This is a genomic window from Micromonospora sp. NPDC005299 (assembly GCF_042872345.1).
GTDB lineage: Bacteria > Actinomycetota > Actinomycetes > Mycobacteriales > Micromonosporaceae > Micromonospora.
Genome location: NZ_JBIAKG010000005.1, coordinates 170,314 through 225,458, shown reverse-complemented (window position 1 = coordinate 225,458; position 55,145 = coordinate 170,314). Strand labels below are relative to the sequence as shown.

At 70.1% G+C, this 55,145-nt stretch carries 59 protein-coding genes and 1 pseudogene (1 of these 60 running past the window's edge); 31 read left to right on the top strand and 29 right to left on the bottom strand.

From position 1 onward, the window contains the following. Window positions 1-100: pseudogene (locus ACFYPD_RS16950) on the top strand (ABC transporter permease) (its annotated part extends 274 nt beyond the left edge of the window); the annotation flags it as partial. 141 nt (window positions 101-241) lie between these two features. Here ACFYPD_RS16950 and ACFYPD_RS16945 read toward each other — a convergent pair. The 3 genes from ACFYPD_RS16945 to ACFYPD_RS16935 all read right to left on the bottom strand — a co-directional run bounded on the left by ACFYPD_RS16945 (window position 242) and on the right by ACFYPD_RS16935 (window position 2,684). After that, window positions 242-583 (bottom strand): hypothetical protein, encoded by a 342-nt coding sequence (locus ACFYPD_RS16945; protein ID WP_387113820.1) that lies wholly within the window; start codon window positions 581-583, stop codon window positions 242-244. A 309-nt stretch (window positions 584-892) separates the two neighbouring features. Beyond that, complete coding sequence (locus tag ACFYPD_RS16940; protein ID WP_387113818.1) at window positions 893-1,429, bottom strand: hypothetical protein; 537 nt, start codon at window positions 1,427-1,429, stop codon at window positions 893-895. Window positions 1,430-1,712: 283 nt separating this feature from the next. Continuing rightward, window positions 1,713-2,684 (bottom strand): GlxA family transcriptional regulator, encoded by a 972-nt coding sequence (locus tag ACFYPD_RS16935; protein WP_387113816.1) that lies wholly within the window; start codon window positions 2,682-2,684, stop codon window positions 1,713-1,715. Between the two features lie 533 nt (window positions 2,685-3,217). On the opposite strand from ACFYPD_RS16935, the gene ACFYPD_RS16930 reads away from it, so the two are divergent. The 3 genes from ACFYPD_RS16930 to ACFYPD_RS16920 all read left to right on the top strand — a co-directional run bounded on the left by ACFYPD_RS16930 (window position 3,218) and on the right by ACFYPD_RS16920 (window position 5,689). Next, window positions 3,218-3,856, top strand: coding sequence for an HD domain-containing protein (locus ACFYPD_RS16930; RefSeq protein WP_387113814.1), 639 nt, complete (start codon window positions 3,218-3,220; stop codon window positions 3,854-3,856). Between the two features lie 143 nt (window positions 3,857-3,999). Then, complete coding sequence (locus ACFYPD_RS16925; RefSeq protein ID WP_387113812.1) at window positions 4,000-4,938, top strand: NADP-dependent oxidoreductase; 939 nt, start codon at window positions 4,000-4,002, stop codon at window positions 4,936-4,938. Window positions 4,939-5,122: 184 nt separating this feature from the next. Continuing rightward, the gene (locus ACFYPD_RS16920; RefSeq protein ID WP_387113810.1) at window positions 5,123-5,689 is read left to right on the top strand and encodes a GNAT family N-acetyltransferase; all 567 of its coding nucleotides are present in this window, start codon (window positions 5,123-5,125) and stop codon (window positions 5,687-5,689) included. 131 nt (window positions 5,690-5,820) lie between these two features. Here ACFYPD_RS16920 and ACFYPD_RS16915 read toward each other — a convergent pair whose 3' ends face one another. Together ACFYPD_RS16915 and ACFYPD_RS16910 are read right to left on the bottom strand one after the other, a co-directional pair. Continuing rightward, window positions 5,821-6,654: a hypothetical protein gene (locus ACFYPD_RS16915; RefSeq protein WP_387113808.1), complete on the bottom strand. Its 834-nt coding sequence runs from the start codon at window positions 6,652-6,654 to the stop codon at window positions 5,821-5,823. A 170-nt stretch (window positions 6,655-6,824) separates the two neighbouring features. Continuing rightward, window positions 6,825-7,487 carry a Type 1 glutamine amidotransferase-like domain-containing protein gene (locus ACFYPD_RS16910; RefSeq protein WP_387113806.1) on the bottom strand — a complete coding sequence of 221 codons (663 nt, stop codon included), beginning with the start codon at window positions 7,485-7,487 and terminating at the stop codon, window positions 6,825-6,827. A gap of 182 nt (window positions 7,488-7,669) precedes the next feature. Here ACFYPD_RS16910 and ACFYPD_RS16905 point away from each other — a divergent pair, with 182 nt between their 5' ends. Then, the gene (locus ACFYPD_RS16905; protein ID WP_387113804.1) at window positions 7,670-7,819 is read left to right on the top strand and encodes a hypothetical protein; all 150 of its coding nucleotides are present in this window, start codon (window positions 7,670-7,672) and stop codon (window positions 7,817-7,819) included. Between the two features lie 96 nt (window positions 7,820-7,915). Here ACFYPD_RS16905 and ACFYPD_RS16900 read toward each other — a convergent pair whose 3' ends face one another. Beyond that, window positions 7,916-8,320, bottom strand: a complete 405-nt coding sequence (locus tag ACFYPD_RS16900; protein WP_387113802.1) for a nuclear transport factor 2 family protein — start codon at window positions 8,318-8,320, stop codon at window positions 7,916-7,918. A 17-nt stretch (window positions 8,321-8,337) separates the two neighbouring features. On the opposite strand from ACFYPD_RS16900, the gene ACFYPD_RS16895 reads away from it, so the two are divergent. Together ACFYPD_RS16895 and ACFYPD_RS16890 are read left to right on the top strand one after the other, a co-directional pair. Next, the gene (locus ACFYPD_RS16895; RefSeq protein ID WP_387113800.1) at window positions 8,338-8,925 is read left to right on the top strand and encodes a TetR/AcrR family transcriptional regulator; all 588 of its coding nucleotides are present in this window, start codon (window positions 8,338-8,340) and stop codon (window positions 8,923-8,925) included. 67 nt (window positions 8,926-8,992) lie between these two features. After that, entirely contained in the window at window positions 8,993-9,511 is a 519-nt protein-coding gene (locus ACFYPD_RS16890) for a hypothetical protein (protein WP_387113798.1), read from the top strand. A gap of 201 nt (window positions 9,512-9,712) precedes the next feature. On the opposite strand, the gene ACFYPD_RS16885 is transcribed toward ACFYPD_RS16890, so the two are convergent. From ACFYPD_RS16885 to ACFYPD_RS16870, 4 genes are all read right to left on the bottom strand, one after another. After that, window positions 9,713-10,264, bottom strand: a complete 552-nt coding sequence (locus ACFYPD_RS16885) for a YrhB domain-containing protein (protein WP_387113797.1) — start codon at window positions 10,262-10,264, stop codon at window positions 9,713-9,715. Between the two features lie 241 nt (window positions 10,265-10,505). Beyond that, window positions 10,506-10,787 carry a hypothetical protein gene (locus tag ACFYPD_RS16880; RefSeq protein ID WP_387113795.1) on the bottom strand — a complete coding sequence of 94 codons (282 nt, stop codon included), beginning with the start codon at window positions 10,785-10,787 and terminating at the stop codon, window positions 10,506-10,508. A gap of 427 nt (window positions 10,788-11,214) precedes the next feature. Further along, window positions 11,215-11,418, bottom strand: coding sequence for a cold-shock protein (locus ACFYPD_RS16875; protein WP_013283833.1), 204 nt, complete (start codon window positions 11,416-11,418; stop codon window positions 11,215-11,217). Window positions 11,419-12,221: 803 nt separating this feature from the next. After that, entirely contained in the window at window positions 12,222-12,719 is a 498-nt protein-coding gene (locus ACFYPD_RS16870; RefSeq protein WP_387113793.1) for a DinB family protein, read from the bottom strand. 223 nt (window positions 12,720-12,942) lie between these two features. Here ACFYPD_RS16870 and ACFYPD_RS16865 point away from each other — a divergent pair, with 223 nt between their 5' ends. From ACFYPD_RS16865 to ACFYPD_RS16840, 6 genes are all read left to right on the top strand, one after another. After that, window positions 12,943-13,392, top strand: a complete 450-nt coding sequence (locus ACFYPD_RS16865; RefSeq protein WP_387113791.1) for a hypothetical protein — start codon at window positions 12,943-12,945, stop codon at window positions 13,390-13,392. Next, window positions 13,386-13,622, top strand: a complete 237-nt coding sequence (locus ACFYPD_RS16860; RefSeq protein WP_387113789.1) for a helix-turn-helix transcriptional regulator — start codon at window positions 13,386-13,388, stop codon at window positions 13,620-13,622. The genes ACFYPD_RS16865 and ACFYPD_RS16860 overlap by 7 nt, the downstream gene beginning before the upstream one ends. Continuing rightward, window positions 13,619-14,599: an NAD(P)-dependent alcohol dehydrogenase gene (locus tag ACFYPD_RS16855; RefSeq protein WP_387113787.1), complete on the top strand. Its 981-nt coding sequence runs from the start codon at window positions 13,619-13,621 to the stop codon at window positions 14,597-14,599. The genes ACFYPD_RS16860 and ACFYPD_RS16855 overlap by 4 nt, the downstream gene beginning before the upstream one ends. Before the next feature lie 199 nt (window positions 14,600-14,798). Further along, window positions 14,799-15,239, top strand: a complete 441-nt coding sequence (locus tag ACFYPD_RS16850) for an MmcQ/YjbR family DNA-binding protein (protein WP_387113785.1) — start codon at window positions 14,799-14,801, stop codon at window positions 15,237-15,239. A 51-nt stretch (window positions 15,240-15,290) separates the two neighbouring features. Then, the gene (sthA, locus tag ACFYPD_RS16845) at window positions 15,291-16,694 is read left to right on the top strand and encodes a Si-specific NAD(P)(+) transhydrogenase (protein WP_387113783.1); all 1,404 of its coding nucleotides are present in this window, start codon (window positions 15,291-15,293) and stop codon (window positions 16,692-16,694) included. 170 nt (window positions 16,695-16,864) lie between these two features. After that, the gene (locus ACFYPD_RS16840; protein ID WP_387113781.1) at window positions 16,865-17,737 is read left to right on the top strand and encodes a class I SAM-dependent methyltransferase; all 873 of its coding nucleotides are present in this window, start codon (window positions 16,865-16,867) and stop codon (window positions 17,735-17,737) included. Window positions 17,738-17,874: 137 nt separating this feature from the next. Here ACFYPD_RS16840 and ACFYPD_RS16835 read toward each other — a convergent pair whose 3' ends face one another. After that, on the bottom strand, window positions 17,875-18,975 hold the full coding sequence (locus ACFYPD_RS16835; RefSeq protein ID WP_387113779.1) for a DNA glycosylase AlkZ-like family protein: 1,101 nt from the start codon (window positions 18,973-18,975) through the stop codon (window positions 17,875-17,877). A 111-nt stretch (window positions 18,976-19,086) separates the two neighbouring features. On the opposite strand from ACFYPD_RS16835, the gene ACFYPD_RS16830 reads away from it, so the two are divergent. Beyond that, window positions 19,087-19,425: an ArsR/SmtB family transcription factor gene (locus ACFYPD_RS16830; RefSeq protein ID WP_387113777.1), complete on the top strand. Its 339-nt coding sequence runs from the start codon at window positions 19,087-19,089 to the stop codon at window positions 19,423-19,425. Then, complete coding sequence (locus ACFYPD_RS16825; protein WP_387113775.1) at window positions 19,422-19,910, top strand: SRPBCC domain-containing protein; 489 nt, start codon at window positions 19,422-19,424, stop codon at window positions 19,908-19,910. The genes ACFYPD_RS16830 and ACFYPD_RS16825 overlap by 4 nt, the downstream gene beginning before the upstream one ends. A gap of 75 nt (window positions 19,911-19,985) precedes the next feature. Here the strand turns inward: ACFYPD_RS16825 and ACFYPD_RS16820 are convergent, their stop codons facing one another. The 4 genes from ACFYPD_RS16820 to ACFYPD_RS16805 all read right to left on the bottom strand — a co-directional run bounded on the left by ACFYPD_RS16820 (window position 19,986) and on the right by ACFYPD_RS16805 (window position 23,162). After that, window positions 19,986-20,780: a S1 family peptidase gene (locus ACFYPD_RS16820; protein ID WP_387113773.1), complete on the bottom strand. Its 795-nt coding sequence runs from the start codon at window positions 20,778-20,780 to the stop codon at window positions 19,986-19,988. Window positions 20,781-20,910: 130 nt separating this feature from the next. Further along, window positions 20,911-21,807 carry a GNAT family N-acetyltransferase gene (locus ACFYPD_RS16815; RefSeq protein WP_387113771.1) on the bottom strand — a complete coding sequence of 299 codons (897 nt, stop codon included), beginning with the start codon at window positions 21,805-21,807 and terminating at the stop codon, window positions 20,911-20,913. A 14-nt stretch (window positions 21,808-21,821) separates the two neighbouring features. Continuing rightward, the gene (locus ACFYPD_RS16810) at window positions 21,822-22,616 is read right to left on the bottom strand and encodes a class I SAM-dependent methyltransferase (protein WP_387113769.1); all 795 of its coding nucleotides are present in this window, start codon (window positions 22,614-22,616) and stop codon (window positions 21,822-21,824) included. A 117-nt stretch (window positions 22,617-22,733) separates the two neighbouring features. Beyond that, on the bottom strand, window positions 22,734-23,162 hold the full coding sequence (locus ACFYPD_RS16805) for a DUF6010 family protein (RefSeq protein ID WP_387113767.1): 429 nt from the start codon (window positions 23,160-23,162) through the stop codon (window positions 22,734-22,736). A 105-nt stretch (window positions 23,163-23,267) separates the two neighbouring features. Here ACFYPD_RS16805 and ACFYPD_RS16800 point away from each other — a divergent pair, with 105 nt between their 5' ends. Then, window positions 23,268-24,206, top strand: coding sequence for a GlxA family transcriptional regulator (locus tag ACFYPD_RS16800; protein WP_387113765.1), 939 nt, complete (start codon window positions 23,268-23,270; stop codon window positions 24,204-24,206). A gap of 38 nt (window positions 24,207-24,244) precedes the next feature. Here ACFYPD_RS16800 and ACFYPD_RS16795 read toward each other — a convergent pair whose 3' ends face one another. Then, window positions 24,245-24,592 carry a hypothetical protein gene (locus ACFYPD_RS16795; protein ID WP_387113763.1) on the bottom strand — a complete coding sequence of 116 codons (348 nt, stop codon included), beginning with the start codon at window positions 24,590-24,592 and terminating at the stop codon, window positions 24,245-24,247. A 150-nt stretch (window positions 24,593-24,742) separates the two neighbouring features. Next, entirely contained in the window at window positions 24,743-26,215 is a 1,473-nt protein-coding gene (locus ACFYPD_RS16790) for a M1 family metallopeptidase (protein ID WP_387113761.1), read from the bottom strand. A gap of 84 nt (window positions 26,216-26,299) precedes the next feature. Between ACFYPD_RS16790 and ACFYPD_RS16785 the strand changes: the two genes are divergently transcribed. Continuing rightward, complete coding sequence (locus tag ACFYPD_RS16785; protein ID WP_387113759.1) at window positions 26,300-26,656, top strand: VOC family protein; 357 nt, start codon at window positions 26,300-26,302, stop codon at window positions 26,654-26,656. Between the two features lie 18 nt (window positions 26,657-26,674). On the opposite strand, the gene ACFYPD_RS16780 is transcribed toward ACFYPD_RS16785, so the two are convergent. After that, the gene (locus ACFYPD_RS16780; RefSeq protein ID WP_387113757.1) at window positions 26,675-27,334 is read right to left on the bottom strand and encodes a helix-turn-helix transcriptional regulator; all 660 of its coding nucleotides are present in this window, start codon (window positions 27,332-27,334) and stop codon (window positions 26,675-26,677) included. 114 nt (window positions 27,335-27,448) lie between these two features. On the opposite strand from ACFYPD_RS16780, the gene ACFYPD_RS16775 reads away from it, so the two are divergent. Genes ACFYPD_RS16775 through ACFYPD_RS16760 form a run of 4 tightly spaced genes read left to right on the top strand, consistent with a single transcriptional unit; the run spans window position 27,449 to window position 30,233 of the window. Continuing rightward, a complete protein-coding gene (locus ACFYPD_RS16775; RefSeq protein ID WP_387113755.1) occupies window positions 27,449-27,958 on the top strand; it encodes a DUF2231 domain-containing protein in 510 nt (169 codons plus the stop codon). Further along, a complete protein-coding gene (locus ACFYPD_RS16770; protein ID WP_387113753.1) occupies window positions 27,958-28,353 on the top strand; it encodes a hypothetical protein in 396 nt (131 codons plus the stop codon). The genes ACFYPD_RS16775 and ACFYPD_RS16770 overlap by 1 nt, the downstream gene beginning before the upstream one ends. A 1-nt stretch (window position 28,354) precedes the next feature. Then, the gene (gene folE, locus ACFYPD_RS16765; RefSeq protein WP_387113751.1) at window positions 28,355-28,948 is read left to right on the top strand and encodes a GTP cyclohydrolase I FolE; all 594 of its coding nucleotides are present in this window, start codon (window positions 28,355-28,357) and stop codon (window positions 28,946-28,948) included. Window positions 28,949-28,976: 28 nt separating this feature from the next. Further along, entirely contained in the window at window positions 28,977-30,233 is a 1,257-nt protein-coding gene (locus ACFYPD_RS16760) for an NAD(P)/FAD-dependent oxidoreductase (RefSeq protein WP_387113749.1), read from the top strand. Between the two features lie 60 nt (window positions 30,234-30,293). Here the strand turns inward: ACFYPD_RS16760 and ACFYPD_RS16755 are convergent, their stop codons facing one another. After that, window positions 30,294-31,652: a hypothetical protein gene (locus ACFYPD_RS16755; protein WP_387113747.1), complete on the bottom strand. Its 1,359-nt coding sequence runs from the start codon at window positions 31,650-31,652 to the stop codon at window positions 30,294-30,296. 390 nt (window positions 31,653-32,042) lie between these two features. On the opposite strand from ACFYPD_RS16755, the gene ACFYPD_RS16750 reads away from it, so the two are divergent. From ACFYPD_RS16750 to ACFYPD_RS16715, 8 genes are read left to right on the top strand one after another with little or no spacing between them, the layout of a single operon-like run. Beyond that, complete coding sequence (locus ACFYPD_RS16750; RefSeq protein ID WP_387113745.1) at window positions 32,043-33,089, top strand: LacI family DNA-binding transcriptional regulator; 1,047 nt, start codon at window positions 32,043-32,045, stop codon at window positions 33,087-33,089. A 39-nt stretch (window positions 33,090-33,128) separates the two neighbouring features. Beyond that, window positions 33,129-34,724, top strand: a complete 1,596-nt coding sequence (locus tag ACFYPD_RS16745) for an FAD-dependent oxidoreductase (protein WP_387113742.1) — start codon at window positions 33,129-33,131, stop codon at window positions 34,722-34,724. Between the two features lie 25 nt (window positions 34,725-34,749). Then, window positions 34,750-36,033, top strand: a complete 1,284-nt coding sequence (locus tag ACFYPD_RS16740) for an ABC transporter substrate-binding protein (protein WP_387113740.1) — start codon at window positions 34,750-34,752, stop codon at window positions 36,031-36,033. Between the two features lie 11 nt (window positions 36,034-36,044). After that, on the top strand, window positions 36,045-36,992 hold the full coding sequence (locus ACFYPD_RS16735) for a carbohydrate ABC transporter permease (RefSeq protein WP_387113738.1): 948 nt from the start codon (window positions 36,045-36,047) through the stop codon (window positions 36,990-36,992). Continuing rightward, window positions 36,982-37,824, top strand: a complete 843-nt coding sequence (locus tag ACFYPD_RS16730; RefSeq protein WP_387113736.1) for a carbohydrate ABC transporter permease — start codon at window positions 36,982-36,984, stop codon at window positions 37,822-37,824. Before ACFYPD_RS16735 ends, ACFYPD_RS16730 begins: the two co-directional genes overlap by 11 nt. Further along, complete coding sequence (locus ACFYPD_RS16725; RefSeq protein ID WP_387113734.1) at window positions 37,821-38,735, top strand: ROK family protein; 915 nt, start codon at window positions 37,821-37,823, stop codon at window positions 38,733-38,735. The genes ACFYPD_RS16730 and ACFYPD_RS16725 overlap by 4 nt, the downstream gene beginning before the upstream one ends. Continuing rightward, window positions 38,732-39,430 (top strand): N-acetylmannosamine-6-phosphate 2-epimerase, encoded by a 699-nt coding sequence (locus ACFYPD_RS16720; RefSeq protein ID WP_387113732.1) that lies wholly within the window; start codon window positions 38,732-38,734, stop codon window positions 39,428-39,430. Before ACFYPD_RS16725 ends, ACFYPD_RS16720 begins: the two co-directional genes overlap by 4 nt. Before the next feature lie 12 nt (window positions 39,431-39,442). Beyond that, window positions 39,443-41,083, top strand: coding sequence for a DUF4127 family protein (locus tag ACFYPD_RS16715; RefSeq protein ID WP_387113730.1), 1,641 nt, complete (start codon window positions 39,443-39,445; stop codon window positions 41,081-41,083). 73 nt (window positions 41,084-41,156) lie between these two features. Here the strand turns inward: ACFYPD_RS16715 and ACFYPD_RS16710 are convergent, their stop codons facing one another. Continuing rightward, window positions 41,157-41,450, bottom strand: coding sequence for a DUF1330 domain-containing protein (locus tag ACFYPD_RS16710; RefSeq protein ID WP_387113728.1), 294 nt, complete (start codon window positions 41,448-41,450; stop codon window positions 41,157-41,159). Between the two features lie 121 nt (window positions 41,451-41,571). Here ACFYPD_RS16710 and ACFYPD_RS16705 point away from each other — a divergent pair, with 121 nt between their 5' ends. Next, window positions 41,572-41,715 (top strand): hypothetical protein, encoded by a 144-nt coding sequence (locus ACFYPD_RS16705; protein ID WP_387114378.1) that lies wholly within the window; start codon window positions 41,572-41,574, stop codon window positions 41,713-41,715. A gap of 144 nt (window positions 41,716-41,859) precedes the next feature. On the opposite strand, the gene ACFYPD_RS16700 is transcribed toward ACFYPD_RS16705, so the two are convergent. From ACFYPD_RS16700 to ACFYPD_RS16690, 3 genes are all read right to left on the bottom strand, one after another. Next, window positions 41,860-42,525: a DUF998 domain-containing protein gene (locus ACFYPD_RS16700; protein ID WP_387113726.1), complete on the bottom strand. Its 666-nt coding sequence runs from the start codon at window positions 42,523-42,525 to the stop codon at window positions 41,860-41,862. Further along, a complete protein-coding gene (gene lysX / locus ACFYPD_RS16695) occupies window positions 42,522-45,857 on the bottom strand; it encodes a bifunctional lysylphosphatidylglycerol synthetase/lysine--tRNA ligase LysX (protein WP_387113724.1) in 3,336 nt (1,111 codons plus the stop codon). Before lysX ends, ACFYPD_RS16700 begins: the two co-directional genes overlap by 4 nt. Window positions 45,858-46,034: 177 nt before the next feature. After that, the gene (locus ACFYPD_RS16690) at window positions 46,035-46,859 is read right to left on the bottom strand and encodes an LLM class flavin-dependent oxidoreductase (RefSeq protein WP_387113722.1); all 825 of its coding nucleotides are present in this window, start codon (window positions 46,857-46,859) and stop codon (window positions 46,035-46,037) included. 247 nt (window positions 46,860-47,106) lie between these two features. Between ACFYPD_RS16690 and ACFYPD_RS16685 the strand changes: the two genes are divergently transcribed. Continuing rightward, window positions 47,107-47,376: a hypothetical protein gene (locus ACFYPD_RS16685; RefSeq protein ID WP_387113720.1), complete on the top strand. Its 270-nt coding sequence runs from the start codon at window positions 47,107-47,109 to the stop codon at window positions 47,374-47,376. Window positions 47,377-47,489: 113 nt separating this feature from the next. Here ACFYPD_RS16685 and ACFYPD_RS16680 read toward each other — a convergent pair whose 3' ends face one another. From ACFYPD_RS16680 to ACFYPD_RS16655, 6 genes are all read right to left on the bottom strand, one after another. Further along, window positions 47,490-48,227 (bottom strand): substrate-binding domain-containing protein, encoded by a 738-nt coding sequence (locus ACFYPD_RS16680; RefSeq protein WP_387113718.1) that lies wholly within the window; start codon window positions 48,225-48,227, stop codon window positions 47,490-47,492. A gap of 60 nt (window positions 48,228-48,287) precedes the next feature. Then, the gene (locus ACFYPD_RS16675) at window positions 48,288-49,025 is read right to left on the bottom strand and encodes a copper homeostasis protein CutC (RefSeq protein WP_387113716.1); all 738 of its coding nucleotides are present in this window, start codon (window positions 49,023-49,025) and stop codon (window positions 48,288-48,290) included. Then, window positions 49,022-51,133 (bottom strand): dipeptide ABC transporter ATP-binding protein, encoded by a 2,112-nt coding sequence (locus tag ACFYPD_RS16670; protein ID WP_387113714.1) that lies wholly within the window; start codon window positions 51,131-51,133, stop codon window positions 49,022-49,024. Before ACFYPD_RS16670 ends, ACFYPD_RS16675 begins: the two co-directional genes overlap by 4 nt. Before the next feature lie 13 nt (window positions 51,134-51,146). After that, entirely contained in the window at window positions 51,147-52,067 is a 921-nt protein-coding gene (locus ACFYPD_RS16665; protein ID WP_387113712.1) for an ABC transporter permease, read from the bottom strand. Next, window positions 52,064-53,023: an ABC transporter permease gene (locus tag ACFYPD_RS16660; protein WP_387113710.1), complete on the bottom strand. Its 960-nt coding sequence runs from the start codon at window positions 53,021-53,023 to the stop codon at window positions 52,064-52,066. The genes ACFYPD_RS16665 and ACFYPD_RS16660 overlap by 4 nt, the downstream gene beginning before the upstream one ends. A gap of 77 nt (window positions 53,024-53,100) precedes the next feature. Beyond that, window positions 53,101-54,906, bottom strand: coding sequence for a peptide ABC transporter substrate-binding protein (locus ACFYPD_RS16655; RefSeq protein WP_387113708.1), 1,806 nt, complete (start codon window positions 54,904-54,906; stop codon window positions 53,101-53,103). Between the last annotated feature and the right edge of the window lie 239 nt (window positions 54,907-55,145).

Genomic DNA, 55,145 nt, shown 5'->3' with positions numbered 1-55,145 from the left:
ACCGTCCACCGGCGACGCGATCCCCGCCCTCGCCTGGTGCGTCGGCATCGCTCTCGTCGGGTACCTGTGGCCGCGTTCGACGTTCACGAAGCGAGCGTGACCGCGACCAACTGACTCCAGCTCGTCCCAGTGTCCCGGCGCCGCCTCTGCGAACTTCGCTTCGCCGAGGCGGCGCCGCACTGTCTGCTCGATCCGGGCATCGCCGGCAAAGGATGACCTGGCTGCGGGGCGGGCGTGGCGATCAGCCGTCAATGTCGCTTCGTGACCGGCGGAAGTAGGAGACGGTCGTCGGGACTAGCAGCACCGCGCCCAGGAAGAAATACGTGTTGATCCCCATGCCGGCCCAGAACTCGGCCACGGAGATGTGTTCCGCGCCCATAAAGCCGCCTCGACGGATGCCTGTGGCCATGAGCAGGTTTTCCACCATCCCGGGAACCCCGCGGACGACGAGTAGCGCGCTGCCAAACCACAGCGGCGTGAGGAGCACCCACCGAGGGACGCGTCGTCCCCATGGCCGGATGGTGGCTACAACGGCCACTGCACCGACGGCCGACATGAGGATGAGAATGACGTTGAAGATCACGTATGCCCTCATCCCCCACGGTCCGTCACCGGTCGGATCGCCACCAGGAAAGAACACCGCTACCAGGTGGGACACGACGAAGAAGACCAGCCATGCGAACGTGCCGTACGCCCAACGAGGGCCGCAGAAAATTCTCATACACCAAGATCGGAGACCCGGGCGCTAGGACGCCTCCCGTCCTGAGGGGAGTCATCTCCCTCGCAAGAGGGAGGCCGAATTTCGAACACACCCGGCTTGGCATGACCGCGACCAGCGGGATCGGTCCCGAACCGCGGGCCCGGTCGTTGCGGTCCCGTGTCTCTAGTCTGGCTAGCCGATTGAAGAGCCGGCGACGTGGCCACCGTGCCGTTCAGCAATCGCCTGCAGGGCTCGCATCCGCGCCTCGGATGCTGGGCTGGGAATGAGCTCGGGGAAGACGACAACGAACTGCCAGTGGAGCCCTGCCGCAAGATGCTCGTCGCTCGTCATGGGGCGGCCCTCCTGGCCCGGCCGGTACGTGGCCGATCGCTGCGCGCCCAACTCCGTCAACTCTGCCCGGCAGGCTTCAACAGCGGCGGCGCTCGGCAGGTCGATGCAGTATGTGGTCTGGCGGGCCGTCGCTTCGGGGTACTGGTCACCGTGTCCCATGGCCCAGTGAAGACGCTGGGCCAGGTCATGAAGGAGAAGGCTGAGATCACCTTCTGAGGCTCCTGCTGGCAGCGGCCCGTGCTCGGTCAGCCGCCGGATCAGTGGCTGCGTCACGCCAGGTGGAAGCTGGTCTGCCAGCAACTGCCCGTGGAGGACCACGTTCAGTCCGAGGAGCGCCGCCAGGTCCTCGTACGGCAGGGGCCGCGTGTCAGGCTTCACCTGGCCAACCTATCCGCAGCCACCCGACCGACGGCCAGACGTCGAAGCGGAACCTAGGCAGCGCTCGGCCCACCAGCGGCGGCGGGGACTCTCGACTTTGTGGGCCAAAACTCGCGCGTCGTCTACATTCGGCCCGTGGATGTCGGCGCGGTCGTCGAGTTCGGTCTGGTGGTCTTCGCGGGCCCTACCTTCCTCTTCCTCCTTGCCGTTCTCACCGCCTGGTGGAAGCACAGGGGCTGAGCCACGATGCGCTGCACACCCGAGCCGCCCCTGACCTCTCGTACTAGCCCGCGTTGGCGCGGCGGGCCGTGCTGAACCGGCGTTGGTAGGCGGCGGGGCTGATCGACAGCTTCCTGGCGAAAACCCGTCGCATGCTTTCGTAGCTGGGGAACCCGGCGAGGGTCGCGGCCTGCGTCGCGGTGTGTCCTTGGTCGAGCAGTGCCCTGGCCATGTCGAATCGGATGTTTTCCACGTAGCGGGCCGGTGTCGTGGACAGCTCGTCGTGGAACAGCCGGGTGAGGTGCCGGGTGCTCACGTTGAGGTGTTTCGCGAGTTCACCAAGCGAGTGGTCCCCGCGGGGGTTCGCCGTCACCACGTCGGTGATTGTGCGGAGAGCCGGCGAGCGGGGCGGCGGTCCCTGCAGCGGTGCCGAGAACTGGGACTGACCGCCTGCACGCTGCATGTACACCACCAGGGCGCGTGCGACGTCGCGCGCCAGGTCGGGCCCGTGGTCCTCTTCGACGAGAGCGAGCGCCAGATCGATACCGGCCGTGACCCCTGCCGACGTGTATGTGGTGCCGTCGCGAACGTAGATCGCGTCGGGCTCGACGCGGCACGTCGGGTGCCGGGCGGCGAGCTCGTGCGCGACCTGCCAGTGCGTGGTCGCGCGCTTGCCGTCGAGGACGCCGGCGGCGGCGAGGACGAACGCTCCGGTGCAGATCGACGCGACCCGGCCGGCCAGAGCCGCCGGTGTCCGTGCGGCGTCCGCCAGGTCGGCGGGGACAGGGGTACGCGGATAGAGGTCGGACCCGGCCACCAGTAACGTGTCTGCCGGCTCCGAGGAGACGGCGCCGTCGACCCCGATCCGGACCCCGAGGTTCGACGTGACGTCCGCACCGGTCGGCGACAGCAGCACGATCCGGTAGTCGGCACCGAACCGGTTCGCCTCCGTGAACACCTCTGCGGGACCGGCGACGTCCAGCAACGTCACTCCGTCGTAGACGAAGATCGCGACGCGATGGGGGCCGGCGTTCACCGCTCCGGTCCCTTCGGAGCCGGATCCGGGCGGTAGCGGCCGGACCCCGGCGGCCGTTGGGTCGCCGGAACGGGAGGCATGGACACCGCTTATTGGTAGCACGCCATTACCGGAGATCACGGGGATCCTCGTGGGCGGGGTTGCTCACGTCACGACTATTGCAGGGAACCGAACTCTCCGTGATCTTCGCCGATTAGGTGTACGCGGCTTTGTTCAAGAGGCGACCGGAGCCGTTGCGAAGGCTGGTCCACGAAACCCTGCGCCGCAGCCGATGCCAGGCTGATTCACGCAATGAACCGGACACCGGGCGTCGCGGGGAACGGGCCGTGACGGACGGCGCGAAATCGCAGCGTACGTGCTGAACCCGGCTGCGGGACGCGGTGCCGCGTGTGGTGGAGCACCCGACTGCCATTGCGCCCTGTCCGGATATAAGTGATTCCTGGCCGGACGAAGGCGGCGACGTACGACGATCGGTGGGCAGCATGGAGGTCGGAGAGGCGGGTCCGCACACGTTTCCCGGAAGGTCAGAGGTCATGCCAGAGGTCATCGCGGGGTTGGAGATTCCTGAAACAGCGGCGGTCGCCGAAGCGACCAGGCGCATCCAGGAGACGACCAGCCCTCTCATCTACCACCACTCCCGACGGGTCTTCCTGTTCAGCCTGATTCACGCGCACAAGCTTGGGGTGAAACCGGACCCGGAGCTGCTCTATCTGGCGGCCATGTTCCACGACACCGGCCTCCTGACTCCCTTTTCCGACGTCGAGCAGCGCTTCGAAGTCGATGGCGCCGACCACGCGCGCAGGTTCCTCCTGGACCGGGGCTTCTCGACGGCCGCCGCCGAGACCGTTTGGACGGCGATCGCGCTGCACACCACACCCGGCATCCCCGACCGGATGGCGCCGGAAATCGCGACCACATACCTCGGTGTCCTGACCGACGTGCTCGGCTTCGGCTTGGACGGACTGGAACACGATCAGCTGGACGAAATCCTCGCCGTCCATCCACGAGGGGACTTCAAGAACGAGTTTCTGCGGGCCTACGTCGACGGGCTGAAGAACCGCCCCGACACCACGAACGGCACCGTGAACTCCGACGTGCTCGAACACTTCATCCCCGGCTTCCAACGCGTGACGACGGTCGAGCGCATCCTCGGTTCGCCCTGGCCGAGCTGATTGGACCCGGGCTCACCAGCGCACCGACGACGGGCGGTCCGCGACCTCCGCGGCGGGGCCGGCACCACGCGCGCCACGAGCGGAACCCGTGCTGAGCCCTGAGCCACCCCATACCGACGAGCGTTCTGGGAAAGGATTCGAGCATGCGAGCGATCACCGTGCGAGACCGTGACGCGGGTGTCAGCGGGCTCACCCTGACCGACATGCCTTACCCCCACGCTGCGGAAAACGACGTCATCGTGCGCGTGCACGCCGCCGGCTTCACCCCCGGAGAACTCGACTGGCCGGGAACCTGGACCGATCGCGCCGGTCGCGACCGGACACCCAGCATCCCCGGGCACGAGCTGTCCGGAGTTGTGGTCGAGCTCGGCTACGGAACCACCGGCCTCACCGTCGGCCAGCGGGTGTTCGGACTGACCGACTGGACCCGCAACGGATCCCTGGCCGAATTCACCGCGGTGGAGGCCCGCAACCTCGCCCCACTCGCGGCCGACATCGACCACACCGTGGCCGCCGCGCTGCCCATCTCCGGACTGACCGCATGGCAGGGACTGTTCGACCATGCCCACCTCACGACCGGCCAGACCGTCCTCATTCACGGCGCCGCGGGCGGCGTCGGCTCGATCGCCGTCCAACTCGCGCGGGAAGTGGGCGCCCGCGTGATCGGCACCGGCCGCGCCGACGACCGTGATGTGGCGCTCGGCCTCGGCGCGCAGACTTTCCTCGACTTGGACGCCGACGATGTGCGGCACGTCGGCGAGGTGGACGTGGTGTTCGACGTCATCGGCGGCGACATCCTCGAACGATCGACCGAACTGGTACGCCCGGGCGGCACCCTCGTCACCATCGCCATGCCACCTACCGTGCAGCCCAAGGACGGCCGAGCCGTCTTCTTCGTCGTCGAACCTGATCGCTCCCGGCTGATCGACCTCGCCCAGCGCCTCCGGACCGGACGGCTCCACCCCATCGTGGGCGCCGTTCGCCCGCTTTCCGAAACGGCCTCCGCGTTCGCCCGCCACCGCCGCACGCCCGGCAAGACGATCATTCAGGTCGCGGGCGAACAAGGAACGCAGCGCTCCTGATCAGGGTGCGAATGCCAGCGGGCTGCTGATCGCCGGCACGGGCTGCCGTGGTCGTCGCATGCGCCCCTGCGACCGGGCGTCCGACCACCTGGTCACCACCGGAAGGTTTAAGTGAGGACCCAGGCGCCGGACGGGGCCCGATATATGGCTTGGAATGGCTCCTCGCTTGGCTCACGATGAGCGCGTGTCTGATCCCGAGGGTGCGACTGATGCCGTCGCGACCGACCGCTTGGTCCTTCGAAAGCCGCAGCGGGCGGACGTACCTGAGATATTCGGGCTGTACGCCGACCCACGAGTGTGGGGGCCTGACCCGCTGAGTCGCCACGATACGATCGAGCAGACCGGCAGGATGGTCGACAACTGGTGCGCGGCTTGGCGCCGTGATGGCCTGGGAATGTGGACTGCTTACGGTGCGGACCACACCTTCGTCGGCATTGGGGGCTGCTTCGTCCGCTACGGCGTCGCGTGGAATCTTGGCTTCCGGCTTCTTCCAGGGTTCTGGGGACAGGGCTATGCCCAAGAGATCAGCGCAGCCGCCACGACGGCGGCGCGGGCTCTGCGCGCCGACCTGCCGATCACCGCTTACCTGTTGGAGGGCAACGATCGATCTCGGCGGGTTGTCGAGCGTAACGGGCTCAGGCTGGCCTGGCGCGGTGCGGACGCGGGGAATCCCGACGCCTCGGCTGTTCGACTGCTCTACAGCGATCGGCATCTGTCCCAGGAAGCCGTGACCGCTCTGACCGAGCGCTGAACACGCTGGACACAGTTCGCCCCGCTACTCATGGCGAAGCAGTATGAGGCATCCGCGAAGGGCACTGTCATCGGCATGATCGCGCGATCAGCGGCAGAAGTTTGCGCACTGGTCGAGCCGGGAGCAACGTGTCATAGGTTGTCGATGTAGATGACGACCGCCTCCGGCGGTGGCCCCGGCGGCAGCTCAGATGCCGACTCGACGTCGGCGTACAGCCACATGTGGTGCGCTGTCCAGTTCAGGATCCCGCCCGTCTCGCGGGAGCCGCGATAAACCCCGTGTTCCGGCTGGAGCGGCCAACCACGGCTGCGGAGGTGTTCGACGAGCCCGGTCACGGCCGTCGTCCTGTCGGCACCGTCGGCGGACATCACCACGAACTCGGCTGTGCAGTTGCCGCTGCTGCCACCATCGGCGCAGATGTCGGCCGACACCAGGCGCAGCGACGCCGGCAGTGGGAGGACCTCATCCTCGCGGGCAGGAAACCGCAGCCTGCCGTCGCCGTCGAACCCGACGACGCCGAGTCCGCAGCCGCACAGCAGCACCACGGTTACCAACGTCGCCATCGAGGCAACCCACTGAACTTTGCCCGCCGTCCGGTTTCCCCTGTCGAGGTGAGGGGCGGAGAAGGGGCGCACGCTCCGATCGATGACCAAGGCGGCCAGGCACAGGACGCCGACCAGCAACCACACCGCGAACCAGTCAAGCCATGGCGCGGCTACCAGGCTGCGGGGCCACTGCGAGACGGCAAAAGCGGCGGCCTGCCCTGCGATGAAGACGACGCCGACAGCCACGCCGACGGCACGGCCACTACGGGTGCCCCACGCCCAGGCGCTGACCACGATCAAGCCACAGATCGCCGCCACCACAGCAACCATGGACGCACTCTGCCCGAGCGGCAGTAACGCAAGCGCAGCGCCGCCCGCAGTCAGCCACCAGCGCCAACTGTTGCCCGCCACCATCACCACGATGAAACCTAAGATCATCACCAAGGTGGTTGGCAACCACTGTCACAACATCATTTGGGCGGCTCCTTCTACCCGAAGGCCGAACGAGGCGTGCATTGGCGCGGCGCTCTCGGAAATGCTGCAAGTCGATGGGTCACGTCCAACGACGCGACGTCACGGATGCCGGGCGGCTATGGCCCGAACTTCTTCCATTGCCCTTCGGAGACCACCTCGACCGAGCCGTCGACGACCTTGATGGCCGTCTGTTCGTCGATGGCGTAGGCCGGGACACCGATTTCGGCGGCCCACCGCTCTGCGTCGGCCAGGGTGTTTGTTGGGAAAGCGTCCAGGTGCGGGAAGATCGAGAAGTCGACGACTCCCAGGGTGCGGTCGTCCGGCGCGGACGGCCACTCGACGAAGTACGTTCCGATCCGGGGCGTCATCACCATGCTTCCGGCACTCACTCCCACCCAGACCGTGTCGGGCAGCGATGGCAGCAGATCGGCCAGCCCGGACTCGCGCATCCAGTGGCACAGGTACGTCGCGTCGCCGCCGTCGACCAGGAGAACGTCGGCCTCCCGGACCCAGGGGACCCATCGCTCCGCGCCGATGGTGGGCAGTGCGGTGAGCTCGAGGATACCGAGCGACGCCCAACCCAGACCGGACAGGTACCGAAACACGGGCTCGGCGGCTACGAAACCCCGCACCGACTTCGGACCGCACATCGGGTGACCCCACTGTGCCGTCGGAACGCATAGGGCGTGGCACTCCGCAATCGGCTTGCCGAGGAGCTGCACGAGCGCCGATTGGATGCTTGGGTTCGTGACGCCGCCTGACGTAAGCAAAAGCTTCAAGGTGCCTCCAGATTCGCGCGGAGGGTGGATGTGTATGAAGACTCAGGACCGTGCTGGAACTCATCGAGGTCGAGCAACCTCTTCAGAGGTCCCTCAGGTCACCGGGTCCGATTGCCCACCAATCCTCCACCGGGTCCCTACCCGCACAGCACGTGCACCCGACCGACACACGCAGGATGCGCATGTCACGGCGACCGCTCATCGGCACGACCGGGCGTCCGCGCATGCCACGCCCGGTCGGCGGCAGAAGCGTGCACTCGATCAAGACGGACGACCGGCAAGTGGAGCAGCGCCTGAACGCCGACTACCGCAAGGCGATCGCCAAGCGCTGATCACCGGTACCCCGGTGCCGGGCGCAATGGGGTGCAGCGCTGGGACTACCGGCTGCTCCCGCTCGCCTTCATCACCATCGGAAGCCTGATCCTGGCCTATGCCTGACCGACGGCCTGGGCGATGGCGAGAGTGTGCTGGTACTCGCGCCAGTGGGCCAGTTTGCCGTCCCTGGTCCGCAGCACCCCGATGAATGGCGCCGAGGCGGTTACCCCGGTCGCTGTGTGAGTGCCGACCAGTTCGTACTCGACCACGATCACCTCGGGGTCAACGGTCTCGTGGACGACCACGTTGCGGCAGTCGTCGAACCGGACCGGGAACACCGCCCGGCCCTCCTGCGTGTACTCGAGCACCCGCTGCTTCCCCTCGGTACGCGTAGGGCGACCGGGCGCGGCAAACGGTGTCTCGATCACCACGTCGTCGGCGAGCAGGTCGGCCTCGTAGGTGGGCTGGTTCGCGAGCCACTGGGCACGCATGCTGTCGAAGATCTCGTTTGGTGTCATGTCGTCCTCCCTGAATAATGAGTCAGGACTCGACTTGCACCGCCGAGAATAATGAGTGGAGACTCATTTTGGTAGAGGGGTCACCGCTGCGTGCCGATGCGCAGCGCAACCGCGCGCGCATCCTGGACGCCGCCGAGGCGGTCTTCGCCGAGTTCGGGCCCCGTTCCTCCACCGAGGAGGTCGCCCGGCGGGCCGGCGTCGCCATCGGCACGGTTTTCCGCCACTTCCCCACCAAGGACGACTTGCTCGCCGCGATCATGAAGCGACTGCTGGCACAGCTCGTAGAGGAGGCCGGAAAACTCGACCTCTTCGCCTTCTTCACCCACATGGTGGCGCAGGCCGCAGCGAAGAAGACCGTCGTCGACCTGCTTGCCGGGTCCGGGGTGGACATCCGGCTGCCCGACGCGGTGGGTCCCCTTGAGGAGGCGGTGGGCAGGCTGCTGGACCAGGCCCGAGCCGCCGGAGTCGTCGCCGCCCCGATACAGCTACCCGAAGTGATGGCGCTCCTTGCCAGCGTTTGCCAAGGGGCCCTGCACGGTGGATGGGACGAGCAGCTGCAGGGCCGTACACTCGCGGTTATCTTCGCTGGACTGAAGCGCAACTGACCGCCAGCCCCGTGGATCAGACCTGCCTGACCGCAGCGGCCGGGCTGCCCGACGCACCTTCCAGTGCTTGATCGAGCATCCGCTCATCGGCACGACCGGGCGCCGGCTCGATTCGATTGTGGTGACACTGCATCGCGCGCGGTCGGCGGCATGTGCGTTGCCGCTGGTTACCCTCACTGAGATGAACGATGTCGAGCGCCCAAGCCAGCGCCTTGTCGAACAGCGCCTACGGAATCGGGCGATGGAAGCGCTGGAGGCGCTGAGCAAGGGGGACAACGGCGTTCGCGAGGTCGGCTTGGCGGAGTATGTCGAGCAGTTCTTCGACGTCATCGATGACGACGCGCCGTGGCGTTGGCGGGAATGGACCTGCTTCACACGACATGAGATTCAGGCTCTCGCCGAGGTTCAGCGGCTACTCAGGGCGGCTTGCACGGCGACGCCGGATGCCCAGTCCGAGGACCAGTTCATCGGCTCCGGCTGGCCGACCAGAATCCAGCCGAGTGCTAGGCATGCCCTCGAAGCGATGCGGGCGAGAGGACGCTTCCGTGAGGACGTCGAGGAAGAGCACCCGTCACTGCCTGCCTGAACATCACCCGTCGCCCACCAGTGCGCGACGCGCCCTCAATTCGGCACCGGGCGCCGCAAAGTGCGACCAGCGGCCGATCCGGGTGTCCGCCTTGGTGAGCAGGCGGCTATGCAATCTGGCAAGCGTGCGATGGGTACCTAGCGATGCTCGCCGGGTCGTCCTCTTCTGTGTCGCCGGCGTCCCCAACCCGCAGTTGTTGACCTACGCTCCTGCGTCCTCGTCATACGGGCCGGCAAGCGTCTCGATCGGTAATAACAGCGGCTCTGGTTCCTCCCGCGTGAGGCTCGCCAAGCACTCCGAGGGCTCATCTCCCTCGCTTACCGCGTCGACGTACGCCTTGGCATTTCCCAGGCTCATCCGCGGCGCTTGCTGGCGGACATACCGCATCGCCGCCATCCTGTCCCCACGCTGTACGAGGGCACGGACTTCAGCGAGCAGCGGATCCGGAGGTCTGACGCCCTTGTGCTGCTGCAGATAGACGTCAGCCCATCGATCTGTGCCGCATATCGCGACTGGTATGTGGTGGATGCTGCCGTCTTCCCCATCTACGAAGTACGGGCCCTGTCCCACCAGCATCTTGCCGAAGTCACCGGAACGCAGGTACTCAACAGACTGCCAGCCGACCAACCACCCGAGGACATGTTCCTCGGCACCGCAGACTGCAACCTCGGGCACACCGGCCAGCCGCCCCTCCCGTCGCTGCCTGATCAGCAAGGCCTCGACGAGCGCGACAGCGCGCTCTCTGGTGATCACGTCCGGCATCATCCATCACGACGACCGACACACCAACCGCATTCGACACCCCGCTCATGTCTCGTCGAGGGGCACTGGTGCCTTCGACGTCCAATCATCGGCATGACCGCGCGGATCGCGACATGAGAGTTAACGGTTCCTGGCAGAGTCTACCGATCAACACGGTCCTGCCCTCGTCGCTGCGTCAGAGCAGAGTGACCGCGTCGCGGCGGCGATGTAGCGGCGGCCGTGCGGCGCACGATCAGAATGGTGCGGGTCCGCGGCCTGCCAACGACATCAACACCTGCGTGGCGAGTAGCTTGCGTATGCCGGTGACGGCGACTGTCCCCATCCGATCGTAGGGCAGTTCCAATTGCAGCCCTTCGACTGCGTTGCGAAGGTCTGTCGTGATCTCGTCCGGACGGAACGTTCCGCCCCAGCCGTTGAGTCCTCCGCGCTGGTTGGTACTGAGGGAAGCCATGCCGGATATGCTTGTGCCGTCGACCAGGATCAGCCTCGCAGGACCCGAGTAGGTCGTCGTCATAGTCATCAACCCTTCAGGATGTAACGCCGTGCACGCCGGGTCCCGGCTGTCTGACAGTCATCAGGAGGCGAGGCATCGAGTCCGACCATGGTGTGCTCCACCTGGACCGCGACCGTACGTGCCTCGACCGTCAGGGCGGCGGCGATGCGGAATTCGGCTTGTTAGCGATAGGGGTCAATGTCTGCGTCTGTCTGGTTCATGAGCCAGAGGCGCGACTTGGGCGAGCTGACAGTCGGCCTGGGCAGACTAGCGCCCGAGGTCCGAATCGATCCAGAGAAGAGAACACGGGGGGCAATGCTGAGCTGGCTCCACACCGAGATGGCCGGCCTTCTGCCGATCAGGCGATTTTCGCGATGCCGTGGTGAGCGCATGAAACGCCGAACGGCGGCCCGCTGAACCAGTCGGGCCGCCGTTCGCAGAGTGTGGATCAAAGCGGGCGGATGTTCTCCGCCTGCGGGCCCTTCTGGCCTTGGGTGATGTCGAACTCCACCTTCTGATTCTCGTCGAGGCTGCGGAAGCCGCTCGCCGAGATCGCGGAAAAGTGGGCGAAGACGTCGGCGCCGCCGTCGTCCGGGCTGATGAAGCCGAAGCCCTTGTCGGCGTTGAACCACTTCACGGTACCTGTAGTCATGTCTGCTCCTTCGCAGGCTGTTAGAGACCGCACTGTGCGGACCCTTACGCCGCCGCGTTGATCACCCGCGTCGAAACGACACGAAAAACGAAAAGCGCCTGGATGGGTTTCAGATGCCCCATCAGGCGCCGGAAGACGTCTACGGAAATCAAAACTGCAACTCGGCTACCGTAGCACATGATCCGTCGTCGATCCCATGGCGGTGAGTGGACCTGGTCACTCGTCTGCTTGCCACACCGCGTGGACGGCACGTTGACCGGGTTCACGATGGGCTAGTTGCAAGACCGGGAAGTGGCAGCGACACCGAGAATCGGCAGGTCGCGCCTGATGTGGCGTGAATTCTAGTCGGGCGCCGTCAGGACGAGCGGCCACGATGTCCGTCCACACGGGCTCGATTACTCGGCGTGGGCACCTGCGGAAGCGCTGTCCGGCTCCGAGGTGGGCCGGGGGCAGGTGGGCGGATCGGCCGGCTCGCCCAGTGGTCTCGGTGGAGAACCTTGGTGTGGTTCGCGTCGTGCCCGACGCTGGTGGCCGTGGGGGCGGCTGGCATACCGCGCAATGGCGAGCGCTGAAGGGTCGAGAGACGTCGAATACAATATCGCCGTACGGTGGCTGGCCTGCGTAAGAGCTATCCGGCCCCGAGGTAGTCAGCCTGACGACATGATGTTGAATCGCACCCCGGATCCCGGACGTCCGCCGTGTTGCCCAGGCCGTGTGCCCACGGATGCACTCACATCGGCAGAGTCGGACGTCCGAGAGCGTGGTCGAACGCGCCCGTCGCGGCATGAGCCGACGTCCGCGCACTACTCGTTGATGAGCTGCTCTCGAAGAATGTCCACGTGCCCACAGTGCTGGGCGAGCTCGCGCAGCACGTGGAGATACACCCACCGCAGCGGAAACGGGCCCCGCGGGTGCCCGTGAAGGATGTCGTCCAGACCCAGGGATGACGTCGCATGGCGTGATGCTTCGCAAGCCTCGCGGTGTGCGTGCTGGACGGTGGCGATGGTGTCGTCGTCGTCGAGGATGAACGACTCGTCTGACGCCGCAGGGATGCCGATCTCCGCTCGCGACCGGCAGGTGACGGCCTCGTCAAACCAGACCTTCTCGACGAAAGTCGCGTGCTTCACCAGACCCAGCAGCGTGGTCCGGGAGGCCACCAAAGATCGACGTACCTGTTCCTCGGTCAGCCCATCCAAGCAGCCATTGAGCGCGCCGCGGTGCTCGTCGAGGAACGCCTCGAACTGGGCACGGGCTGGCTGTGCGACGACGTGGTCGGCGAAGGTAGGCGGGAAGGAAGGCATGGGCGAAGCATTACAGACCATCACCCAGCAGCAACTGGCGGACATCGGCAAAGCCGCGAGCGCTGGCTGAGTCCCCGAGCGCTCCTCTCCATGGATGGAGAGCCGTCGGGCGCAGTCCTTCGATCGTGGGTGTGCGCTCGGCGGGCAGGGGCCCAGCTCAGGTCGATGTAAAGAATTCTGGACACGGTGTAAAGCATAAGTTACCTTTGCCGTGTCGAAGATTTTGTACATCGAGGAGCGGGTCATGGCACACCGAGAGAAGCGCGCGTGGATCATGTTGGTCGTCGCCGTGGTGGCGTACGCGATCTACGTGACGATCGTCGTGGGCCGCGCGGACGGGCGGCCTCTGGCCGACGTCCCCTACGCCGCGGCGCTGTTATGGACCGTGGGCACGTCGATCGTGGCGAACATCGTGGCCGAGATGGCGATCGGCATGGTGAGTCCGAAGGCCGCGCGCGTGGCCGACGCCCGGGACCGGCAGATCGGCCAGCTCGGCGACCACGTCGGCCAGTCGTTCCTCGTGGCTGGCGCGGTCGCGGCGATGCTGATGGCAATGGCCGGGTGGGACCGCTTCTGGATCGCCAACGTGATCTATCTGGCGTTCGTGCTGTCGGCGGTCCTCGGCTCGGTCGCGAAGATCGGCATGTACCACGGGCGGCTGCCGCAGTGGTGAAGCCGACCCGCGTGACCAACTCGATCCGGGCGTTGCGCTTCGCGCACGGTGAGATGACCCAGGCCGAACTCGCCGACCGCATCGGCGTGACCCGGCAGACCGTGATCGCCATCGAGCAGGGCCGGTACTCGCCCTCTCTGGAGACTGCCTTCCTCATCGCGCAGGTCTTCGGCGTGCGGCTCGACGACGTGTTCCAGTACCCCGACACCCGCGAGGGGGAGACACCATGAAAGCCATCGTCCAGGACGTGTACGGCCCGGCCGACGTGCTGCAGCTGCGCGACATCGACCAGCCGCCGGCCGGCGACGACGAGGTGCTCGTGCGGGTCCGCGCCGCCGGTGTGGACCCCGGCGTGTGGCACCTCATGACCGGCCACCCGTACCTGGTGCGCGCGTTCGGGTTCGGCCTGCGCCGACCCAAGGTGCCGGTGCGCGGCGTCGACCTCGCCGGCGTGGTGGAGGCCGTCGGCGCGGCGGTGACCGATCTGCGCCCCGGCGACGAGGTCTACGGCGTCTGCGAGAGCGGCTCCTACGCCGAGTACGCCACCGCGCGCCGCCAGCGGCTGGCGCACAAGCCGGCGAACACCACGTTCGAGCAGGCCGCGGTCGCGCCCATCTCCGGCGTGACGGCGCTGCAGGCGGTGCGCGACTGCGCCGGTGTCCGGCCGGGCCAGCAGGTCATGGTCATCGGCGCCGCGGGCGGCGTCGGCAGCTTCGCCGTGCAGATCGCCAAGGCGTACGGCGCCACCGTGACCGGTGTGTGCAGCACCGGAAAGGCCGACCTCGTGCGGTCCCTCGGCGCCGACGACATCATCGACTACACCCGGCACGAGATCGACCGCAACGGCGCCCGGTACGACGTCCTCATCGACACCGCCGGCAACCGGCCGCTGCGGCTGTTACGGCGCGCGCTCAGGCCCCGCGGAACGCTGGTCCTGGTCGGCGGCGAGAACGGCGGCGGTCCGCTGCTCGGCGGCTTCGACCGAGGGATGCTGCGCGCACCGCTGCTGTCGATGGTCACCCGCCAGCGACTGCGCAACCTGATTGCCAAGGTACGCGCCGCAGACCTGGACGAGCTACGCCGACACATCGAGTCCGGCGCCGTCACGCCGGTCATCGACCGCACCTACCCCCTCAGCGCCGCGCCCGACGCGATTCGGCACGTCGCCGCTGGCCACGCGAGGGGAAAGGTCGTCGTCACCGTGTAGATGCGCCTGATCCCCGTCGGAAATCGACAACAGCATCACGCTCGCCCATAGCGCATCGGGTCATCGCACTGTTTCGGCATTGCCGAGCCCAGGCTCGGGGAGCGTGCCGTGCGGGATGTTGCGGTCGTTCGTAGCGTGGTGGCGGTGGCTCAATGTCGAGGAGGCGGAACTGTCACAGGGGCGGCGTAACGTCCCGCGCGTGACCGATCCTGGCGACGTCCCACCCGAGATCCTCGATCGGCTCCGGCCCGTCTGCCTCGGCCTGCCGGAGGCCTACGAGGAACCGGCGTGGGTGGGCACCCGATGGCGGATCCGCAAGCGGACCTTCGCCCACGTGCTCACCGTCGACCCTGACCACCAGGCCGCCTACGCCCGAGCCGCCGCCAGCGACGAGCCGATCTGCGTGCTCACGTTCCGCTCCCCCGGCGACGAGATCGCCGGACTGCTCGCCGGCGGCCACCCCTTCTTCAAGCCCGACTGGGGCGCCGACGTGGTCGGCATGGTGCTCGACGACGGGATCGACTGGGACGAGGTCGGCGAACTGCTCACCGAGAGCTACTGCGTCCTGGCCCCGAAGAAGCTGGCCGCGCTGGTCGGCCGGCCGGCCGAGCCGCCGGCACGACCGACTGGCCCGGGATAGATCGTCGGGCGCCTCTGGCGCGCGCCGGGACATGCTGCCACGCTGGCGTTTGTGTACGACTACGACCTGCTGGTGCTGGGCTCCGGACCGAGCGGTCAGAAGGCCGCGATTGCGGCGGCCAAGCTCGGCCGGCGGGTCGGCATCGTGGACCGCCGCGACATGATCGGTGGGGTGTGCATCAACACCGGCACCGTCCCGTCGAAGACGCTGCGCGAGGCCGTTCTCTACCTCACCGGCCTGAGCCAGCGCGACCTGTACGGCAGCAGCTACCGGGTCAAGGAGGAGATCACGGTCAGCGACCTGGCCGCCCGGACCCAGCACGTGATCAGCCGGCAGACGGACGTCATCCGCAACCAACTGGCCCGCAACCGGGTCGCGATGATCACTGGCACCGGGCGGTTCGCCGACGCGCACGCGGTGTGGGTCGACGGCGGCTCCGGCCGGGAGTCCCGGGTCACCTTCGACAAGATCGTCATCGCCGCCGGCACCCGGCCGGCCCGCCCGGACAGCGTCGACTTCGACGACCGGACCATCGTGGACTCCGACGGGGTCATCAACCTCCAGGCCGTACCCCGCAGCATGGTCGTGGTGGGTGCCGGCGTGATCGGCATGGAGTACGCGTCCCTGTTCGCCGCCCTCGGCACCAAGGTGACCGTCGTGGAACGCCGCGACCGGATGCTCGACTTCTGCGACGAGGAGATCGTCGAGTCGCTCAAGTACCACCTGCGGGACCTGTCCGTGACGTTCCGCTTCGGCGAGGAGGTCGCCGCGGTGGAGAGGCACCAGACCGCCGCGCTGTGCATTTTGAAGAGCGGCAAGAAGATCGTCGCCGACACGGTCATGTACTCGGCCGGCCGGCAGGGCCAGACCGACGACCTGGCGCTGGACGCGGCCGGACTTGCGGCGGACCACCGGGGCCGGATCCAGGTCGACGCGACCTACCGCACCGCGGTCGACAACATCTACGCGGTCGGCGACGTGATCGGCTTCCCGGCGCTGGCGTCCACCTCCATGGAGCAGGGCCGGCTGGCCGCGCAGCACGCCTGCGGCGAGCCGGTGCGCACGATGCCCGAGTTGCAACCGATCGGCATCTACACGATCCCGGAGATCAGCTTCGTCGGGAAGACCGAGGAGGAGTTGACCGACGGCTCGACCCCGTTCGAGGTGGGCATCGCCCGCTACCGCGAGCTGGCCCGGGGCCAGATCGTGGGTGACTCGTACGGCATGCTGAAGCTGCTCGTCTCGCCGGACGACGGGCGGCTGCTGGGCGTGCACGTGTTCGGGACCGGGGCCACCGAGATCGTCCACGTCGGTCAGGCGGTGATGGGCTGCGGCGGCACCGTCGACTACCTGGTGGACGCGGTGTTCAACTACCCCACGCTGGCCGAGGCGTACAAGGTGGCGGCCCTGGACGCCGCCAACAAGATCCGCAACATCACCCGCATCGACGGCTGACGGCGCCGCTCGGTGGCGGGAGGCTGATCGTGGCGACATCGCTCCCGGTCGTCAGCGATGGCCGCGCTCAACCCACCGCCGGCCGCTCGTGACAAACGTCAGCGGTGCCGGACGGTGCTTGACGTTACCGTCGGCCGCAGAGCCGACGTCCCCGCCGAGAGAAGGACACGATGTCGAGAACTCCGCGGGCGAGCCGAACCGCGGTACTCGTGTGCCAGGGTCGCGCCGCCGCGGACGCGCGGATCGCTCCCGGCCGGTTCGCGGACCCGACCGCCCTGCCCCTGCTGCGTCCCGACGAGCGGGAGGCTGTGCAGTGGGTCCGCGACGGTGTCCCACCCCAGAAGTGGCAGCAGCGGCTCGACTACGAGACGGTACGCGCGGCCGCCGAGCTGATGGTGCCCCGGACGATCGCCATCGACGACGCGATCCGCGCCCACCCGTCTCCACAGCTGGTGATTCTCGGCGCCGGGCTCGACGGCCGCGCCTGGCGGATGCCGGAACTCGCCGAGGTGACGGTCTTCGAGGCCGACCGGCCGGCCACCCAGCAGGACAAGCGCGACCGCGCTGGGGACCTGCCCGGGACCCCGCCCAGGTTCGTCCCGGTGGACTTCGGCCGCGACCGGCTGGCCGAGACGCTGGCGGCCCACGGGCACCGGGCCGACCTCGCCACGACCTGGATCTGGGAGGGCGTCGTGCCGTACCTGACCCGGGGGGAGGTGGTCGCCACGGTTGCCGAGCTCGCCGCCTGCTCCGCGCCGGGCAGTCGCCTGGTCGTCAACTTCCAGCGTCCCGCCACCTCCGCCACGCTGGGCCGGGTCGTCGCCCGGCTGCTGACGGCCTCCACCGGCCGGTCGAGCGTCTGGGCGAACGAGCCGTGGCGCTCGACCTGGACGCCCGCCGCCATGGCCGCCGTGCTCACCCGGCACGGCTACCGCGTCACCCGCGACGAGAACCTGCTCGACACGGCGCGGACGCTGGCACTGCCGCTCCCCCACGCCAGGTCGCTGCGCCACAGCCAGGTCATGGTCGCCGACCGCGCCTGACGCGCGCTGCGCCGCCCGAGACGCAGCAGGAGCGAACTGCCTGGTGCATGCTGATGCACCTTCGGAAGTGTCACGGCATCCGACACGCCCTGCGCCGAGGATCGGAGCCGGTGCGGGGCTCGCCTGCCGGCGAGTGTTCAGGACGTCAGGGCCAGGGTCAGACGGAGCCAGTCCGCCAGCTCCTCGATCTCGTGCCGCACGGCGGTCGTCATCGCCTTGGTGAACGGGACGTCCTGGTGGATCGCGTCCACCCGCAGCACCCCGGCCCTGCGGTCGGCGGTGGCGTCGAGCTTGCCGACCAGCCGGTCCCCGTACAGGATCGGCAGGGCCCAGTAGCCCCAGCGGCGCTTGGCGGCCGGCTTGTACATCTCCAACTGGTAGTCGTACTCGAACAGGTCGGTCATTCGCCGGCGGTCGTAGACGAGCCGGTCCAGCGGTGACAGCAACGCGGCGCGGCCGGTGAACGTCTGGTCCAACAGCTCGGGGTCGACCCGCCACTGGCCCTTCACGCCCTCGACCACCGCGGGCTCCCCCGCCGTCCGGACGTCGTTCGGCTCGCCCGGGCTCTCCGGAGCCCGGGCGCGCGCGATGCCCAGCGCGCGCAGCCGCCGCTCGTGACGGATCCGCCACGCCTCCTCGTAGGGCACCACCTCGTCGGGGTAGACCCGTTCGGCGAGGTCCCACAGCCGGTCGGCGCCGCGCCGCCCGGCGGCCGCGACCTCGCCCCGCTGGACGAGAAAGTCGATCATCTTCGTGACGTTGCGGTCGTTCGTCCAGCCGGTGGAGCGCCAGGGGACCACGCAGGTGTCCGGCAGCTCGCGCGCGGACAGCGGCCCGTCGGCGCGGAGCGCGGCCAGGATGTCGTGCCGGCAGCCGTTGTTGGCATCCACCCAGTCGCGCAGGCTCTCCTGCCAGTCACGCAGCGGCGGACGGCCCGGCCACTCGGCCATCTCCGCCCGGTACAGCGCGAGGTCTTCCGGCGGGCGGATCCGGCCGCGCAGCTCCAGCAGGGTCTGCTCGTCGAGGGCGTCGCGCAGCTGCGTCGGGGAGTACGAGGAGCCCAGACGGCTCCACAGGACCAGATCGGCGCTGGGCGCGACGGCCGACGTCGGATCGTTCTGCAGCAGCGTCAACCGGCGGACGACGTCGAACATCCCGCTTGGGCGGCGGGCGTCCAGCAGCTGGGCGCGCACCGCGAGGCGGCGGGCGTCGCCGCGGGACAACTCGTGCACGGTCACCAGCCGAGACTAGGAGGCGGGTACGACCACACCACCGCGCATGAGCGAGCAGCCGGGCCAGGGACCTCGCGGTCGTTGACATGTGACCATCTGGTCACCTATTCTCGTCTCGTGAGCGACGACGACGATCTGGTGTTCAAGGCGCTCGCCGACCCGACCCGACGCGCCCTGCTCGACCGGCTCTTCGTCCGCGACGGCCAGACGTTGACGGAGCTGGAGTCCGAGTTGGCGATGACCCGCTTCGGTGTCATGAAGCACCTGCGCCTGCTCGAGGACGCCGGTCTCGTGGTCACCAGACGGCAGGGCCGGGAGAAGCTGCACTTCCTCAACCCGGTGCCGATCCGGCTGATCCATGACCGGTGGATCGACAAGTACACCGAGCACCACACCGCGACGCTGCTGGAACTCAAGGCGGAACTCGAACGCGACGACCCGAAGGAGAACCGATGACCACCACGACGACCGGGACGACCGGGACGACCAAGGTCTACCGGGTCTACATCAAGGCCACCCCCCAGGCGATCTGGGACGCGATCACCAAGCCGGAGTGGACCCGGAAGTACGGCTACCAGGGCATCGCCGAGTACGACCTGCGGCCGGGCGGCAGGTACCGGGCACTGGCCATCCCCGAGCACCGGGAGGCCGGCATGCCGGAGGTGCCGGTGGAGGGCGAGGTGATCGAGGTGGACCCGCCGGTCCGGCTGGTGCAGACGTGGCGGCCGACCTGGCTGGACGAGCCGGCCACCCGGTTGACCTACGAGATCGCGGAGCGGGGCAACGGCGTCACTTCGCTGACCGTGACGCACGAACTGGCCGGCGCGCCGCAGACCCTGGCGCAGGTCAACGGCGAGGTCGAGAGCGCCGGTGGCGGCTGGGCCGAGGTCCTCAGCGACCTGAAGTCGCTGCTGGAGACCGGCAGCCCGCTCTACGCCTGACCGGAGTCCCTGGACGAGGCGCATGCGAGGGCGGCCCGGCTGGTCGTACGCCGGGCCGCCCGTCAGGTCGTGCGGTCAGCCGCCGAGGCTCGCCGCGGCCGAGGCGATGGCCGAGGAGAAGTAGCTGACCTGGGTGTAGACGCCGGGGTAGTTGGGTCGGGCGCAGCCGTTGCCCCAGCTGACGATGCCGACCTGGATCCAGGCGTTGGTGGCGTCGCGGCGGAACATGGGCCCGCCCGAGTCGCCCTGGCAGGTGTCCACGCCGCCGCTGGCGTATCCGGCGCAGATCTCCTCGGCGGCGATGATCTCGCCGCCGTAGTTGGCGTTGCAGGTGGCGTCACTGACGAACGGCACGGTGGCCTTGAGCAGGTACCGCTGCTGCCCGCCTCCTTCGCTCGCGGCGCCCCAGCCGGCGATCGTGAACGTGCCGTTGTCGTAGGCGGTGGTGTTGGCGATCTTCAGGGTGCTCAGCCCGGTGACCGGGGTGGCCAGCCGGATCAGCGCCCAGTCCTTGCCGCTGCCGTTGTAGCCCGGGGCCCGGTAGACGTAGTTGGAACGGACTGTGATCCGGCTGGACGACTGGAGGTCGACCACGCCGAGGGTCGCCGTGATGCTGGTGTTTGTGCCCGTACGGCCCACGCAGTGCGCGGCGGTGAGCACGAGGCGGGGGCTGTACAGCGCGCCGCCGCAGCCCATCGAGAGCCGCACCATGAACGGGAATTCGCCCTGTGCGGCGCGGGTGCCGCCGACGACGTTCGGCGTGATCGGCCCGGGGTCGGCGACGGCGGGTGCGGCGAGAGTGAGGCTGCCCGCGGTCACCGCGCCCAGCGCGGCGGCCAACAGGCCGGTGAGGGTGCGCCAGCGAACCATGAATTCCTCCGCATCAGGACCGGTGCGCCTCGGGGAGCGCACCTGATTCGTGCGGACAGCATATTGAGATCAATGAATTGGATGGCCATACTCTTCGGGTCGTATCGCGCCGGTATGCACACCTGTCACGTCACGGCGTCAGGGGCTTCTCGAACCAGTGGTGTGCGTACGGCTCGTCGTTGTACGGCTCGATCTCGTGGTAGCCGGCGGCGCGATACATGGCGATCGCCTCGGTCAGGTTGCGGTTGGTGTCCAGCCGGACGGCGGTCCAGCCGCGCTCGGCCGCGTACCGTTCCAGCTGGCCCAGCAGGCGTCGACCGACCCCGAGCCCTCGGACGGCGTCCGCCACCCAGACTCGCTTGATCTCCGCGGGCGCGCCGGGGTGAAGCTTGATCGCGCCGCAGCCGACCGGCTCGCCGTTAAGGGTGGCGAGCAGGAACATGCCGGCGGGTGGGACGAGTTCCTCGTCGCGGACCGGCTTGCTCAGGGCCGGGTCGAATCCGTCGTCGAAGCGCTGCGCGATCTCGCGGGCATAGGCCCGCACGCAGGCACGGGCCCGGGGATCTCCCGGTGGGCACGGCTCGACGACCACCATCGAGCTGACGAGCAGCCGCTCCACCTCCGCCATCGCCGCGACCAGGCGCTCGCGGCGCTGGTCGCTGAGCGGTTCGAGGACGGACCGCGCCAGCTCGTCGGATCGCTTGTCCAGCTCGGCCCACTCCGACCGCCCGGCCTCGGTGAGGGCGGCGACGCGTACCCGCCCGTCGCCGCCGGCTCGGCCTGCCGGGCCGACGCTCACGAGTCCGTCGCCCTCCAGCGTGCGCAGGAGCCGGCTGAGGTACCCGGAGTCCAGGCCGAGCCGGGCCCGCAGCGCCGCGACCTCGGCGCCGTCGGGGCCGATCTCCCACAGCAGCCGCGCCTGCGCGAGAGGTCGATCGCGGGACATGTACTGATCGTCGAGCGCGCCCACCCGTTGGGTGACCGTCCGATTGAACCGCCGCACGGTGGCGATGAGCTCCGAGTCCATATGCCTGACTTTAGTCAGGCTTTACTGCCGGCCGCCAGGGGCCGGGCCCGCCCGATCAGGTGAAACACCCGGCTGAGCTGTCGGTAGGGGTCCCGTACGCTCGCTTCGAACTCGACGGCGGCCACGGCCGCCACATCCGTGCCGTCGGACGGCAGGTCCAGCCAGTCCGAAAACAACCAGACCCCGTACCAGTCCTCGGGGTCCACCCCACCCTGCCGCAGCAGGAGGGACAGGCCCCCGACAGTGTCACCACGGGTGCCGACACCGAGCACCCCGACCTCGCCGGCGGCGTCGAACGCGGCCAGGGCGTCGGCCCAGCGGCGGTCGAGGGCCGGGCGGACGGCCAGCGTGCGGGCGTTGAGCGCCATGACCGAGACGACACCTCCGGGTTCTGTGCAGCGGCACAGCGCGGAGACCAGCGGCTCGGGTCGCTCGAGGTACATCAGCACGCCGTGGCAGAGCACCGCGCTGAACTGCTGCCCACCGGTCGCCGCCTCGGCCTGCTCGCCGGGCGCCTCGATCAGCCGGACCCGCCGTCGGACGTCGTCCGGCTCGTCATTGAGCCGCTGCTCGGCCTTGGCGAGCATGGCCAGCGACGGGTCCAGGACGGTCACGTCGTAGCCGAGTCGTGCCAGCGGCAACGATTGGTGGGCCGCGCCCCCTCCGACATCGAGGACGCTCGCCGGCGGTTCAGGAAGGTGCCGCAGCAGCTGGGCGTGGAGGACGTACGTCCGCACCTGCCCCTTGACCGACGCGTACGCACCTTCCACGAACGGGTTCGCCAACGCGGCCCAAGCGTCCGACGCCATACCGGGATTGTGGCATCCGGCCCCGGCTGCCGGGTGCAGCGCTGCTGGTGCCGTCGACGTCGACGAGGCCACGTTGTTCGACGTAGGCGTCGCATCGAACAACGGCCGCATTCGGTCCTACGCCGCGTCGCCGGTGGCGGTGCGGCGGCCCGCCGTCCGGTGGGTCCACAACTGCCACAGCTCCGGTACGGACCTGCCCCCGGCGAGGCACCACGCGGCGATGACCGGGTCGCAGATCGCGCAGCCCAGTGAGGAATGCGCCGCGAACGGCAGGATCGGTTCGCCGTACCGGTGGTGCAGCAGGTCCCAGACGGTGTGCATCAGCCACGCCACACCGATCCACCGCCAGGACCGCAGCCCTCGGAAGGCGACGTACGTCATCGCGGCGGTGAACAGCAGCTCCCAGACCCCGAAGCCGCCGCCGAGGTAGGCGGCGCCCGCGCCGGCGACCATGATCGCGTTGAAGGGTCGGCGGTGCACGGCGGGGATCAATGAGTTCAGCGCGGCGTAGGCCAGCCCGATCAACACGGGCGCGATCACGATCATGCAGGGAACCTACGACCGGGGCAGCAGGGCGAACAGTGGCGGGAGCGCCAACCATCAACGGCTCACCGCCACGGCGCCCGCCGCGACCGGGGGTAACGTCGACGGGTGCACACGGTGGCGGTGGCAGCGTTCGACGGCGTGGTCGGCTTCGACCTGGCGACCGCCCTTGAGGTGTTCGGCAGGGCGCGGCTACCTGACGGCGCGCCGGCCTATCAGGTGAAGGTGTGTGCCGAGCGCCGGGGGGTCGACGCGGGTTCCTTCGTGCTGCGGGCGCCCTGGCGTCTCGACTCCTTGCGCGAAGCGGACACGGTGATCGTGCCCGGCATCGCGGACCTCGCCGCGCCGACCTCGGCGTCACTGCTCAGGGCCGTGCGGGCGGCGGCCGCGCGGGGAGCCCGGGTGGCGTCGATATGCGTGGGCGCCTTCATCCTGGCGGAGGCCGGTCTGCTCGATGGCCGCCGGGCCACCACCCACTGGTCCGCCGCCGCGGAGCTGGCCCGCAGGCATCCCGCCGTCACCGTCGAGCCGAACCTGCTCTACGTCGACGAGCGCGACGTGCTGACCTCGGCGGGGGCGGCAGCCGGGCTCGACCTATGCCTGCACATGGTCCGGCGCGACCACGGCGCCGCCGTCGCCGCGGATGTCGCCCGCGCCTCGGTGATGCCGCTGGAACGCGCCGGCGGCCAGGCGCAGTTCATCACCTACGAGCCACCGACCGCGAGCGGCTCACTCGCGCCGCTGCTGCAGTGGCTGGCCGGTAATGCCGTGCGCGACATCGACCTTGACGACATGGCAGCCGAGGCCGCCGTCAGCGTGCGCACCCTGCTGCGGCGCTTCCGTGCCCAGACCGGAACCACGCCGATGCAGTGGCTCACCCACCATCGGGTGCGCCGGGCGCAACACCTGCTGGAGACCAGCGACCTGCCCGTCGAGCGGGTGGGGCAGGCGACGGGCTTCGCTTCGGCTACCACCTTCCGCGACCGATTCAAGGAACTCGTCGGCGTCAGCCCGTCGGCGTACCGGCGCACCTTCTCGCCCAACTGAGGCAGGTCGGTGAGCGAGGGAACAGCCTGTCCCGTCGCCTACATCCAGATGTACTCCTCAGCGATGGCGCCGTCGCGCCACTTCGCTACCGTCACCATCCGGCTGCCGTCCTCCAACTCGCCCACCACGCAGGTCCAGTCTCCCGACCCGAACCCGATGGGGTGCGACTTGATCTGGACCGGACTGCCGCCGGTGCTCTCGGCGAACGCTTTCATGGCATCGATGTGTTCCTGGACCCCGTGAGTCTTCGGCTGCCCCTTCAGATCCACGAGCACGTCATCGGTGTGGTGGTGGGCGAACACTCCGTTCCAGTCCGCCGGGTTCCACCCCTTGAAATCGAGTTCGTCCATGCTCTTCAGGTTGCGGGTGACCTGGTCGTCGGTCATGACACGATCCCCTTCCAAGGCCTGTCGCCGGCACTCTCCCCAGGCAAGCCTATGGAGACTTACCGGGTTTATCAGGCGAATCAGTCCGGCACGGTGACCGCGAGCTGACCCGGCAACGCCCTGGCCAGGGTGTTGCCGGGCCGGCCCGGCTCACGCGACGGTGATGGACTTCGGCGTGGTCTTCGAGTCCAGCCAGGTGTTGATGAGCTTGGTGAAGTCGCGCCCGGTCTGCTTGTTGACGAAGGCGATGAACGAGGCCCGGTCCTGCTGGGTGTTGCGCTGCTCCTGCACCCAGGCGCGGGCCAGCGCGAAGAACGCCTTGTCACCCAGCTTCCGGTGAATTTCGTGCAGCATGGCCTCCGGGCAGAGGTAGACGTTGCCCTCGGCGAAGTTCTTCGGGTTGGGCTTGCCGGGCGGGCCGAGCTTCTTGCGCGAGGCGGCGTCGGCGTCCCGCAGGTACCGGTCCAGGCTGGCGTCACTCAGGTGCAGGGTGTCCTTGGTGTACAGGTCCTGGGCGTACTGGGCCCAGCCCTCGTTCAGCCACAGATCGGTCCAGGTGGTCGGAGTGACGGAGTCGCCGAACCACTGGTGGGCGTACTCGTGCAGCAGGTCGCTCCCCCACCGGTCCCGGCGGGCCTTGGTGTTCTCGATCTTCCGACCCATCGTGATCATCTGCTGGGTCTCCATGCCGGACGCCGAATCCACCACCACGACCCCACCAGACGGGAACGGGTAGGGACCGAACTTCTTCTCCAGCCAGGCCAGGTACTGGGGGGACTTCTTGAGGTACGGCAACAGCTTGTCGTCGGCGCCCTTGCGGTACCAGAAGGTCAGCGGAATGCCCCGGGGCCCCTTGGCGGTCAGCTTCTGGTACTTCCCGACGGCCAGGGTGGTCAGGTACGTCGCGACCGGGTCGGCGCTGCGGTAGGTGAACGTGGTGCCGGACTGCCCGGCCGGGGTGCCGCTGGCGATCGCGGACCAGCCCGCCGGGACGGTCACCCGGATGTCGTAGAGGGCTTCGTCGGACGGCTGGTCGTTCGCCGGGTACCAGGTGAAGGCCCCGAACGGCTCCTGCATGGTCCAGAGGCCGCCCTCCTTGGTGAGGGTGAGGCCCAGGTCCTCCACGTCCTTGCGGTGCGACGGCATCGGCGTCGTCTTCGGCTTGCCGTGGTACTTGACCACCAGCGTCACCGGCTTGTCGGCGACGACCGGCGCGTTCACGGTCAGCTTCTCCTTGGCGACGGTGCCGGTGACCGTCGTGTCGTCCAGCGTCACCCCGTCGACCTGGTAGGGCATGAAGTCGAGGACGAGGGCGGGAGCGTCCTTGGTGGGCCGGATCCGCAGGGTGGCGGTGCCCGTGAGGGTCTTGGTCGCCGGCGCCCAGTCCAACGCCAGGTCGTAGTGCAGGACGTCCAGGGCAGCGGTGCCCCGGGCCGGGTAGATCTTGTCGGCCACCGGGGTGGAACGCCCGGCCTGCCAGACGGTGTAGTCGACGGCCGGGGCGGTGGGGCTCGGCGTGGTCGTGGGGGCGGACGAGCCGGCGGCCGGGGCGGCCGGATCGGTGGTGCACGCGGTGACGAGCAGCGGTGCGAGAAGCAGGGTCAGGGGTACGTGGCGACGCATCAGGGCACCCTACGGCAGAGATCCACTTCCGTGGGGCCCTCGTCGGTGAGCACCTTTGTGCAGCTGCTCTGTCAGGATCGGCGCATGGCGAACGTCTGGTCCGGTGTCACGATCGACTGCCGTGACCCCGAACGGGTGGCCCGATTCTGGAGCGCCCTGCTCGGTCGCGAGCCCGGCCCGTCGCAGGAGGGCTGGGTCTACCTCGGCGAGCGAGGTGACCCGCAGCCGCGGCTGGTGTTCCAGCCCGTGGCGGAGGCCCAGGCCGGCAAGGTGCGGATCCACCTCGACATCACCGTCGCCGACATGGACGAGGCCATGACGACGGTCATCAACCTGGGTGGCCGGTTCACCGGTGAGCGGCACGACTACGAGGAGGGCGTGGTCGTCGTCATGGCCGACCCCGAGGACCACGAGTTCTGCCTGGTCGAGTACTACTACTGACGAGGCGGACGCAATCGGCTACTGCTCCGGGACGGCGTCCAACCGGACGCAGCAGGCCCCCGGACGTGGCGCGAGCCGGGGCAGCAGGTCGGTGCGGCCGGCACCGTCGACCATGCCGGCGAGGAACGCGTGGTTGAGCCCGCACACCAGGGCGGTCTGCCGGCTGGCGAGGGCGTGGAACGGGCAGTTGCGCAGCAGCACATGGTCGCTGAGCGTCTCGGGTTCGAAGCCGAGGCCGGCGAGCACGGGGACGAGGTCCTCGCCGGCGTCGCGTACCCGGGCGCCGATGTCCCAGCCGCGTTGCCGCGCGTGCCGCCGTGCCGCCTCGGGGGCGTCGTGCGGGTCGTCGGCGACCGCGTCGGCGAGGATCTCGGCGATGAGTTCGTAGCGCCGCTCGGGAACGGTGATCGCCACGCCGTCGCCGGCCGCCTCGTAGACCTTCGGCGTCCGGCCGCGGCCCCGGGGCTGGTCGGCCGGCGTCTCGTAGCGAGTCCTCAGCAGACCGGATTCGACGAGCTTGTCGAGGTGGAACGCGGTGAGGTTACGGGACATGCCGTGCGCCTCGGCCGCCTCCTCGCGGGTGACCGGGTGATCGGCCCGGCACACGTAGTCGTAGAGCGCCCGTCGGGACCGGTCGACGAGCGCGGCCATCGCGCTCCAGCGCTCCCCCGTGCTCACAGCCCCGAGATTATCACCAGCGACGGCTATTGAAATTCGCGGCGCGCTGGGGCAGCATGATCGATAACACCAATGAGCGTTGGTGAAAATCATTTGGGGGTTCCCGTGCGACCCATGGATCAGGCCAAGCAGCCGGTGACCAACCTGGCCGGCCGCTACGGCCACCCACTTCATCCCGCGCTCGTGGCGGTGCCGATCGGCGCCTGGGTGGCCAGCTTCGCCTTCGACCTCGCCTCCCGGTTCGTGTCCGGGCCGCAGGGCCTGGCCGACGGCGCACGGTGGCTCATCGGCCTCGGCGTCGTGGGTGCGCTCGCCGCCGCGCTCGCCGGCTTCCTGGACCTGTTCGCCATCCCCACCGGCACCCGCGTCCACCGCACCGCGCTCGCGCACATGGCGATCAACCTCGCGGTCACCGGCGCGTACGCGGTCAACTTCGCCCTCCGGGGCGACGACCCGCCGGGTCCGGTGGCCGCGGGACCGCTGGTGCTCTCGGCGATCAGCCTCGCGGGGCTGGCCGTCGCCGGCTACCTCGGCGGCGAGCTGGCCTACCGGTACGGCGTGCGCGTCGCCGACGAGACCACCCAGGCGCGGGGCTACCACCGCGCAGACAAGGAGAATTTCTGATGGGCATCGCCGCACTCGTCACCTGGCTGATCACGGCCGTGGGTGGCTTCGTCATGCTCGGCACCTGGATCAGTCACGGCGGCCACCGACCGGGCAGCGGCAGCCGCCTGGCGCCGGGCCTGGTGTTCGGCCACTTCGCCCTGGCCGTTGTCGGCCTGGTGCTGTGGATCGCCTACCTGGCCGTCGACAACGACGTCCTCGCCTGGGTCGCGTTCGTGGCGCTCCTGCCGGTGGCGCTGCTCGGGTTCACCATGCTGGCCCGCTGGATTCCCGCCCGCCGGTCCGGGACCGCCGAATCCCGCTTCCCCGTACCGGTGGTGATCGGCCACGGCCTGTTCGCCGCCGCCACGCTCGTCCTGGCCGCGCTCGCGGCCCTCGGCGTGGGCGGTCGCTGAGGTGAGTGTCACCGCCCTGCGGGTGCAGCACCAGCGTCCCCGCGACCCGGCCGCCGCCGAACGGGCGGCGGCGGAGTTCCTCACCGCGCTCGGCGTCGACCTCTCCGCCGCCGGGCTCGCCGACACCCCGGGCCGGATGGCCCGCGCCTACGCCGAACTGCTCACCCCGCGCGAGTTCCAGCTGACCACCTTCGACAACGACGAGGGCTACGACGAGCTGGTGCTGGCCCGGGCCATCCCGATCCGGTCGGTCTGCGAACACCACCTGCTGCCGTTCGTCGGCGTGGCGCACGTCGGCTACCTGCCCGGCGAGCGCATCCTGGGGCTGTCCAAACTGGCCCGGGTGGTCGAACTGTTCGCCCACGGCCCGCAGGTCCAGGAGCGCCTCACCAAACAGATCGCCGACTGGCTGACCAACCAACTGCGCCCGCGCGGGGTCGGCGTGGTCATCGAAGCCGAACACCTGTGCATGACGTTGCGCGGCGTCCAGGCCGTCGGCAGCAGCACCATCACCTCCACCCTGCTCGGCACCCTGCGCGACGACCACCGCTCGCGCGCCGAGTTCTTCACCCTGACCGGGGTCGGCCCCCGCTGATCGACGTACCCCGAAAGGAGCTGAACCGATGTCGACAACCGGCACGTTCGTGATCGTGGGAGCTGGGCTCGCCGGCGCGCGGGCCGCGCAGACGCTGCGGGAGGAGGGCTTCGACGGCGGCATCGTCGTGATCGGCGACGAGCCCGAGCGACCGTACGAGCGGCCACCGCTGTCCAAGGGCCTGCTGACCGGCGGCGCCGAACCCGACAGCGTGTTCGTGCACGACGCCGGGTGGTACGCCGAGCACGACGTCGACCTGCGCACCGCCGCCCGCGCCGTCGCCGTCGACCGCTCCGCCCGGGAGGTCCGGCTCGCCGACGGCCAGAACCTTCGGTACGACAAGCTGCTGCTGGCCACCGGCGCCACGCCCCGCGACCTCGCGGCGCCCGGCGTCGACCTGGACGGGGTGCTGCGGCTGCGTACCCTCGCCGACAGCCGTCGGATCGCCGCGGCGCTGGTCGACGGCGCGCACCTCGTGATCGTCGGAGCGGGGTGGATCGGCCTGGAGGTCGCCGCCGCCGCCCGGCAGCGCGGCGCCACCGTCGACGTCGTCGAGACGGCCGCGCTGCCGTTGCGCCGGGTGCTCGGCGACGAGATCGCCCGGGTGTTCGCCAACCTGCACCGGGACCACGGCGTCACCTTCCATTTCGATGCCGAGGTCCGCGAGATCCGCGGCACCGGTCGCGTGTCCTCGGTCCTGCTGGCCGACGGCACCGAGTTGCCCGCCGACGCCGTGGTGGTCGCCGTAGGCGTACGGCCGAACACCGAGCTGGCGACGACGGCCGGCCTCGCCGTCGAGAACGGCATCCACGTCGACTCGTCCCTGCGCACCGCCGACCCGGACGTTTACGCGGCCGGTGACGTCGCCAACGCCTACCATCCCCTGCTGCGCCGGCGCCTGCGCGTCGAGCACTGGGCCAACGCACTCCACGGCGGCCCGGCGGCGGCCCGCGCCATGCTGGGACAGGAGGTCAGCTACGACGACCTGCCCTACTTCTACACCGACCAGTACGACCTGGGTATGGAGTACGTCGGACACGCCCCGCCCGGGGCGTTCGACCGGGTCGTCGTCCGGGGCGACGTCGCCAAGCGCGAGTTCATCGCCTTCTGGACCACCGGTGGGCGGGTGCTCGCCGGCATGAACGTCAACGTGTGGGACGTCGTCCCGTCGATCCGGCGGCTCGTCGCGGCAGCCCAGCCGGTCGACCTCGACCGGCTGGCCGACCCCGACGTGCCGCTGGACGAGCTGCAGCCGCCGCCGGCGCCCGGGACGCAGATCGGGTAGCCGACCCGACGCCTCGCGGAGCCGGCCGGCACCCACCGGTGCCGGCCGGCTCCGACGTGACTAGTTGCTGCCCTGGTCGTGCGGGACGGTGACGGTGACGGTGCAGCCGACCGGCCGTCCGATCTCGTCGTGGCCCGCATAGGTGAGGTGGTACACCCGGTCCCCGCCGTTCCCGGCCCGTTCGGCGCGCAGTGTGCCACTCGTGTCCGCCGTGCCGACGGCGAAGCCGCCGACGTCCGCGGCGTCACCACCGGTCACGCCGGTCAGGGTGAACGCGTTCGGGCCGAGCACACCGTCGGGCAGGTCCACGGTCACGTTGACGTCGACCAGCTCGTGGTTCGGCGGCCACAGGACCGGCCGGTCCACGGCACAGTCCAGCTGCCGTACCGGCAGCGGGTTTGCCAGGGTGGCGGTGGCGTGCCCGATGGTCGCGGTGAGCCGGGCGCCGGCCTCGTAGTACATGTGCGCGGTCTGCCCGTCGAAGTAGAACGTCGGCGCGGCCGATCGGCCGAGGTCGGGCGCGGCGGACATCGAGTCGTGCACGATGCCGAGGTGGACCTCCTGGTCGAAGTCCTCCCCGACGTCCACCGCGTGCATGTTGCCGTCGGCGGCGTGGTAGATCACCAGGTTGCGGTCGTTCCAGCGCAGGAAGAACGGTCCGGAGGCGTTCGGGCCTTCGATGCCCTGCGGGGTCACGATCGGTTCGGGCTGCATGGTCCAGGTCCGCGCGTCGTTGGAGACCGCCCAGCGGATCCGCCGGGACACCGGCCCGGTCGGTCCGGGCAGCGCCGCGGTCGGATTGTCCATGAAGAGCATCAGGTAGCGGGTGCCCAGGCGGTGCACGGACTGTTCGAACACCCGGGCGTAGGAGGTCTCGCCGCCGGTCGTCTCGTTCCGGCTGACCGCGGTGCCGCCGTAGTTGAAGTGGATGCCGTCGTCCGAGGTCGCGTACCGGGTGATGGAGTTCTCGCCGTGGAAGTAGAGGAAGAGCTTGCCCTCGCCCTCGATCCACACCGCGTGCGGCGAGGAGATGTGGCTGACCGTGGCGTAGTGCGGCAGCCAGGTGTTGCTGATCAGGGGGTTGGCGTGGTACTCGGTCCACGGACCGTTGATCGAGTCTGAGTACGCGAGGGCGATCCCGCCGGGACGCTCGTGCGGCGCGTAGTACAGGTAGTAGGCGCCGAGCGGGTTCGGGAAGTAGTCGGCGGCCCGGATGACGCTCGGGAAGATGAACTCGTTCGTCGGGTTGTAGGCGAGGGTGCTCTTGTCGAACGCGGTGCCCTGGTAGGTGAACTGGGGGAAGTCGAGGCCGGCATCGGCGGCGGCCGGCGCGGCGCCGGCCATGGCGGCGACGAGCAGGCCGGCGCTGGCCGTGGCCAGGACGGCGCGTCGAGAGGACGGGACGGATGGCTTCGTCATGCGGCTTCCTCTTCTGTCGGTTCGCTCGGACGCGGTGACGGTTCGCGGGCGACGGCGGCACTCGCGGCACAGGGTGACTCTCGGTAAGAACACAGGGGACATCGATCGGCGGGCGCCCCGCGGCGTCACCGTGCTAATACGTATTAGCATCTATGTTTCTCGAATGTTGCGCGCCCGGCGGCCTTTCTGTCAAGAGGCGGTCCGGCGCGGCGCCGATCCACCCGGGCCACCGACCGACCCGGCGGGAGCCCGACCGCTAATGCGCATTACTCCAGCGGGTTCATCGCGCCGAAATCTTGCGGCCACCCCTTGACACACGCCGGCCCACCCGCCAGGCTCCTTGCCAACGCCGAGGGCTAATACGCATTAGCCGCACCGGAAGGACCCGACGTGACCGCTCCCCCCAGACGCGTCACCCAACGTGACATCGCGCGGATGGCCGGTGTCAGTCAGGCGACCGTGTCGCTGGTGCTCAACAACCGGACCGACGCCGAGGTCCGCATCGCCCCGGAGACCCGGGACCGGGTGTTGCGGGTCATCGCCGAGACCGGGTACGCCGCCGATCCCGTGGCCCGCCGCCTCGCCTCGCGCTTCAACCGGATCATCGGCGTCTTCACGTACGAGCCTGCCTTCCCCAGCGGCAGCCGGGACTTCTTCCACCCGTTCCTGCTCGGTATCGAGGAGTACGCCGAGCGGGTCGGCTGCGACCTGCTGCTGCTCACCAGCGCACCGGTGGTGGACGGCCGGCGACGCATCTTCCACCAGGACAACCGGCTGCGCCTGGCCGACGGATGCATCCTGCTCGGGCGCGAGATCGACGGCGCGGAGCTGCACCGGCTCAACCGTGACGGGTATCCCTACGTCGCCGTCGGGCGCCGCGACGACGCCGGCGGGCCGGTCCCCTACGTCGGCGCCGACTACGCCTCGGCGGTGGCCCGGCTCGTCGAAGGGGCGCTCCGGCGCGGTCACCGCCGCCTGACGTACGTCAGCATGGGCACCACCGCCGAATCGTCCGAGGACCGGCTCCGTGGGTTCCGCGCCGCCGCGACGACCGCGGAGAGCGCCGGGCAGATGTCGGCGCCGGCCGGGGATGCCGACACGACCGTCGACACCCTGATGGCCGACGGGACCACCGCCGTCTTCGTGGAGGACTTCGCCACGGCGGTCGCGCTGGAGTCGGCCGCCCGTCGGCGCAGCCTCACCGTGCCCGGCGACCTGTCGATCGTGACCCTCGGCGACCCGACGGCCCCCGTCCCCACCGACATCGCGTTCACCGGGTTCCGCATCCCCCGCGAGGAGATGGGCCGGCAGTCGGTCGAGGTGCTGACGGGCGTCATCGACGGCAGCGCGGGCGGCCTCCAGCAGCGACTTCTCCCCTGCGAACTCGTCGAGGGCAGCACCCTCGGCACCCCTGATCCGGCGGTCGACCGACTCTGAGCGATCGGCCGCGCAACTGGAAGGAAGCAAGTGGTCATCATGCGTGCGGACGTCCTCGTCGTCGGGGGCGGACTGGGCGGCGTCGCCGCGGCGCTCGCCGCGGCCCGGTCCGGCCGGTCCGTCATCCTGACCGAGGAGTTCGACTGGCTCGGCGGGCAACTCACCAGCCAAGCCGTCCCGCCGGACGAACACTCCTGGATCGAGCAGTTCGGCGCCACCGCCAGCTACCGGGCGCTGCGCAACGGCATCCGCGACTACTACCGTCGCCACTACCCGCTGACCGAACGCTCCCGGGCCTGGACCGACCTCAACCCCGGTGCGGGTTGGGTGAGCCGGCTCTGCCACGAGCCGCGGGTGGCCGTCGCCGTCCTCGAACAGATGCTCGCCCCGTACCTCGGTTCGGGCCGGCTGCGGGTGCTGCAGCCGTACCGGCCGGTCGCCGCGGAGACCGACGGGGACCGGGTGACCGGCGTGACGCTGGCGCACCGCGACCGGGACGAGCGGATCGACGTGGTCGCGCCGTACGTCCTGGACGCCACCGAGACCGGCGAGCTGCTGCCGCTGACGGGCACCGAGTACGTCACCGGGTTCGAGTCGCAGGCGGAGACCGGTGAGCCGAGCGCCCCGGCCGAGGCCCAGCCGATGAACATGCAGGCGGTGTCCGTCTGCTTCGCCATCGACCATGTCGACGGCGACCACACCATCGACCGGCCCGCGGGGTACGACTTCTGGCGCGACTACAAGCCCGACTTCTGGGGTGACCGGCTGCTGTCCTGGAAGTCGCCGCACCCGCGCACGCTGGAGATCGTCGAGCGCAGCTTCACCCCCAACCCGGACGACGACCCGTTGAGCGTCAACGCCGATCAACGCGTCAACCCTGGTGACGGCAACCTGTGGACGTTCCGGCGGATCGCCGCCCGGCGCAACTTCACCGACGGCGCGTACGGCAGCGACATCACGCTGGTCAACTGGCCGATGATCGACTACTTCGAGGGTCCGGTCATCGACGTGCCGAATGCGTCATGGCACCTGGCAAAGGCCCGCGAGCTGTCGTACTCGGTGCTCTACTGGCTGCAGACGGAGGCGCCCCGACCGGACGGCGGCACCGGCTTCCCCGGCCTGCGGCTGCGCGGCGACGTGACCGGCAGCGCCGACGGCCTGGCCCAGGCCCCGTACATCCGCGAGTCCCGCCGGATCCGGGCCGAGTACACCGTCGCCGAGCAGGACCTGTCGCTGGTGGTCCGGGGCGACCACGGCGCGGTCAGCTACCCGGACGCGGTGGGCGTGGGCATGTACCGGATCGACCTGCACCCGTCGACGGGCGGCGACAACTACATCGACGTGGGCTCCTGCCCGTTCGAGATTCCGCTCGGCGCGCTGATCCCCCGGCGGATGGAGAACCTGCTGCCGGCCGGCAAGAACATCGGCACCACCCACGTCACCAACGGCAGCTACCGGCTGCACCCGGTCGAGTGGAACGTCGGCGAGGTCGCCGGCCTGCTCGCCGATTTCTGTCTGGCGCGGGGCGAGTCCCCGCGTGCGGTCCGCAACACCCCCCGTCTGCTGGCCGACTTCCAGGACCGCCTCACCGCGGCCGGCGTGGAACAGCGCTGGCCGCGGATCGCGGGCTACTGAACACACCCCCGATGAGGAGAAGATTGTGAGAGCAGGAAAGGCTTTGCGCGGCGTCGCCGTGGCGCTGGCCGGCGCACTCGCCCTGACCGCCTGCGGCGGCGGTGGCGAGGCCGCCGACAGCGGTCCGGCGAAGCTGCGGATGACCGTCTGGTCGGCCAACGAGGCGCACCTCAAGCTGTTCAACGAGATCGCCGACGAGTACCGCAAGAGCCACCCGGACGTGGCCGAGATCAAGTTCGATCCGCTGCCGTTCGACACCTACACCACGACCCTGACCACCCAGATCGCCGGCGGGAACGCGCCCGACCTCGCGTGGGTGTTCGAGAACTCCGCCCCTGATTTCGTCGCCTCGGGCGCGCTGCTGCCGCTGGACGACACGCTCAAGAAGGCCGAGGGCTACCAGTACGAGGACCTCTCCCCCGCCACCCTCAAGCTCTGGCAGAACGACGGGAAGCTGTACGCGTACCCCTTCTCCACCTCGCCGTTCGGGGTCTTCGTCAACACCGACATGGTCAAGAAGGCCGGGCAGAAGACGCCGGCCGAGCTGATCGCGGCCGGGCAGTGGACCTGGGACAACGCCCTGGCCACCGCCGCGGCGGCGGGGGCGAAGTCCGGCAAGGCGGGCCTGGTCATCCGGGACTTCGACTACAAGGGCTGGGACAACCTGTCCACCTTCTGGACCGGGTGGGGTGCCCAGGCCTGGAGCGAGGACGGCAAGACCTGCGGCTTCAACAGCCCGGAGATGGTCGACGCGATGACCACCCTGCACAAGGCCACCTTCACCCAGAAGGCGCTGCCCGGTCCGGGCACGACCGCCGACTTCTTCGCCGGTGACTCGGCCATGACGATCACCCAGATCTCCCGTGCCTCGCTGCTGAAGGACGGCGGCTTCGGGTGGGACCTGGTGCCGCTGCCGGCCGGGCCGAAGGGGAACTACGCGGTGGTCGGCCAGGCCGGCCTCGGGGTGATGAAGAAGAGCCCGCACGCCAAGCAGGCGGCCGACTTCCTGGCCTTCTTCACCAACTCCACGAACTCGGCGAAGCTCGCCCAGTTCTTCCCGCCGCCCCGGCAGTCGCAGCTGACCGCCGAGACGCTCGCCAAGACGAACCCGAAGCTCAAGCCGGAGCAGCTGCAGAAGGTCGTCATCGACGGCATCACCAACGGCGTGGTCAAGCCCAGCCACGCCGGACAGGCCGAGCTGAGCCAGCAGGTCCGCGCCGGCCTCGACCCGCTGTGGCAGCCGAACGCGGACGTCAAGGCCGTCCTCGACGGCGTCTGCGCCAAGATCCAGCCGCTGCTGGCGAAGTAAGGCCAACGATCATGACCCAGACGGACACCAGGGTGGGCTCGGCTGCTGCCGGGCCCACCCCGGGCCCGGCCCGGCCGTTCTGGACCAGCCGCCGCCGGGACCAGCTCACCGGTTATGTGTTCATCGCCCCGCAACTGCTCGGCAGCGCCGTCTTCGTGATCCTGCCGCTGATCCTCGTGGTCTGGTACAGCCTGCACGAGTGGAACGTGCTCGCCGGGACCTTCGACTTCGTCGGCACCGACAACTACACGGCTCTCGCCGATGATCCGAACCTCGGCGGGGTGCTGCGCGCCACCGGGCTGTTCTCGGTCGGCCTGGTGGTGCTCAACCTCGGTGTGGCGTTGCTGCTGGCCGTCCTGCTGAACCAGAGGCTGCGGGGCACGATCCTGTTCCGCACGCTGTTCTTCTCCCCCGTGGTGGTCTCCCTGGTTGCGTGGACCATCGTCTGGGGCTTCCTGCTCCAGGACAACGGTGGGATCAACGGGCTGCTCGACACCATCGGCGTGGACGGGCCGAACTGGCTGCGCGGCGAGGGCACCGCCATGGTGTCCGTGATCGTCGTGCAGGTGTTCAAGAACGTCGGCCTGAACATGGTGCTGTTCCTGGCCGCCCTGCAGGGCGTGCCGGCCGAGCTGTACGAGGCCGCGGAGGTCGACGGGGCGAGCCGGCTGCGCCAGTTCTGGCGGATCACCGTGCCGCTGATCAGCCCGACGATCCTGCTCACCTCGATCATCACCGTGGTCGGGTCGCTGCAGGTCTTCGCGCAGATCGCGGTGCTCACCCAGGGCGGACCCGGCACGTCGACGACGGTGCTCGTCTACTACCTGTACCAGCAGGCCTTCCAGTTCCATCACTTCGGCTACGGCGCCACGCTGTCGATCCTGCTGTTCGTCATCGTGCTCGCCCTCACCGTGCTGCAGTGGCAGATGCGCAAGAGGTGGGTCTTCCATGAGTCGTGACCTGTCCCGGCGGACCAAGCTGGTGCTCTACGGGGTGCTGCTGGTCCTGGCGATCCCGTTCGTCTTCCCGACGTGGTGGATGGTCACCTCGTCGCTGAAGCCGGTGGCGGACATCTTCGCCTTCCCGCCGCAGCTCCTGCCGACCCACCCGCGGCTCGACGCCTACCAGCGGGTGTTCGAGTTGCAGCCGTTCGGGCAGCAGTACCTGAACAGCCTCTACATCGCGCTGGTCGTCACGGTCGGCACCATGGCTGTGTCGGCGCTGGCGGGATACGCCTTCGCGCGCATCCGGTTCCGCGGCCAGAACGTGTTGTTCCTGGTCGTCCTCGCGGGTCTGCTCATTCCCAGCGAGGTGACGATCGTGCCGCTGTTCCAGATGTTCTTCAAGCTCGGCCTGGTCAACACCCACTGGCCGCTGATCCTGGTGCCGATCTTCGGCGCGCCCAGCGTGCTGGCGACGTTCATCATGCGGCAGTTCTTCATCAGCCTCCCCGGTGAGCTGGAGGAGGCGGCCCGCGTCGACGGGCTGGGCCGCTTCGCCACCTTCTGGCGGATCGCCCTGCCGCTGTCGCGGCCGGCGCTGGGCGCGGTGGCCATCTTCACCTTCCTGCACAGCTGGAACCTCTACCTGGAACCGATCGTGTTCCTCTCCTCCCCGGAGAAGTTCACCCTGCCCCAGGCGCTCACCCAGTTCGTCGACGCCTACGGCGGCCCGATGTGGGACGTCCAGATGGCCGCGGCGTCGATGACCGCGCTGCCCGTCCTGGTGGTCTTCGTCATCGCGCAGAAGCAGTTCGTCGAGGGTCTCGCGCACACCGGCCTCAAGGGATGACGACACCGGTGGTCGGCATCGACATCGGCGGCACCAAGACGGCGGCCGCGCTGGTCGGCCCGGGCGGGCAGGTGCTGCAGCGCCGCGAGGTGCCCACGCCCGCCCGGTCCGGGCCCGAGGCCGTGCTGGACGCCGCCGCCCGGCTGGCCACCGACCTGCTCGGCGCGACCACCGGGCCGGTGGGGGTGGGCACCGCCGGCACGGTCGATCCCACGACCGGCAGCATCCGGTACGCCACCGACAGCCTGCCCGGCTGGACCGGTACCCCGGTCGCCGACGCGCTGGCCGCCCGGCTGGGTCGACCCGTGCGGGTCACCAACGACGTGAACGCCGCCGCGCTGGGCGAATGCTGGGCCGGCGCCGGACGGGACCGCGCTCACGTGCTGCTGGTGGCCGTCGGCACCGGGCTGGGCGGGGCGGTCGTCCGGAACGGCCGCGTCGAGGCCGGTGCCCGCGGCGCCGCCGGCGAGGTCGGGCATCTGCCGGCCCCGGGCGCCGAACGGCTGCGGTGCGGGTGCGGCCGGTTAGGCCATCTGGAGGCGATCGCCTCCGGCAGCGGGCTGTCCGCGGCGTACTCCATCGAGACCGGCACCCGCGTCACCGGGCGGACCGTGGCGGACCGCGCCGCGGCCGGGGACGGGGTCGCCGAGCGGGTCGTGGACCGGGCCGGAACCGTCCTCGGCGCGGCCCTGGCGGGGCTGGCGGCTCTGCTCGATCCGGATGCCGTCCTGGTGGCCGGTGGGGCGGCCGGCGCCCTGCTGCCCGCCGCGTCGGCGGCCTACTCGGCCGAGTTGCCCGCGGGCTGGGCCGACATTCCGCTGCTGCCCGCCGCGCTGGGCGCCGACGCCGTCGTGGTCGGCGCCGCCCGGCTGGCCATCGACACACGCGACATCGAAAGGACCACCGGGTGAACGTGCTCGACGACCTGGCCGGCGGGCTGGTGGTGTCCTGCCAACCCCTGCCCGACGAGCCTGACGACCCGATGCGGGACCCGTACGTCCAGGCCCGGGTGGCGGCCGCGGTCGTACGCGGCGGCGCGGTCGCGGTCCGGGTCAACGGACCGGACGACGTCGCCGCGGTACGCGCCGCCGTCGACGCTCCGCTGATCGGGCTGTACAAGCACGGCACCGAGGGCGTCTTCATCACCCCGACCGCGGCCCACGCGCTCGAAGTGGCGCTGGCCGGGGCGGACATCATCGCCGTCGACGCCACCGACCGCCCCCGACCGGACGGACGCCCCTTCGCCGACACGGTCCGCGTGATCCGCGAACGGACCGACGCGCTGATCCTGGCCGACGTCTCCACCGCGGCCGAGGGCGTCGCCGCCGTCGAGGCCGGCGCGGACGCCGTCGCGACCACACTGTCCGGCTACACCCCGGCCAGCCCACCGACTGACGGGCCCGACCTCGGGCTCGTGGCGCGACTCGTCGCCCAGCTGTCCGTGCCGGTGATCGCCGAAGGGCGCTACCGCACCACGGAACAGATCGGCCGGGCCTTCGAGGCGGGTGCGCACGCGGTGGTGATGGGCAACGCCGTCACCTCACCGCTGTGGATCACCCGCCGGCTCGTGCCGGCCACCCCCCGCGCGGCGAGCGCGCCCAGATAACAGGGAGTGCAGATGAGAAGACGTACCCTCCTGGCCACCGGCATGGCCGGGCTGGCCACCGTGGCCATCGGCCGGCCCGCCTTCGCCGGTCCCGCCGAGCGGCAGCTGACCGTGGCGCTGGTGCCGCTGGACGACCGGCCGGTCAACACCTACGCCCCGCAGATGACCGCGGCGAGCGCTGGAGCCCAGGTGCAGCTGCCGCCGCGGGAACTGCTGGGCCGCTTCTTCACCCCCGGCGACGGGGCCGCCATCGCCCGCTGGCTCGGCACCACCGACGGCGTCGACGGGTACGTGATCTCGGTCAGCATGCTCGCCTACGGCGGCCTGATCGCCTCCCGCACCGCCGCCCCGACCCTGGCCGCCGCCCTGGAGAACCTGGCCGCCATCCGGAGCCTGCGCGCGACCCGGCCGGGCGCGGTGATCGAGGTACACGACACCATCCAGCGCCTCGCCGTCACCAGCACCGGCACGGAGCTGGACAAGTACCGCGACCGGTTGGTCAGCTGGGCGAAGCTCTACGACCAGGTGGTGAACCTCGGGCAGGAGGAGCTGCGGGCCCAGCTCGACGCCGTCCGGGCGCAGATCCCCGATCAGGTCGTCGAGGACTATCTCGCCGCGCGGGCCCGCAACCACCAGGTCAACCGGCTGATGGTCGAGTGGGTCGCCGACGGCACCATCAGCCACCTCGTGCTCTCCGAGGACGACACCGCGCCGGTCGGCCTGGCCCGGGCCGAGCGGGTGGAGCTGGAGGCGCTCGTCGCCCACCTCGGCGTCGGCGACCGGGTGGAGATCTTCCCCGGCGCCGACGAGGTCGACGCGCTGCTGGTCGCGCGGGTGATCGCCGCCGGCACGGCGCCCACCTACCGCGTGGTGTACGCGGGCGTCTCGGGCGAGAGCTGGACCGCCCAACTGGAGGGCATCCCGTTCGCGGAGAACATCCGCCGGCACGTGGCCGCCGTGGGGGGACGGGTCGTCGGCGGCGACGCGGACATCGTGCTCGCCGTGAACACCCCCTCGGCGGCGCCCGCACAGCGGGCCGCCGACCTGGACGCCTTCGTCGGGCGGATCGGCGAGCTGCTGGCCGCCGGCACCCCGGTCATCGTGGTGGATCCGCTGATCGTGAACAAGGCGGACCACGAGCTGGTCGCCCGGATGGAGAGCGGCCTGGATCTCGCGGCGCTGCTGTCGTACTCGGGGTGGAACACCGGCGGCAACGCCCTCGGCCTGGCGCTCGGGCACGGCACCGCCCGGTGGGCGTATCTCCGCTCCTCGGGCAGCGGGTTCGGCGTGCCCGAGCTGCAGGGGCCCGGCCAGGCGCACGCCGAGTACCTGCTCTACCGGTTCGTCAAGGACGACCCGTGGAAGAACATCGTGCAGGTCGAGGCGTACGCGCACGCGCGGGCGCAGGGCTGGGACCCGCTCGCGCTCACCCCCGAGCAGAAGAGCTACTTCGACGGCTGGGTGCGCGAACGGCTGGTGCCGCTGACCGAGCGGTACTTCGCCGACCACTTCGCGGGGCACCGCATTGTGCTGGGCCGGCGGGGCGCGAGGACGTTCACGGCGACCCTGGCGCGCTTCGAGTCGGCGCGGGTCGAGCTGCCGTGGGACCGGCTCTTCGAGGTGATTCTGGAGCCCCGGCTGCGGCTGTCCTGACCGGACGACCGGTCGCGCCGGGCTTGACCCGCCGGCGCGACCGGCGCCGTGCTTGTGGATTCGCGAGGGGGTGTCAGGGCGTCGCTTCGATGATGCGCAGGTCGCGGTCGGCGCCGTCGCCGAGCGCCCGCAGCGCCTCCTGGTAGGCAGAGGTCTCGTGGGCGGCGAGCGCGGCGTCGACGCTGTCGAACTCGATCAGCGTCGTGCGCTCCAGCACGCCGGACTCGAACGCGTACGACGGCAGGCCACGCGCCAGGAACGTGCCGCCGGCGGCGCGCAGCGCCGGCCCCGCCAGCTCCGCGTATGCGGCGACCTTCTCGTCGTCGGTGATGGACCGGTAGGTGGTGATCCAGTAGGCCTTCGGCACCGTCGCTGACTCCCGCTCATCCGGATGGGCGTTCCCCTGCTGGACTGCCCTACGAAGCGTAACGGTCGCCGGAGGGCGCTCGGTCACGGCTCGGCCCGGTCCACCGGCCGGCGACGAGCCGATCGGACGGGTCGCCGCGCGGACCGGGATCGGCTCGACCGCCAACCTGCGGCACACCTTCCGACGGGAACTCGGAATCTCACCCCAGGCGTACCGCGCCACGTTTCGTGCGCGGCGGACACCGGCCGGGACACCGGACCGGTGAAGACACCGCCGGCCGGGTCCCGTGGTCGGGTGGCGCGACGGGCTGACGTGCTCGCGGCGTTCGACCGCGACACCATCTCCGGCGCCCTTGATGCCATGGCATTGCGCTGCATGGCGACGGCGACCGGCCGGAGTACCGCTGCATCTACCCAGCCCAGGACCCGGTGTCACCCGGCATGGCGACAATGCCGCCGGTGTAGACCAGCCAGCCGGAGAGGCCGAGCAGCTGGACCCGCTGCCAGGCGCCCAGCGCTGCGTCCGGGTGGGTCAGCTCGACCAGCGTGCCGGCCGTGCCCACCAGCAGCACCGCGGCGACCGCCAGCCCCCAGCGGAACGACGCGCGGCGATCGCGCCGGCCCAGCAGCAGCGCAAGCAGTGAGGCCAGCGCGGCGGCGATCGCCACCGACGAGCTGACCGAGTGCGCCTGGTCCCGCCAGGACAGCGCGCCCAGCTCCGCCAGCCGGGCACAGCGCGCGTCGGCCGAGGGCGCGCAGTCCATCGAGCTCACCGTGCCGTCCAAGGCGGTGGCCGCGCCGAAGGCGACCAGCCCCCACCAGGCCCACCGCAGCCAGCCCCCGGCCCGCCGGGCCAGCGCCAACCCGGTCGCCGAGGCGAGCGCTCCGACGGCCAGGTCACCCAGGCCGAACACCAGGTGGTACGGCTGGTCCCGTGCGGCCAACTCGCTGGCGTAGCCGTCGAGGAGGCCGAACGCCGGGTTCAGCAGCGGCCCGATCAGCCACGACGAGTAGAGGACTCCGGCCAGCCCGAGCGCCAGCCCCGGCAGCGCCCGAGCCCGGCCAACCCGGCTCACGAGGACTCGCGGACCAGCGGGAAGGGCAGCGTCTCCCGGATCGACCCGCCGGTCAGCAGCATCAGCAGCCGGTCCACGCCCAGGCCGAGACCGCCGGTGGGCGGCATGGCGTATTCCAGCGCGGTGAGGAAGTCCTCGTCCAGCTCCATCGCCTCGGGGTCGCCACCGGCCGCCTTCAACGACTGCGCGGTGAGCCGGCGCCGCTGCTCCGTCGGGTCGACCAGCTCCGAGTACGCGGTGCCCAGCTCCATCCCGAACGCCACCAGGTCCCACCGCTCCGCCAGCCGCGGGTCGTCCCGGTGCTGACGGGCCAACGGCGAGGCGTCGGCCGGGAAGTCCAGGTAGAACGTCGGCGCCTCGGTGCGCGCCTCGACCAGCCGCTCGTACAGCTCCAGCAGCACCGCGCCGCGCTCCCAGCGCGGGTCGTACGCGACCCCGGCGGCGTCGCAGAGCTTGCGCAGGGCGGCCAGGTCGGTGTCGGCGGAGACCTCCTCGCCGAGCGCCGCGGAGACCGCCTCGTTGACCGTACGGACCGGCCACTCGCCCCCGACGTCCACGGTCTCGCCCGTCCCGGGGCGGCGCACGACCGGCGCCCCGTGCACCGCGACCGCCGCGGCGACGATCAGCTCCCGGGCCAGCTCGCGCATCACGTGGTAGTCCGCGTACGCCTGGTACGCCTCCAGCACCGTGAACTCCGGGTTGTGGCTGTGGTCGACGCCCTCGTTACGGAACGCCCGGCCCAGCTCGTACACCCGCTCCATCCCGCCCACGGCCAGCCGCTTCAAATACAGCTCGGGGGCGATCCGCAGGCTCAGCCGCAGGTCGTACGCGTTGCTGTGGGTGAGGAACGGGCGGGCGTTCGCGCCGCCGTGCACCCGCTGCAGGATCGGCGTCTCCACCTCCAGGAAATCCCGATCGGCCAGGGAGCGCCGCAGGCTGTGCAGGACGGCGCCGCGGGCCCGCAGCAGGTCCCGCGCCGCCGGATCGATGGCGAGGTCGAGGTAGCGCTGCCGGACCCGGGCCTCCGGGTCGGCCAGCCCGTGGTGCTTGTCCGGCAGCGGGCGCAGGCACTTGGCGGTCAGCCGCCAGTCGGCCACCCGCACCGACACCTCGCCGCGCCGGGTCGCGTAAACCTCGCCGGTGGCGCCGAGGTGGTCGCCGATGTCGACGGTGGCACGCCACCGGTCCAGGTCGTCCTCCAGCATCACCTGCAGGTCGCCGCTGCCGTCCCGGATCGTCGCGAAGCAGATGTGCCCGTGGTCGCGGACCAGCAACACCCGGCCGGCCACGGACACCGTCTCCCCGGTGCCGGTGTCCGGCGCCAGCCCGGCGTGCCGTGCCCGCACCGCAGCGCAGCCGTCGGTCCGCGCGAAGCCCACCGGGTACGGGTCGACGCCCTCGGCGCGCAGCCGGTCCAGCTTCGCCAGGCGTACCCGGCTCTGCTCGGGGAGGTGCACCGCAGCCGGCTCCGGCGGCACGGCCCGGACCGTCGCGGCGGCTGGCGGCACGTAGCCCACCCCGCCGCCGGCCGGCGGCACGCCGTGCAGCGGTGTGGGCCGCCCGCCCGGCAGGGCGACGAAGCCCTCGGCGACCGCCGCGGCGAGGCCCACCCGGGCCAACTCCCGGCGCTCCGCGAAGCACAGGTAGCGCGGCGTCCAGTGCGGCTGGTACTTGGCGTTGGAGAGGTACAGCGACTCCAGCTGCCACCAGCGGGAGAAGAACAGCAGGGTGTGCCGCCAGAGCCGGATGACCGGACCGGCGCCGATCCTGGCACCTTGCTCGAAGACCGACCGGAACACCGCGAAGTTCAGCGACACCCGTTCGACGCCGAGCCGGGGTGCCGCGCCCATCAGCGCCGCGACCAGGAACTCCGTGATCCCGTTCTCGGCCGACCGGTCCCGGCGCATCAGATCCAGCGAGAGCCCGTCGGCACCCCACGGGCTCAGCGACAGCAGCGCCCGCACCCGGCCGCCCGCGTCCCGCGCCTCGACCAGCACGCAGTCGCCGTCGGCCGGGTCGCCGAGCCGGCCCAGCGCCATCGAGAAGCCCCGCTCGTGTTCGGTGTCCCGCCAGGCGGTGGCCAGCGTGGCCAGCCCGGACAGCTCCGCCGCCGGAATATCCGCGTGCCGGCGCACCCGGGCCGTGTAGCCGGCCCGCTCCACCCGGTGCACGGCCTGGCGGACCGGGCGCATGTCCCGCCCGTCCAGGTCGAACTCGCGGGCCAGCAGGATCGCCTCGTCGCCCAGGTGCAGCACCTTCAGCCCGTGCCGGTGATACGCCTTCGCGCCCGCCTCGCTGGTGCCCATCACCGCCGGGGTCCACGCGTACGCGCGGGCCTGGTCGAGCCACGCCTCGATGGCCGGCCCCCACGCCTCCGGGTCCCCCACCGGGTCCCCGCTGGCCAGGCTGACGCCGTTGACCACCCGGTAGGTGACCGCCGCCTTGCCGCTGGCCGAGAAGATCGCCGCCTTGTCCCGGCGGGTGGCGAAGTAGCCGAGCGAGTCCCGCCCGCCGTGCCGGGCGAGCAGTTCCCGGATCCGCTCCTCCTCGTCCGGGTGCAGCACGGCGGCGGCCCGCTGCGACCGGAGCAGGGTGAACAGGCCGGCCACGAAGGCGATCGCGCCGAAGCCACCGAGCAGCAGGTTGACCCAGCCGGACGCCTGCCCCTGCCGGGTGACGTCCAGGGTGATGGCGCCGCCGAACACCTTCTCGATGGCGTAGCCGAGCCGGTCCACCCAGGTTCGCAGGCTGCCCGGCTCGATGAGCAGCAGCAGGTAGCCAAGCCCGACCGCGACTGCCGCCAGCCCGAGGAAGACGCCCAGGGCGCGTCGCGTGCTGCCGCTGCGCACCCGGGCGTAGAACTCCCGTCGGGCGGCCAGCAGCAGGGCCAGCGCCCCGGCGGCGAAGGCGATGCCGACCCACACCCCGACCGTCTCCACCGAGTTGAACAGCCGCTCCCCGGCGTCGTCGGTGAGGTCGTTGCTGCCGACCACCAGCAGCAGCACGCCGGCCAGCACGCCGACGGCCAGGCTGAGGGTGAAGTAGACGACCAGCACCCAGTACGCCAGCCGCTTGCGGCGCAGCACCGCCGAGGCGAGGGTGCCGAGGAAGACCGCGTACGCCAGGTTCGCCGGGGCGGGCAGCAGCAGGGCGTCGATGGCGGTGCGGACCGGCTGGATATCGGAGCGGATGGCGCTGCTCAGCGCGGCCAGCGCGCAGACCACCGCGATCACCCAAAGCAGCGTGGCGAAGGCCCGGGGCACCTGGCGTCGCCAGTCCCGGTCGGCGCGTCGGGCGTCCGCCACCGTCCGCGATGCGGTGCTCGGGGTCAACGTGGCCTCCCTCGTGCCGGTGACGCCCGGCGTCGACCAGCCTCATCGTAGCCACGCCCGCCGTCGGGCCCGCTGCGAAGCACCCCGTCCCCGACCGACACGCCAGGCCAGGCGTTTCCACGCGCCGACACGGTGGAGCAGCCCCACACGGGGTGTGAAGAGGCCGGGGTGGGTGGCTCAGCCGGGAGGGCCTGCGAGAACGCGCTGCCGCGCATCGTCGACTCCACCGCGCCACCAGCCCATGGCTTCGATCCACCAGGTCAGTCCGGCGGCGGCGTACGGCGAGATGACCTCGGGGGCGTTGTGCGGCGACGTCCAACCCTCAAGCCCGACCTCGAAGCCATCCAGCGATCCCCGCTCTGAAGCGACGAACTGTACGGCGGCGGCGAAGTCCTCGACCGGCACGGGAACAGTCCTGCCCGCGTCGGCAAACGTCGCTACCACCCCATCCCAGCGGGCAGCGCGGCGGAAACCGGGTCGGTTGGGCCACCGGCCAGCGCACCAGACGGGTATGCGCGGTTGTTGTACAGGTGTCGGCAGCATGCGTACCCGCTCGCCGGATGGCATGGGCACGTCTTGGCCGGACCACAGGTCCGTGAGCTGAGTCAAGGACTCGTCGAGCCGTCTCCCGCGGCCTCGCAGGTCGGGATTTTCGCCGAAGGCGGCGTACTCGATGTCCATCGAGCCGATGCCCGCGCCAAAGACGAGCCGGCCGGCGGAGAGGGTGTCCAGGGTGACGGTCTCCCGAGCCACGGTCTGCACCCGACGTCTGGGTAGGGCGGTCATCAGCACGCCGAGCCGGATACGCGATGTCCGGGCCGCGATCGCGGAGGCGACCACGACCGAGTTCATCAGCGGCCAGTCCGCTTGGTGGTACAGCACGTGATCCCACAGGAAGACGCCGTCCCAGCCCTGCTCCTCAGCCGCGACGGCCAGATCGACGAGTATCCGGGCGTCAGCGAAAGGTCCGACATTCGGCAGACCGACAGCGTAGCGAGGCACCCCGCTAACCCTAGTTAGCTATCGATCTCACCGACAGCCCGGCATGACTCCACAACCACGCCGACAGCCGGCATGCCCGTCACGTGCCCGATCCGGTCAAGAGGTTACCCGTCCCGACACGGCCGCAGTTCTCACCAGAGAGGGTCAGTCCGGGCCGTCTCTGGGCCTTCTGGGCCGTGGCCGGGCGGGTCAAGCCCGACGGACGAGTCGATCTGTACCCGGATCAGGGCCGCACGATACTGGGCACGTGCTGGCAGATGAGGAGTACGAGCGGGTGCTCAGTAAGGCGCGGCAGAGGGTGGCAGGCGGAGAGGGCTTGGACGCGACGATCGCGTTCATGCGCAGGGAAGGGTTCTGGATCATCCCCTGCATCAAGGCGGTCCGTACCTTGCGGGGCGTCAGCCTTGGTGAGGCGAAGGATCTGGTCCACCTCAGTCCAGCGTTCGTGGATCAGCGGGAGGCGCACGACGCCTTCCATGACGTTGCAGAGCAGTCGCTTGAGCTTGAAGACTCTTGACGGTCGATCCGACGATTTGTCCACCGCTTGGGCAGTTGCCTGGACTTCGGCGGACCCGAGGACGGCGCCGCGCGAGGTAACCGAGCATCGCCCGCTCGCTGCTGACATGGTGGTTACTGGCTGACGGAGCGTGTGAGCGGCGGATCGGTGAACGACATCAGTGGGGAGTCGTCGTACCCGATCACGGAGATGTCCTCGGGCGCAGACAGGCCCTCGGCCCGAGCCGCTCGCACGGCTCCCAGCGCCACCAGATCGGAACAACAGACAAGGGCGGTGGCACCCAGCCGCGCCGCTGCTGCGTGACCGGCCTCAGCGGTGAACCACGGTGCGACTACGACCATCTCCTTCAGCCCTCTGGCGTGCATGGCTTCCAGGTATCCGTTGAGCTTTCCCTGCGCCGGCATGTAGCGCTCTGGTCCACTGACCATGCCGATGCGCCGATGCGCGAGCGAAGCCAGATGCGACACCGCACGCCGTCCTGCGGTGTCGTCGTTGCACGAGACGAATGCCGCAGCGACGTCGGGCAGGTAGCCGTTCATGAGGACCATCGGCAAGGAGCGGCCGACGAGCTCGCGGTAGCGGTCGACGGTGGTGTCCGCGTGGAGCCCTGAGACGAAGATGATCCCGGAGGCTCCCTGTTGCAGCAGCGTCTCCACATGTTTGCTCTCACTCGGTCCGCCAAGGGTGAGGGTGAGCAACGCCGGGGTGTGGCCGTGCCGGGCCAGCGCCGCCTCGATGGCCCGGACAAACAATGAGAAGACCGGGTTGTCCAGTTCGGGCGTGAAGGGCCGACGGCGATGGGTGAAGGTCCGGCAGGCGGACGAGCCACCGTTGGCACCATTACGCGACATCGGCGTGCATGCGGTCGGGCCAGGCTCTACCGACGATCCACACGGCACGGGGACAATCAGCTACTCCCTAATGAAGAGAGCTGTTCCGTGGGCCGGATCCGTCTGGACACACGTGGCGGCGACGATCCTGCATATCTCCTCGCCGTCCGTGGCCTCACGTCCGTCGCGCTGCACCGGTGCCCGCAGGTGCACCTCCCGCGCTCCGGTCTCCGCGAGCACCTGCCGGACGTTGTGTGACCGGATGCCGCCCCCGGCGATGACCCGCAACCGGTCGCCGGCCCGCTGCCGCAGCGCGGCGATCTGCGTGGCACCGGCCAGCGCGGTCGGCGCCCCGCCTGAGGTGAGCACCGCGTCGGCCCCGAGGTCGATGAGTTCCTCGATCGCCGTCAGCTGGTCGCCGACCTCGTCGAAGGCCTTGTGCACCGTCACGGGCAGCGGTCCCGCCGCCTCGATGAGGCGCCGCAGTACGGCCAGATCGAGGCCGCCGGCGGCGGTGACGGCACCGACCACCACCCCGACCGCGAGACCGTGCGGATTGGGCAGGCTGCGGATGGCCTCGATGTCGGCGAGCATGACCTGCTCCTCGATCTCGCTCACCCGGAAGTCACCGCCCCGGGGACGGACCATGACCCGTACGCCTACCCTGCGCAACGTCCGCAGCGCGAGCTCGACCGTCCCCAGGCTCGGGGTGGTGCCGCCCTGGCCGAGGTCGGCGCAGAGCTCCAGCCGGTCGGCTCCGGCGGCCTCGGCCACCAGCGCGGTCGGCACGTCGCTCACGCAGATCTCGACCGTGGTCATGCGGCCGCCCCGGCCCGAGCGGACGCGGTGGTCGACTCCGGACGCAGCGGGAAGTGGCAGGCCACCTGGTGCGCGTCGCCGGCCAGCGGCGGCTCGGTCTCGCAGATGTCCTGGGCCAGGGGGCAGCGGGTCCGGAACCGGCACCCGGTGGGCGGGTTGAGCGCGCTGGGCAGCTCGCCCCGGATGGTCATCCCGTCGCGCGCGGACGCGGCGTTCGGCGTGACGGAGGGGACGGCGTCGATGAGCGCCTGCGTGTACGGATGCCGGGCGGCTCGGACCACGTCCCGCGCGGGCCCGACCTCGACGAGCTTGCCGAGGTACATGACGCCGATCCGGTCCGCCATGTAGTCGACGACGGACAGGTCGTGGCTGATGAAGACGTACGCGAGACCGAGCTCACGCTGCAGGTCCCGCATGAGGTTGAGGACCTGCGCCTGAATGGACACGTCCAGCGCGCTCACCGGCTCGTCGCCGACGATCAGCCGGGGTTGCAGGGCCAGCGACCGGGCCAGGCCGATGCGCTGCAGCTGACCGCCGGAGAACTCGTGGGGGTAGCGCTCCAGGACCCGCCGCGACAGCCCCACCTGGTCGAGCAGCGTCGCGATTCGCGCCCGCCGCTCCGCCGTTCCACCCACCTTCTGGATTTCGAGGGGTTCGGCGAGGATGGCGTCGACGCGCATCCGCGGGTTCATGGCGGCGTAGCTGTCCTGGAACATCAGTTGGACCTGCCGGTGCATCCGGCGGCGCTCCCGTCCGGCCAGGCCGGCGATGTCCGTGCCGTCCAGCATGATCTGCCCGGCGGTCGGCTGCTCCAGCCCGACGGCCAGCCGGCCCACGGTGGACTTGCCGCAGCCGGACTCGCCGACCAGCCCGAACGTCTCGCCCGGGCCGACGTCGAACGACACACCCGCCACGGCGCTCACCTGCCCGGCGGTCCGGCGCAGCAGCCCACGGCCGTGCGCCGCGTAGTTCTTGACCAGGTGCCGCACCGACAGGACGGGCTCGGCCGCCGGCTCACCGGGTCCGGCCGCCGCGCCTGCCGGATCCGGCACCGGCTCGACCCGTACCGGGGCGGGCAGGCTGACCGGCGCGGCGGGCTCCGCCGGCGCCGGGTGCAGGCAGGCGTGCTGGTGCTCGCCGGCGGACAGGGCCACCTCGGTGGTCCGGCAGTCGTCGGTGACGTGCCGGCAGCGTGGCGCGAAGCGGCAGCCGGTCAGGGGCCGGGACAGGTCCGGCGGCAGGCCCGGAATGCTGTAGAGCCGGGCGTGTTCACCGGACTCCCGGATCGCCGACTCGGGGAGCGCCTCCATCAGCGCCTCCGTGTAGCGATGCCGCGGCGAGCGGAACAGCTCTCCGGTCGCGGCGGTCTCGACCACCCGTCCGGCGTACATGACGGCGACCCGGTCGGCGCGGCCGGCGATCACCCCGAGGTCGTGGGTGACCAGGATGACGGCCATCCCGAACTCTTCCCGCAGGTCGTCGATGAGTTCGAGGATCTGCCGTTGGGTGGTGACGTCGAGCGCTGTGGTCGGCTCGTCGGCGATGAGCAGGCGGGGGGAGCAGACCAGGGCCATCGCGATGGCGACCCGTTGCCGCATGCCGCCGGACAGCTCGTGCGGGTAGTTGTCGACGATCCGCTCCGGGCGGGGCATCCCGACCCGGCGCAGGATCTCGATGGTCCGCTCCCGGGCCTCCGCCCGGCCGACCCGCTCGTGCACCCGCAGCGGTTCGCCGACCTGGACGCCGATGCGCATGGTCGGGTTGAGCGAGGTGAGCGGGTCCTGGAAGACCATGCCCATCCGGACGCCACGGATCCGGCGTACCTCGTCTGCCGTCAGCGATCGCAGGTCCCGGCCCTCGAAGAGGATCTGTCCTCCGGACACCCGGCCGCCGGGCGGCAGCAGGCCCATGATCGAGAGCGCGGTCATCGTCTTGCCGCTGCCCGACTCCCCCACGACGCCGAGGGTCTCCCCCGGCATGACCTGGAGACTGACCCCGTCGAGGGCGTGCACCGTACCGCGGCGCAGCGCGATGTCGGTGTCGAGATCGCGCAGTTCCAGCAGGGGCTGGACCACTGCCGTCGCGGGTCGGACGGTCGATTCGCTCATTTTCTGCTCCTGCTCAGCGTCGCCGGAGGCGGACCTCGAAGGCGTCCCTCAGCCCGTCGCCGATGAAGTTGAAGGCGAGAACGATGAGGATGATGGCGATGCCGGGCGGGTACAGCAGCCACCAGTGGCCGCTGTAGGTGTCCGCCAGGCCGTCGGAGAGCATCCCGCCCCAGTTCGCCGCCGGCGGGGGGACGCCGAGGCCGAGGAAGGACAGGTACGCGACGTAGAGGATCGCGTCGGCGACCTGGAAGGTCGCGTTGACGATCACGGTGCCGATGGCGTTCGGCACGATGTGCCGGCGCACCGCCCGGCCGCCGGTGCCACCCATCCCCCGCATAGCCTGGACGTACTCGCGGGAGCGCAGGGTCAGTGCGTCGCCCCGGACCAGCCGGGCCGGTCCCAGCCAGGCGAAGGCGCCGATGATGACGATGAGCATGGACACGCTCGGTGTGACGATGGCGGCGAGCAGCATGAAGAGGAACAGCGATGGGATCGACATCATCGCGTCGACGACCCGCATCATCGCCGAGTCCACCCAGCCGCCGGCGAACCCGGCGACGGCGCCCCAGATCGTGCCCAGGGCGGTGGCGAGGATCCCGGCGGCGAGCCCGACGATGACCGAGGTCTGCCCGCCGAGCATGAGCCGCCCCAACTGGTCGTAGCCGACCCCGTCGGTGCCGAGCGGATGCCCCTGCTCACCGGGGGCCAGGTGGACAGCGGTGAGATCCGTGTGCACCTGGTCGGTGTGGTAGAAGAGCGGACCGAGGAAGCAGATCCCGGCCAGCAGGACGAACAGGCCCAGGCCCACCAGGGCGAGCCGGTTCTCGCAGAAGACGACCAGCCCCTGCCGCCAGAGGCCGCGCACCGGCGCCTCGGCGTCGGCCGGCTGGTCGGGGGCGGCGCCTGGGCGGACCGCCTCGGGGAGTGTGGTCATGACGCGCTCCGCTGGAGTCGGACCCGGGGATCGACGGCGGCGTAGAGCAGGTCGGCGACGAGCGCGCCGACCACCGTCGCGATCGAGATGATGACGGTGACCCCGAGCAGGATCGGGAAGTCACGCTTGAGCGCCGCCTGCCAGAACAGCTGCCCCATGCCGGGGAAGTTGAACAGCGACTCGACGACCAACGCCCCGCTGAACAGCGCGGGCAGGTACATCCCGAGCAGCGCGATGACCGGGAACAACCCGTTGCGCAGCGTGTGCCGCAGCACCACCCGCCGCTCGGAGAGGCCCTTGCTGCGGGCGGTGCGGACGTAGTTCTCGTTGAGGTTGTCGACCATGGCGGAGCGGACGTACCGCGAGTAGACCGCGATGGTGACGATGGCGAGGGTGATTGTGGGCAGGACCAGCCCGGCCGGATCGGCGAGCACCTCCGCCACCGTGAACCCCTGCGGCGCCTCGGGCGGCAGGATCGGCCAGACCTGCGAGAAAAGAATGATCATCATGAGGCCCATGAAGAAGATGGGCGTGGCGTACGCCAGCAGCGACAGCGAGGTGATGGCGTAGTCCGGCCAGCGGTTGCGGCGTACCGCTTGGATCACCCCGAGCGGGATCGCCAGCACGATGGCGAGCACGGTCGACAGCAGCGACAGCACCATGGTCTTCGGCAGCCGCTGGCTGATCGCCTCGACGACCGACTGGTTGAGCTGGTACGAGTAGCCCAGGTCCCCCTGCAGCAGACGTTGCACGTACATGCCGTACTGCTGGAACCAGGGCCGGTCGTAGCCCATGTCGTGGTTGAACGCCGCCAACTGCTCCAGCGTCGCCTCCTTGCCGAGGGTGGCGCGGGCCGCGCCCCCGGGCAGCAGGTGCAGGATGAGGAACGCGATCACCGTGACGAGCACGACGACGACGAGGGCCTGACCCAAGCGCGTGATGAGATACCGGACCACCTGGGCCCTGCCTCCTCCCCGGTGGGGGCCCCGGCGGCGCGGTGGGCGCCGCCGGGGCCGGGACGATCAGTGGTCGGTCACTTCCAGGACCAGTCCTGGAAGTACATGAAGTTCATCGGGTCCTGCGGCTCGACCCCCTGCAGACCGGACCGGTACGCCGAGACCTGGAACACCGGGTTCGGCATCCAGAGCACTGGCAGGTCCTTGGCGAGGAAGTCGTTGTACGCCTTGAGCGCGCTCTCGTCGCCGGAGAACTGCGTGGCCTCGATGAGCTTGTCGGCCTCCGGGTTGCTGTAGCTGCCCAGGTTCACCGGGGCGCCGGTGGCGAAGAGCCGCTCGCCGCTGGCGAAGGCCGGGTAGTACCAGCTGCCCTGCGAGCCGAAGAAGGACATGTCCCACGAGCAGGTGGCATCCGTCGGCTTGCAGGCCGGGGTGACCGCGACCGAGTCGGGCACCTCCTTGATGGTCAGCGGGATGCCCAGCTTGGCCATCTGCGACTTGATCTCGGCGAACATCTTCGTCGTGGCCGCGAAGCCGGTCTGGCTGGTCACGGTGAGGTTCAGCGCCGTGCCGGCGGCGATGCCGTCACCGCACTGGTTCGGCCCGCTGCCCGGCGACTGGCAGGTGGTCTGCCCGTCCGGGGTCACCTTCCAGCCGTGGCTCTCCAGCAGTTCCTTCGCCTTGGCCGGGTCGAAGGAGTACGCGCAGCCGGCGGCGTCGGCGCCGTTGGTGCCCGGCTTGGCCGGCACCGGGCCGCAGGTCGGCGCGGCCGTGCCGGACCAGATCACCTTGCTGATCGTCGGCTGGTCGATGAGCATCTGCAGCGACTGCCGCAGGTACGGCTGCTTGAACAGCACCCCGGTCTTCGGGTTGTTGAAGTTCAGCTGCAGGTAGGTGACGGACCAGCCGTACCACGGCGAGACCGTGTAGCCCTTGGACTTGAGGTAGCCCTCCTGGGAGAGGTTGGCCGCGGGCACGTACCCGTAGTCGATGTCGCCGGCGCGCAGGACGTTGAACTCGGAGTCGTCGCCGGTGAACGGCCGAAGCACGACCTTGGCGAGCTTCGGCTTGTCCGCGCCGGAGTAGTTCGGCTGGGCGGCGAGGGTGACCTCGCCGTTCGGCACGTACTTCGCCAGCTTCCAGGGGCCGCTGTTGACCTTCCACAGCTCGTTCGAGTCGTACGTCTTGGGGTCCTTGGCGGCCGTGGTGAGGAAGTCGAAGACCTTCTTCGCGCCCTCCGGCGTGCTGGCCAGGTCGCTCACGGCCGCGGTGGCGGAGTCCTTGTCCCAGGCGTGCTGCGGCATCGGGGTGATCTTGTTGAGCTGGTTATCGACGAACCACGCGGTGTTGAAGACCTTCGTGGTGGTGATCGAGAAGGTCTTGTCGTCCTTGACCGACCACTGCGCGATGTTGTCCGGGAGGCCGCCGGCCCGGTAGGACGCCCACTTGTCCTTGTTCGCCCTGACCAGGTCGTACCAGAACTGGATGTCCCTGGTGGTGACGGGCTTGCCGTCGGACCAGGTGTTGTCCTTCAGCGTGATGGTCATCGTCTTGCCGCCGTCGCTCACCACCGGCGCCTCGGCCATCGAGCGCTGCGGGTCGATGTTGTACTGCGCGGTGCCGTCCAGCTTGTACTGGTAGAGGGACCGGTACAGCGCCTGGCCGAAGATGGCGTTCTCGCCCTGGGTGAAGCCGGGTGCCGAGATCGGCAGGATCCAGTTGGGGGTACGGAAGGCGACGGTCGCGGTGTCCTTGCCCTGACTCCCGCCGCCCTTCGACGAATCGCTGCCACCACCGCAGGCGACCAGACCCGCCCCGAGGGCGACCGCGCTGGCTACCGCGACCGCGCCGCGGAGGACTCGCCGGGGAAATCTGCTCCTCATGAATCTCCTCGATTGATGTGCACTGCCCCGCGTCTCCGGGCGCTACCGGCGGTGCCACGCGTTCGGCCGCCTGGTGCTGCTCCTCGACGTTCGACGCGGAGAATGTATCCGGGCCGAAGTCATGAGTCAACGAAACTTACCCTCTTTATTCGCCGACTTCGGCCAGGGTATGGTCGAAGTCGGCGAAGCATCGACCGATACTCTTCGCGTGGGCTCCGGCGCGCACCCTGCCGTGCACT

Excerpts from the sequence above, each read along its gene's own strand:
- ACFYPD_RS16930 (WP_387113814.1), top strand. The coding sequence starts at position 3,218 with ATGCCAGAGGTCATCGCGGGGTTGGAGATTCCTGAAACAGCGGCGGTC.
- ACFYPD_RS16925 (WP_387113812.1), top strand. The coding sequence starts at position 4,000 with ATGCGAGCGATCACCGTGCGAGACCGTGACGCGGGTGTCAGCGGGCTC.
- ACFYPD_RS16905 (WP_387113804.1), top strand. The coding sequence starts at position 7,670 with ATGTCACGGCGACCGCTCATCGGCACGACCGGGCGTCCGCGCATGCCA.
- ACFYPD_RS16900 (WP_387113802.1), bottom strand. The coding sequence starts at position 8,320 with ATGACACCAAACGAGATCTTCGACAGCATGCGTGCCCAGTGGCTCGCG.
- ACFYPD_RS16895 (WP_387113800.1), top strand. The coding sequence starts at position 8,338 with ATGAGTCAGGACTCGACTTGCACCGCCGAGAATAATGAGTGGAGACTC.
- ACFYPD_RS16880 (WP_387113795.1), bottom strand. The coding sequence starts at position 10,787 with ATGACGACGACCTACTCGGGTCCTGCGAGGCTGATCCTGGTCGACGGC.
- ACFYPD_RS16875 (WP_013283833.1), bottom strand. The coding sequence starts at position 11,418 with ATGACTACAGGTACCGTGAAGTGGTTCAACGCCGACAAGGGCTTCGGC.
- ACFYPD_RS16870 (WP_387113793.1), bottom strand. The coding sequence starts at position 12,719 with ATGCCTTCCTTCCCGCCTACCTTCGCCGACCACGTCGTCGCACAGCCA.
- ACFYPD_RS16855 (WP_387113787.1), top strand. The coding sequence starts at position 13,619 with ATGAAAGCCATCGTCCAGGACGTGTACGGCCCGGCCGACGTGCTGCAG.
- ACFYPD_RS16840 (WP_387113781.1), top strand. The coding sequence starts at position 16,865 with ATGTCGAGAACTCCGCGGGCGAGCCGAACCGCGGTACTCGTGTGCCAG.
- ACFYPD_RS16825 (WP_387113775.1), top strand. The coding sequence starts at position 19,422 with ATGACCACCACGACGACCGGGACGACCGGGACGACCAAGGTCTACCGG.
- ACFYPD_RS16820 (WP_387113773.1), bottom strand. The coding sequence starts at position 20,780 with ATGGTTCGCTGGCGCACCCTCACCGGCCTGTTGGCCGCCGCGCTGGGC.
- ACFYPD_RS16815 (WP_387113771.1), bottom strand. The coding sequence starts at position 21,807 with ATGGACTCGGAGCTCATCGCCACCGTGCGGCGGTTCAATCGGACGGTC.
- ACFYPD_RS16810 (WP_387113769.1), bottom strand. The coding sequence starts at position 22,616 with ATGGCGTCGGACGCTTGGGCCGCGTTGGCGAACCCGTTCGTGGAAGGT.
- ACFYPD_RS16805 (WP_387113767.1), bottom strand. The coding sequence starts at position 23,162 with ATGATCGTGATCGCGCCCGTGTTGATCGGGCTGGCCTACGCCGCGCTG.
- ACFYPD_RS16795 (WP_387113763.1), bottom strand. The coding sequence starts at position 24,592 with ATGACCGACGACCAGGTCACCCGCAACCTGAAGAGCATGGACGAACTC.
- ACFYPD_RS16790 (WP_387113761.1), bottom strand. The coding sequence starts at position 26,215 with ATGCGTCGCCACGTACCCCTGACCCTGCTTCTCGCACCGCTGCTCGTC.
- ACFYPD_RS16785 (WP_387113759.1), top strand. The coding sequence starts at position 26,300 with ATGGCGAACGTCTGGTCCGGTGTCACGATCGACTGCCGTGACCCCGAA.
- ACFYPD_RS16775 (WP_387113755.1), top strand. The coding sequence starts at position 27,449 with ATGGATCAGGCCAAGCAGCCGGTGACCAACCTGGCCGGCCGCTACGGC.
- ACFYPD_RS16770 (WP_387113753.1), top strand. The coding sequence starts at position 27,958 with ATGGGCATCGCCGCACTCGTCACCTGGCTGATCACGGCCGTGGGTGGC.
- ACFYPD_RS16760 (WP_387113749.1), top strand. The coding sequence starts at position 28,977 with ATGTCGACAACCGGCACGTTCGTGATCGTGGGAGCTGGGCTCGCCGGC.
- ACFYPD_RS16755 (WP_387113747.1), bottom strand. The coding sequence starts at position 31,652 with ATGACGAAGCCATCCGTCCCGTCCTCTCGACGCGCCGTCCTGGCCACG.
- ACFYPD_RS16745 (WP_387113742.1), top strand. The coding sequence starts at position 33,129 with ATGCGTGCGGACGTCCTCGTCGTCGGGGGCGGACTGGGCGGCGTCGCC.
- ACFYPD_RS16735 (WP_387113738.1), top strand. The coding sequence starts at position 36,045 with ATGACCCAGACGGACACCAGGGTGGGCTCGGCTGCTGCCGGGCCCACC.
- ACFYPD_RS16730 (WP_387113736.1), top strand. The coding sequence starts at position 36,982 with ATGAGTCGTGACCTGTCCCGGCGGACCAAGCTGGTGCTCTACGGGGTG.
- ACFYPD_RS16725 (WP_387113734.1), top strand. The coding sequence starts at position 37,821 with ATGACGACACCGGTGGTCGGCATCGACATCGGCGGCACCAAGACGGCG.
- ACFYPD_RS16715 (WP_387113730.1), top strand. The coding sequence starts at position 39,443 with ATGAGAAGACGTACCCTCCTGGCCACCGGCATGGCCGGGCTGGCCACC.
- ACFYPD_RS16680 (WP_387113718.1), bottom strand. The coding sequence starts at position 48,227 with ATGTCGCGTAATGGTGCCAACGGTGGCTCGTCCGCCTGCCGGACCTTC.
- ACFYPD_RS16675 (WP_387113716.1), bottom strand. The coding sequence starts at position 49,025 with ATGACCACGGTCGAGATCTGCGTGAGCGACGTGCCGACCGCGCTGGTG.
- ACFYPD_RS16670 (WP_387113714.1), bottom strand. The coding sequence starts at position 51,133 with ATGAGCGAATCGACCGTCCGACCCGCGACGGCAGTGGTCCAGCCCCTG.
- ACFYPD_RS16665 (WP_387113712.1), bottom strand. The coding sequence starts at position 52,067 with ATGACCACACTCCCCGAGGCGGTCCGCCCAGGCGCCGCCCCCGACCAG.
- ACFYPD_RS16655 (WP_387113708.1), bottom strand. The coding sequence starts at position 54,906 with ATGAGGAGCAGATTTCCCCGGCGAGTCCTCCGCGGCGCGGTCGCGGTA.